Source organism: Croceicoccus naphthovorans (assembly GCF_001028705.1).
Taxonomy (GTDB): domain Bacteria; phylum Pseudomonadota; class Alphaproteobacteria; order Sphingomonadales; family Sphingomonadaceae; genus Croceicoccus; species Croceicoccus naphthovorans.
This window is the reverse complement of the sequence record NZ_CP011770.1, coordinates 2,832,054-2,889,420: the sequence shown is the minus strand read 5'-3', so window position 1 is coordinate 2,889,420 and position 57,367 is coordinate 2,832,054. Positions and strand designations below refer to the sequence as shown.

55 protein-coding genes and 2 tRNA genes (2 of these 57 only partly in view) are annotated in these 57,367 nt (G+C 64.1%); 36 read left to right on the top strand and 21 right to left on the bottom strand.

The features are described 5' to 3' along the window. The 6 genes from AB433_RS14445 to AB433_RS14420 form a co-directional block, all read left to right on the top strand. Positions 1-394, top strand: the final stretch of a protein-coding gene (locus AB433_RS14445) for a peptide MFS transporter (protein WP_047821974.1). It extends 935 nt beyond the left edge of the window; only the last 394 of its 1,329 coding nucleotides appear in the window; the start codon falls outside the window, past its left edge; its stop codon occupies positions 392-394. 113 nt (positions 395-507) lie between these two features. After that, positions 508-2,781 carry a TonB-dependent receptor gene (locus AB433_RS14440; RefSeq protein ID WP_047821972.1) on the top strand — a complete coding sequence of 758 codons (2,274 nt, stop codon included), beginning with the start codon at positions 508-510 and terminating at the stop codon, positions 2,779-2,781. 40 nt (positions 2,782-2,821) lie between these two features. Next, the gene (locus AB433_RS14435; RefSeq protein WP_082134948.1) at positions 2,822-3,904 is read left to right on the top strand and encodes an N-acetyltransferase DgcN family protein; all 1,083 of its coding nucleotides are present in this window, start codon (positions 2,822-2,824) and stop codon (positions 3,902-3,904) included. After that, entirely contained in the window at positions 3,901-5,007 is a 1,107-nt protein-coding gene (locus tag AB433_RS14430) for a YkvI family membrane protein (protein ID WP_047821971.1), read from the top strand. Before AB433_RS14435 ends, AB433_RS14430 begins: the two co-directional genes overlap by 4 nt. 2 nt (positions 5,008-5,009) lie before the next feature. After that, positions 5,010-6,599, top strand: a complete 1,590-nt coding sequence (locus AB433_RS14425; RefSeq protein WP_047824193.1) for a serine hydrolase — start codon at positions 5,010-5,012, stop codon at positions 6,597-6,599. A gap of 26 nt (positions 6,600-6,625) precedes the next feature. After that, complete coding sequence (locus AB433_RS14420) at positions 6,626-8,341, top strand: N-acyl-D-amino-acid deacylase family protein (RefSeq protein WP_047821969.1); 1,716 nt, start codon at positions 6,626-6,628, stop codon at positions 8,339-8,341. 248 nt (positions 8,342-8,589) lie between these two features. Here AB433_RS14420 and AB433_RS14415 read toward each other — a convergent pair whose 3' ends face one another. The 3 genes from AB433_RS14415 to AB433_RS21570 are packed head-to-tail and all read right to left on the bottom strand — an operon-like array spanning position 8,590 to position 9,853. Then, positions 8,590-9,570, bottom strand: a complete 981-nt coding sequence (locus AB433_RS14415; protein ID WP_047821966.1) for an asparaginase — start codon at positions 9,568-9,570, stop codon at positions 8,590-8,592. Between the two features lie 2 nt (positions 9,571-9,572). Continuing rightward, complete coding sequence (locus AB433_RS21575) at positions 9,573-9,704, bottom strand: hypothetical protein (protein WP_260181879.1); 132 nt, start codon at positions 9,702-9,704, stop codon at positions 9,573-9,575. A 20-nt stretch (positions 9,705-9,724) separates the two neighbouring features. Then, positions 9,725-9,853: a hypothetical protein gene (locus tag AB433_RS21570; RefSeq protein ID WP_260181878.1), complete on the bottom strand. Its 129-nt coding sequence runs from the start codon at positions 9,851-9,853 to the stop codon at positions 9,725-9,727. Between AB433_RS21570 and AB433_RS14410 the strand changes: the two genes are divergently transcribed. Continuing rightward, positions 9,848-10,039 (top strand): hypothetical protein, encoded by a 192-nt coding sequence (locus AB433_RS14410; protein ID WP_047821964.1) that lies wholly within the window; start codon positions 9,848-9,850, stop codon positions 10,037-10,039. The two genes, AB433_RS21570 and AB433_RS14410, sit on opposite strands and share 6 nt — an antisense overlap. Positions 10,040-10,068: 29 nt before the next feature. On the opposite strand, the gene AB433_RS14405 is transcribed toward AB433_RS14410, so the two are convergent. Further along, a tRNA-Val gene (locus AB433_RS14405) sits at positions 10,069-10,143 on the bottom strand. Positions 10,144-10,253: 110 nt separating this feature from the next. On the opposite strand from AB433_RS14405, the gene AB433_RS14400 reads away from it, so the two are divergent. Next, a complete protein-coding gene (locus AB433_RS14400) occupies positions 10,254-10,571 on the top strand; it encodes a DUF3297 family protein (RefSeq protein WP_047821962.1) in 318 nt (105 codons plus the stop codon). Between the two features lie 9 nt (positions 10,572-10,580). Here the strand turns inward: AB433_RS14400 and AB433_RS14395 are convergent, their stop codons facing one another. Beyond that, a complete protein-coding gene (locus AB433_RS14395) occupies positions 10,581-11,537 on the bottom strand; it encodes a LysR family transcriptional regulator (protein ID WP_245626675.1) in 957 nt (318 codons plus the stop codon). A gap of 81 nt (positions 11,538-11,618) precedes the next feature. Between AB433_RS14395 and AB433_RS14390 the strand changes: the two genes are divergently transcribed. From AB433_RS14390 to AB433_RS14345, 10 genes are all read left to right on the top strand, one after another. Further along, positions 11,619-13,127, top strand: coding sequence for a CoA-acylating methylmalonate-semialdehyde dehydrogenase (locus AB433_RS14390; protein ID WP_047821959.1), 1,509 nt, complete (start codon positions 11,619-11,621; stop codon positions 13,125-13,127). 86 nt (positions 13,128-13,213) lie between these two features. Next, positions 13,214-13,690 carry a hypothetical protein gene (locus tag AB433_RS19590; RefSeq protein WP_053059186.1) on the top strand — a complete coding sequence of 159 codons (477 nt, stop codon included), beginning with the start codon at positions 13,214-13,216 and terminating at the stop codon, positions 13,688-13,690. Further along, a complete protein-coding gene (locus AB433_RS14380; protein WP_245626674.1) occupies positions 13,687-13,998 on the top strand; it encodes an I78 family peptidase inhibitor in 312 nt (103 codons plus the stop codon). The genes AB433_RS19590 and AB433_RS14380 overlap by 4 nt, the downstream gene beginning before the upstream one ends. Before the next feature lie 25 nt (positions 13,999-14,023). Further along, entirely contained in the window at positions 14,024-15,166 is a 1,143-nt protein-coding gene (locus tag AB433_RS14375; protein ID WP_047821957.1) for an acyl-CoA dehydrogenase family protein, read from the top strand. An 11-nt stretch (positions 15,167-15,177) separates the two neighbouring features. Then, positions 15,178-16,224, top strand: coding sequence for an enoyl-CoA hydratase/isomerase family protein (locus AB433_RS14370; protein ID WP_047821955.1), 1,047 nt, complete (start codon positions 15,178-15,180; stop codon positions 16,222-16,224). After that, on the top strand, positions 16,221-17,003 hold the full coding sequence (locus tag AB433_RS14365; RefSeq protein ID WP_047821953.1) for an enoyl-CoA hydratase-related protein: 783 nt from the start codon (positions 16,221-16,223) through the stop codon (positions 17,001-17,003). Before AB433_RS14370 ends, AB433_RS14365 begins: the two co-directional genes overlap by 4 nt. Continuing rightward, the gene (locus AB433_RS14360; protein WP_047821951.1) at positions 17,000-17,257 is read left to right on the top strand and encodes a hypothetical protein; all 258 of its coding nucleotides are present in this window, start codon (positions 17,000-17,002) and stop codon (positions 17,255-17,257) included. Before AB433_RS14365 ends, AB433_RS14360 begins: the two co-directional genes overlap by 4 nt. Beyond that, positions 17,254-18,123, top strand: a complete 870-nt coding sequence (mmsB, locus tag AB433_RS14355; protein ID WP_047821949.1) for a 3-hydroxyisobutyrate dehydrogenase — start codon at positions 17,254-17,256, stop codon at positions 18,121-18,123. Before AB433_RS14360 ends, mmsB begins: the two co-directional genes overlap by 4 nt. A 104-nt stretch (positions 18,124-18,227) precedes the next feature. Further along, on the top strand, positions 18,228-19,604 hold the full coding sequence (der, locus tag AB433_RS14350) for a ribosome biogenesis GTPase Der (RefSeq protein ID WP_047821947.1): 1,377 nt from the start codon (positions 18,228-18,230) through the stop codon (positions 19,602-19,604). Beyond that, positions 19,601-20,800 carry a BaiN/RdsA family NAD(P)/FAD-dependent oxidoreductase gene (locus AB433_RS14345; protein WP_082134947.1) on the top strand — a complete coding sequence of 400 codons (1,200 nt, stop codon included), beginning with the start codon at positions 19,601-19,603 and terminating at the stop codon, positions 20,798-20,800. The genes der and AB433_RS14345 overlap by 4 nt, the downstream gene beginning before the upstream one ends. On the opposite strand, the gene AB433_RS14340 is transcribed toward AB433_RS14345, so the two are convergent. From AB433_RS14340 to AB433_RS14320, 5 genes are all read right to left on the bottom strand, one after another. Continuing rightward, positions 20,789-24,142, bottom strand: coding sequence for a hybrid sensor histidine kinase/response regulator (locus AB433_RS14340; RefSeq protein WP_047824188.1), 3,354 nt, complete (start codon positions 24,140-24,142; stop codon positions 20,789-20,791). The genes AB433_RS14345 and AB433_RS14340 overlap by 12 nt on opposite strands. Before the next feature lie 173 nt (positions 24,143-24,315). Then, complete coding sequence (locus AB433_RS14335; protein ID WP_047821945.1) at positions 24,316-26,091, bottom strand: sodium:solute symporter family protein; 1,776 nt, start codon at positions 26,089-26,091, stop codon at positions 24,316-24,318. Between the two features lie 11 nt (positions 26,092-26,102). Further along, a complete protein-coding gene (locus AB433_RS14330) occupies positions 26,103-26,375 on the bottom strand; it encodes a DUF4212 domain-containing protein (RefSeq protein WP_047821942.1) in 273 nt (90 codons plus the stop codon). Positions 26,376-26,532: 157 nt separating this feature from the next. Beyond that, positions 26,533-27,216 carry an exonuclease domain-containing protein gene (locus tag AB433_RS14325; protein ID WP_082134946.1) on the bottom strand — a complete coding sequence of 228 codons (684 nt, stop codon included), beginning with the start codon at positions 27,214-27,216 and terminating at the stop codon, positions 26,533-26,535. Then, complete coding sequence (locus AB433_RS14320; protein WP_047821938.1) at positions 27,213-29,096, bottom strand: putative nucleotidyltransferase substrate binding domain-containing protein; 1,884 nt, start codon at positions 29,094-29,096, stop codon at positions 27,213-27,215. The genes AB433_RS14325 and AB433_RS14320 overlap by 4 nt, the downstream gene beginning before the upstream one ends. A 176-nt stretch (positions 29,097-29,272) precedes the next feature. On the opposite strand from AB433_RS14320, the gene AB433_RS14315 reads away from it, so the two are divergent. From AB433_RS14315 to AB433_RS14305, 3 genes are all read left to right on the top strand, one after another. Next, positions 29,273-29,656: a hypothetical protein gene (locus AB433_RS14315; RefSeq protein ID WP_156170838.1), complete on the top strand. Its 384-nt coding sequence runs from the start codon at positions 29,273-29,275 to the stop codon at positions 29,654-29,656. Between the two features lie 90 nt (positions 29,657-29,746). Then, positions 29,747-31,408 (top strand): NAD+ synthase, encoded by a 1,662-nt coding sequence (locus AB433_RS14310; protein ID WP_047821934.1) that lies wholly within the window; start codon positions 29,747-29,749, stop codon positions 31,406-31,408. Continuing rightward, positions 31,405-31,920, top strand: a complete 516-nt coding sequence (locus AB433_RS14305) for a hypothetical protein (protein ID WP_156170837.1) — start codon at positions 31,405-31,407, stop codon at positions 31,918-31,920. The genes AB433_RS14310 and AB433_RS14305 overlap by 4 nt, the downstream gene beginning before the upstream one ends. A 6-nt stretch (positions 31,921-31,926) precedes the next feature. Here the strand turns inward: AB433_RS14305 and AB433_RS14300 are convergent, their stop codons facing one another. Continuing rightward, positions 31,927-32,274 carry a hypothetical protein gene (locus tag AB433_RS14300; protein ID WP_156170836.1) on the bottom strand — a complete coding sequence of 116 codons (348 nt, stop codon included), beginning with the start codon at positions 32,272-32,274 and terminating at the stop codon, positions 31,927-31,929. A gap of 177 nt (positions 32,275-32,451) precedes the next feature. Between AB433_RS14300 and gltX the strand changes: the two genes are divergently transcribed. Beyond that, positions 32,452-33,783, top strand: a complete 1,332-nt coding sequence (gene gltX / locus AB433_RS14295; protein ID WP_047821928.1) for a glutamate--tRNA ligase — start codon at positions 32,452-32,454, stop codon at positions 33,781-33,783. Between the two features lie 29 nt (positions 33,784-33,812). Here gltX and AB433_RS20625 read toward each other — a convergent pair whose 3' ends face one another. From AB433_RS20625 to AB433_RS14280, 4 genes are all read right to left on the bottom strand, one after another. Further along, positions 33,813-34,010 carry a hypothetical protein gene (locus AB433_RS20625; RefSeq protein ID WP_156170835.1) on the bottom strand — a complete coding sequence of 66 codons (198 nt, stop codon included), beginning with the start codon at positions 34,008-34,010 and terminating at the stop codon, positions 33,813-33,815. Between the two features lies 1 nt (position 34,011). After that, complete coding sequence (locus AB433_RS14290; protein ID WP_047824187.1) at positions 34,012-34,206, bottom strand: hypothetical protein; 195 nt, start codon at positions 34,204-34,206, stop codon at positions 34,012-34,014. 75 nt (positions 34,207-34,281) lie between these two features. Further along, positions 34,282-34,494, bottom strand: a complete 213-nt coding sequence (locus AB433_RS14285) for a hypothetical protein (RefSeq protein WP_047821926.1) — start codon at positions 34,492-34,494, stop codon at positions 34,282-34,284. A gap of 309 nt (positions 34,495-34,803) precedes the next feature. Then, positions 34,804-37,536 (bottom strand): [protein-PII] uridylyltransferase, encoded by a 2,733-nt coding sequence (locus tag AB433_RS14280; protein ID WP_047821925.1) that lies wholly within the window; start codon positions 37,534-37,536, stop codon positions 34,804-34,806. A 196-nt stretch (positions 37,537-37,732) separates the two neighbouring features. Here AB433_RS14280 and lgt point away from each other — a divergent pair, with 196 nt between their 5' ends. From lgt to AB433_RS14245, 7 genes are all read left to right on the top strand, one after another. After that, a complete protein-coding gene (gene lgt, locus AB433_RS14275) occupies positions 37,733-38,617 on the top strand; it encodes a prolipoprotein diacylglyceryl transferase (RefSeq protein ID WP_047821923.1) in 885 nt (294 codons plus the stop codon). A 7-nt stretch (positions 38,618-38,624) separates the two neighbouring features. After that, positions 38,625-39,689, top strand: a complete 1,065-nt coding sequence (locus AB433_RS14270; protein ID WP_047821921.1) for a class I SAM-dependent methyltransferase — start codon at positions 38,625-38,627, stop codon at positions 39,687-39,689. Positions 39,690-39,869: 180 nt separating this feature from the next. After that, positions 39,870-40,439, top strand: coding sequence for a ubiquinol-cytochrome c reductase iron-sulfur subunit (gene petA / locus AB433_RS14265; RefSeq protein WP_047821919.1), 570 nt, complete (start codon positions 39,870-39,872; stop codon positions 40,437-40,439). 12 nt (positions 40,440-40,451) lie between these two features. Further along, a complete protein-coding gene (locus AB433_RS14260) occupies positions 40,452-41,729 on the top strand; it encodes a cytochrome b (protein WP_047821916.1) in 1,278 nt (425 codons plus the stop codon). A gap of 25 nt (positions 41,730-41,754) precedes the next feature. Continuing rightward, positions 41,755-42,588, top strand: a complete 834-nt coding sequence (locus AB433_RS14255; protein WP_047821914.1) for a cytochrome c1 — start codon at positions 41,755-41,757, stop codon at positions 42,586-42,588. A 131-nt stretch (positions 42,589-42,719) separates the two neighbouring features. Further along, positions 42,720-43,997, top strand: coding sequence for a DUF3422 domain-containing protein (locus AB433_RS14250; protein ID WP_245626672.1), 1,278 nt, complete (start codon positions 42,720-42,722; stop codon positions 43,995-43,997). Between the two features lie 49 nt (positions 43,998-44,046). Further along, positions 44,047-44,120 (top strand) — tRNA-Gly (locus AB433_RS14245). Positions 44,121-44,123: 3 nt separating this feature from the next. Here the strand turns inward: AB433_RS14245 and panC are convergent. Beyond that, on the bottom strand, positions 44,124-44,984 hold the full coding sequence (gene panC, locus AB433_RS14240; protein WP_047821912.1) for a pantoate--beta-alanine ligase: 861 nt from the start codon (positions 44,982-44,984) through the stop codon (positions 44,124-44,126). A gap of 96 nt (positions 44,985-45,080) precedes the next feature. Here panC and AB433_RS14235 point away from each other — a divergent pair, with 96 nt between their 5' ends. The 4 genes from AB433_RS14235 (at position 45,081) to AB433_RS14220 (ending at position 50,450) form a co-directional block, all read left to right on the top strand. Next, a complete protein-coding gene (locus AB433_RS14235; RefSeq protein WP_047821910.1) occupies positions 45,081-45,896 on the top strand; it encodes a division plane positioning ATPase MipZ in 816 nt (271 codons plus the stop codon). Beyond that, positions 45,893-46,183 carry a J domain-containing protein gene (locus AB433_RS14230; RefSeq protein ID WP_047821908.1) on the top strand — a complete coding sequence of 97 codons (291 nt, stop codon included), beginning with the start codon at positions 45,893-45,895 and terminating at the stop codon, positions 46,181-46,183. The genes AB433_RS14235 and AB433_RS14230 overlap by 4 nt, the downstream gene beginning before the upstream one ends. Before the next feature lie 56 nt (positions 46,184-46,239). After that, positions 46,240-47,652: a phosphoglucomutase/phosphomannomutase PgmG gene (gene pgmG, locus AB433_RS14225; protein WP_047821906.1), complete on the top strand. Its 1,413-nt coding sequence runs from the start codon at positions 46,240-46,242 to the stop codon at positions 47,650-47,652. A gap of 371 nt (positions 47,653-48,023) precedes the next feature. Continuing rightward, a complete protein-coding gene (locus AB433_RS14220) occupies positions 48,024-50,450 on the top strand; it encodes a ligase-associated DNA damage response DEXH box helicase (RefSeq protein ID WP_047821904.1) in 2,427 nt (808 codons plus the stop codon). On the opposite strand, the gene AB433_RS14215 is transcribed toward AB433_RS14220, so the two are convergent. The 5 genes from AB433_RS14215 to AB433_RS14195 form a co-directional block, all read right to left on the bottom strand. Next, the gene (locus AB433_RS14215; protein ID WP_047821902.1) at positions 50,447-50,911 is read right to left on the bottom strand and encodes an ExbD/TolR family protein; all 465 of its coding nucleotides are present in this window, start codon (positions 50,909-50,911) and stop codon (positions 50,447-50,449) included. The two genes, AB433_RS14220 and AB433_RS14215, sit on opposite strands and share 4 nt — an antisense overlap. A 137-nt stretch (positions 50,912-51,048) precedes the next feature. Next, a complete protein-coding gene (locus AB433_RS14210) occupies positions 51,049-51,516 on the bottom strand; it encodes an ExbD/TolR family protein (protein WP_047821900.1) in 468 nt (155 codons plus the stop codon). A gap of 28 nt (positions 51,517-51,544) precedes the next feature. After that, positions 51,545-52,072: an ExbD/TolR family protein gene (locus AB433_RS14205; RefSeq protein ID WP_179944985.1), complete on the bottom strand. Its 528-nt coding sequence runs from the start codon at positions 52,070-52,072 to the stop codon at positions 51,545-51,547. Positions 52,073-52,162: 90 nt separating this feature from the next. Next, positions 52,163-52,936: a MotA/TolQ/ExbB proton channel family protein gene (locus AB433_RS14200; protein WP_047821899.1), complete on the bottom strand. Its 774-nt coding sequence runs from the start codon at positions 52,934-52,936 to the stop codon at positions 52,163-52,165. 85 nt (positions 52,937-53,021) lie between these two features. Further along, on the bottom strand, positions 53,022-53,678 hold the full coding sequence (locus AB433_RS14195) for an energy transducer TonB (protein WP_047821897.1): 657 nt from the start codon (positions 53,676-53,678) through the stop codon (positions 53,022-53,024). Positions 53,679-54,106: 428 nt separating this feature from the next. On the opposite strand from AB433_RS14195, the gene AB433_RS14190 reads away from it, so the two are divergent. From AB433_RS14190 to glpX, 3 genes are all read left to right on the top strand, one after another. Beyond that, positions 54,107-54,955 carry a hypothetical protein gene (locus tag AB433_RS14190; protein ID WP_245626671.1) on the top strand — a complete coding sequence of 283 codons (849 nt, stop codon included), beginning with the start codon at positions 54,107-54,109 and terminating at the stop codon, positions 54,953-54,955. A 98-nt stretch (positions 54,956-55,053) separates the two neighbouring features. Next, positions 55,054-56,391 (top strand): homoserine dehydrogenase, encoded by a 1,338-nt coding sequence (locus AB433_RS14185; RefSeq protein ID WP_047821896.1) that lies wholly within the window; start codon positions 55,054-55,056, stop codon positions 56,389-56,391. Positions 56,392-56,488: 97 nt separating this feature from the next. Further along, positions 56,489-57,367, top strand: partial view of a class II fructose-bisphosphatase gene (gene glpX / locus AB433_RS14180; protein ID WP_047821894.1) — the 5' portion only. It continues 93 nt past the right edge of the window; 879 of the gene's 972 nt are visible here — the first part of the coding sequence; the start codon lies at positions 56,489-56,491; the stop codon falls past the right edge of the window.

Sequence of the window (57,367 nt, the reverse complement as noted above, 5' to 3'; positions counted from 1 at the left end):
TGTCATGCTGGCCATCGCCACGGTGATACAGGGCGACGGGCGGGCCAGCTGGCTGTGGCTGGTCGGCTTCTTCGCGATCTTCACTTTCGGAGAGCTTTATATCCTGCCCAACGGCCTTGGCGTTTTCGCGCGGCTCGCCCCGCAACGTCTGGGTGCGAGCACGGTGGCCAGCTGGTTTCTCGCCATTTTCACCGGCAGTCTTGCGGGCGGATTGGTGGGCAGCTTTTGGAGCGTGCTGCCAACGGGGCTCTACTTTCTCGTCCTCGCCGTGATCTGCGCGGTGGCCGCTCTGTTCCTGCGCATGCTCGACGCCCCGGCGCGGCAGGTCTTTGCCAGCCGGTTTGGTCATGAGGGACATACCGTGCCCGTGCAGGACACGAACAAAGAACAATGATTGACAATTCTCTGATCAGGATACTACCATCCTAAAAAGAGAAAAAGGGTCTCGGGAATCACTTGCCGCCCCCGCACAAACGAATGGGCGGTCCTGTAAAAGGAATGAGGGACATGCATTTCGATCGACTGCCGCTTCGAACCGTTCTCACCGCTGGCGCTGGCGCGCTGGCCCTTACCTTGCCGGGCATCGCCCATGCGCAAGACGATGAACAAGACCCCAACCAGATCATCGTGACCGCGACCAAGCGCAGCGTGGTCATTACCGAAATCCCGCAGTCGATCAGCGTGGTCGGCGAAGAGACGCTGGAACGGCAGCAGGCGAAAAGCTTCGCCGATTATGCCGAACTGGTGCCCAGCCTGACCATCACGCAGAGCAATCCCGGTGAAACCCGCATCATCCTGCGCGGCATCAACACCGGATCGGTCGGTTCCACCGTCGCGATCTATGTCGACGACACGCCGTTCGGCTCCAGCTCCAGCCTCGGCAACGCCGCTGTGCTGGCGGGCGATTTCGACACGTTCGATCTTGAGCGCGTAGAAGTGCTGCGCGGGCCGCAGGGCACGCTCTATGGCTCGAACGCGCTGGGCGGTGTCATCCGTTTCGTCACCACCGCGCCGAAACTGGGCACCTTCGAAGGCAAGGCGCAGGCGGGGATCGAGACCGTCGACGGCGGCGGCACCGGCTGGCTGGCCAACGCCGTACTCAACGTGCCGGTTGGCGAAAACGCCGCGATCCGCGCCAGCGGGTTCTATCGCAAGCAGGCAGGTTACATCGACGCCATCGGGCGTCCGTTTGAAAAGAACATCAACGACGCGGATATCTACGGCGGGCGCATCTCTGCCCTCTTCGAGCCGACCGAGGACTTCTCGGTCCGCCTGACCGCGATCGCCCAGAACATCCGCGCCGGTTCGCCCGGATCGTACGATGTCGACAGCCCGTCGCAGAATCCGATCACCGTCGATCCCACGACGGGCGACGATCTGGACGGCCTGTCTCGGGTGGAATTCTATCCCGAAAGCAACGATGTCGATTATCGGCTCTACAACGGCAAGCTCGACTATGACCTCGGCTTCGCGACGCTATCGTCGATTACCAGCTATGGCGAATTGTCGCAGACGCAGCTGACCGACAACACTGTTGCGCTTGGCCGCCTGGTTACCGCGATTTACCAATCTCCGGTCGATCTCGGTTTTTTCGTTCAGGCTCCACTTGATCAGACAAAATTCACTCAGGAATTGCGGGTGTCTTCGCCAGATTCCGAAACTTTCGAATGGCAATTCGGCGCCTATTACACAGATGAGAAAGTCGACCTGACACAGTACATCAGGACTTTCGAAGTCGACACGGCCGAACTCTTGAGCACTGATCTATCGTTTTTTGGTAATTTCGGAACACTGACTCTCGATTCCACATATGAGGAAATCGCCGGGTTCGCCGATGCCACCTTCCATATCACCCCCAGCTGGGAAGTCAGTGGTGGTATCCGTTACAGCCACAATAGCCAGAAAGTCGAGCAGACCCAGATCGGTGACCTTGTCGGGTTTCCAGAACTGGATGTCATCAACGGCAAGTCGAGCGAAAGTGTTTTCACCTGGTCGGCATCGACGCGCTACGAAATCAGCGACCTGACATCCATATACGCTCGTGTCGCCAAGGGGTACCGCCCTGGTGGGCCCAATGTTGTTCCATCGGGCGCAGAGGACGAAGCCCCGTTGCAGTATGGCGCCGATACATTGCTCAGCTATGAAATCGGCCTGCGTGCGGAGACCGCTGATCGTCGCTTTGCGATCGATGGCGCGGTATATTATCTCGACTGGAGCGACGTGCTGGTCTTAGGTGCATTCGAAACCGAGATCGGAACAGTTGGCGCGAACGACAATGGCGATGGCGCTCGTGTCTATGGTGCGGAAGCGACGGCGACGATCCGCCCTACCGCGGGCCTGACATTCATGCTGAACGCGGCCTATAACGATGCCGAGCTGACCGACGATACGCCGCCGGTCACGGGCGGGCTCGACGGCGATCCACTTCCGTTCACGCCGAAGTACGCGGTCACGGCCAGTGCGGATTACGAATGGTACATCGGTGCGGCGACGGCCTTCATCGGCGGTGATATTCGAATGATTAGCGACCAAGCCGCGAATTTCTCTCCGGCTTATCGTGCGACTTACGGCCAGATCCTTGAGGCCGACGGCTATGCCAAGGTCGACCTGCGCGCGGGTGTCGAATTTGACGCGTTCAGCATCACTGCCTTTGCCCGTAACGTGACCAATTCGCGCGGGTTGACCAATATCGGCAGCTTTGGCGAACGTGTCGGCACGCAACTGTCCGCTTCGCCGATCCAGCCCCGCACGCTGGGCGTGACGGCGGCGGTCAGCTTCTGACGGCGCGTAGGTAGAGGCCGGGATTGCACCTGTGACGACGATGACGAACGCGGCCAGATCGGTCGATCCCGGACAGGATACGGGGCTGGTGGACGATGGCGGCGAAGGGCTTGCCGTCCTCGCCACCCCCTATCTGGTGTTCCTCGGCGATTGCGTGGAACCGGGCTATGCCAAGACGGCATTCGGCCTGCGCGACTGGGCGGGCGACAAGTGCGTCGGCGAATATCGCCTGCCCGCCGCAACGGTCAGCACCGGGTTGCCCGCGATGTCCCCGGCAGAGGCCAAGGCCAGGGGCGCGCGGTCGATGGTGATCGGCATCGCCAATTCGGGCGGCAAGATCCCGCCCGCATGGGTCACCGCTCTGGAAGAAGCGCTGGCCGTTGGACTGGACCTTGTCAGCGGTATGCATGCGAAGCTTGCGGACATCCCCGCGCTGCAACAGGCGGCAGAGCGATATGGCAGGCGGCTGGTCGACATCCGCAAGCCGCCCGAAAGCTTAGAGGTCGGCACGGGCCGCAAACGCAGCGGAAAACGGTTGCTGACGGTTGGCACCGATTGCGCGCTGGGCAAGAAATACACCGCTCTGGCGATCAGCCGCGCGCTGGCGGATCGCGGCGTGGACTGCGCTTTCCGCGCTTCGGGCCAGACCGGGATCATGATCGCGGGAAGCGGCGTCGCCTTCGATTCGGTGGTCGTCGATTTCGCGGCGGGCGCGGCAGAGGCGTTGTCCCCCGATGCCGCGCCCGATCACTGGGATGTGATCGAGGGGCAGGGTTCGCTGTTCCACCCCGCCTATGCCGGGGTTTCGATGGCGCTGCTGCACGGCAGCCAGCCCGACGTGTTTGTCGTGTGCCACGATCCGGCGCGCGATTGTGTTCTCGGCAATGCGGGCTTCCCCCTGCCCGACATTGCCGAGGTCATCGACATGACCATCCGTCTTGGTTCGCGCACCAACCCGGCGATCCGCTGCGGCGGCGTTGCGCTCAACACCAGTTCGCTGGACGAGGACGCAGCCCGCGCGCTGATGCAGCGTGAGAGCGAGCGACTGGGCCTGCCTGTCTGCGACCCGCTGCGCGGCGGGGCGGAGTTCGAGCATCTGCTGGACAGTTGCCTGGCCCTGTGAGCGAGGCTGCGACCCCCGGCTTTTTCCAGCGCATCGTCCTGCCGGGCCTCGCCTTCAAGGCGGTCGTCATCGGCGGCGGCTATGCCACGGGGCGCGAAGTGGTCGAGTTCTTCTTTGCCAGCGGCCCGATCGGCGGATTGCTGGGATTGGCGCTGGCGATGGTGATCTGGAGCCTTGTCTGCTGCGTCACGTTCGTTTTCGCGCGGCAGGTGTCCGCAGACGATTACCGCGATGTCTTTGCCGCCTTGCTGGGCAAGGGATGGATCGCGTTCGAGGTGGTCTATATCCTTTTCATGATCCTCGTCCTGGCCGTGATGGGCGCAGCGGCGGGAGAGATCGGCGCGGCGCTGTTCGGCTGGCCCGCCTGGGTCGGCACCGCGATCCTTGCGGCGCTGATCATCGCGATAACCGGTTTCGGCACGGCGGCGGCAGAGAAGCTGTTCCGCTATTCCTCCGCGCTGATCTACGGGACCTATGCGGTGTTCTTCGTGCTGGCCATCGCGGCGTTCGGCGGCGGGATCGGCAATGCGTTGGATTCCGCCCCCGTCGGCGACGGCTGGGTGACGGGTGGTATTACCTACGCCAGCTACAACGTCATCGGTGCGGTGCTGGTCCTGCCGTTCCTGCGCCACCAGCGTAGCCGCCGCGATGCGGTTCAGGCCGGGCTGCTGGCGGGGCCGCTGGCGATGCTGCCCGCGCTGTTGTTCTATCTTTGCATGATCGCGTTTTATCCGGAGATCGGATCGGTCGCCTTGCCGTCCGATTTCCTGCTGGGCCGGCTGGGCCTTCCGTGGTTCGCATTGCTGTTTCAGGCGATGATTTTCACCGCCCTGCTCGAAACCGGGATCGGCATGGTGAACGCGCTGGACGAACGCGCCGCCGCCGTCGCGCGCCATCGCGGCACGCCGATGACGCCGCTGGCCCGCATCGCGCTCAGCGCCGCCGTGGTGATTGGATCGGCCACGCTGGCGGGCCGGTTCGGGCTGATCGATCTGATCGCGTCAGGCTACGGCGCGTTCGGCTGGATCATGTTGATCATCCTTGTCGTGCCGATGCTGACGCTCGGCACCTATCGTATTCTCAAGCGCCCCGTGGAGGCATGAACATGACCCGTTTCCGGCTGGCCAAGGCCGTCCCCCATTTCGCCGCCGTACTCTGCCTGATCGCAGCACCCGCCGCCGCCGCCCCGCCAGAGGGGTTCGATGCGCGCGTCGACTCGCTGCTCGACCGGTTCGGCGCGCCCGGTGCCTCGGTCGCCATCGTGGAAGACGGCAAGGTCACGTATGCCAAGGGCTTCGGCGTTACCGATCTCAACGATCCGCAGCCGGTCAACGCCGATACCAACTTTGCCATCGGTTCGGTGACCAAGGCGTTCACTGCCACTGCGCTGTCGATCCTGGTCGATGACGGCAAGCTGGCGTGGGACGACAAAGTCATCGACCACATGCCCGAATTCCGCATGAGCGACCCGTGGGTCACGCGCGAATTCACCGTGCGCGACCTGCTGGTCCACCGCAGCGGGCTGGGGCTGGGCGCGGGCGACCTGCTGTTCGTGCCGCGCAGCAATCTGACCCGCGCCGACGTGGTCGACCGGCTTGGCCGCATTCCGCTTAAGACCAGCTTTCGCAGCGACTATGCGTACGACAACATCCTCTACATGGTGGCGGGTCAGCTGATCACGCGGATCAGCGGGCAGAGCTGGGAAGACTTCGTCCAGAGCCGTATCCTGGCCCCCGCGGGCATGACCCGGTCGACGGTGTGGAACGAAAAGCGCGGCCCCGGCAAGCTGATCGCCGATCCGCACGCGCGCATCAACGGCCCGGTCCGCGGGCTGGGCGACATGGAGCGGTTGGACGACAAGTGGATCGTGTCCCAAGTCGCCGCCCCCGCCGGCGGCATCGCAGCCAGCGCCAACGACATGGCGAAATGGATCCAGGTGCAACTGGCCCGCGGCGACCTGCCCGGCGAAGCGCGGCTCTATAGCGAAGATCAGGCGGCGGAGCTGTGGAACCCCGTCGTCCTGATGCCTGCCCCGTCCTATGCCGGGATGCTGCAGGCGGCGAGCGCGATGTTCAATACATATGCCTTGGGCTGGAACGTGCGCGACTATCGCGGCGAACGCGTCGTCATGCACGGCGGCGGCGTCTATGGCTCGATCACGCGGCTGGTGATCCTGCCCGAACGCAACGTCGGGTTTTTCCTTGCCACCAACAGCGAGGAGGCCGCGTTACTGACCGGGCTGCAGTTCGAATTGCTCGACCATTACATGGACGCGCAAGGGCCCGACTGGCCGGAGGAATTCGGCAAGTACATCGACGACCATTTCGGCAGCGCGGCAGAGGCTTTGGCCGCGCCCGAGGAAAAGCCCGCCGATGTCGGCCCATCGCTGCCCATCGCGCGCTATGTCGGCACCTATGAAGACCCGTGGTTCGGCAAGATTACGATCACCGACGACAAGGGTACGCTGAAGGTGGCTTTTCCGCACTGGCCGGGCGTGACGGCGCATCTCGATCATTGGCAGTACGATACTTTCGTCACCCGCTATGACGAAGAGGGGTTCGAACCGGCCTATGTGACCTTCTCGCTCGGCGCGAAGGGGCAGGTCGACCGGATCACGATGAAGGCCAAGTCCCCGGCCGCCGACTTCAGCTGGGACTATCGCGACTTGCTGTTCCGCCCCGTCGCCGCAGACTGAGGCAGCCCACCAAAAGGACGATTGCCATGACCCGCACCCGCTCGAACGTCGCCATCGCAGCCTTTGCGATATTGCTGAGCGGGTGTTCGACGATCCCGCAGCAACCGGTTCACGATCTGGTGATCCGGGGCGGGTCGATCTACGACGGATCGGGCGGCGCGGCCTATCTGGGCGATGTCGCGGTGGACGGCGACCGCATCACGCAAGTCGGCACCGTGACGGGGACGGGAACGCGTGAGGTCGACGCGACGGGCATGGCGGTCTCTCCCGGATTTATCAACATGCTCAGCTGGGCAACCGAGTCGCTGATCGAGGACGGTCGCGGCATGTCCGATATCAAGCAGGGCGTGACGCTGGAGGTCTTCGGCGAAGGCTGGTCGATGGGTCCGTTCAACGATGACCTGAAACGCACCAACATCGCCGAACAGGGCGACATCAAGTACCCGATCACGTGGACGACGCTGGGCGATTATCTCGAATATCTTGAGGGCAAGGGCGTGTCGCCCAACGTCGCCAGCTTTGTCGGCGCAACGACGGTGCGGATGCACGAACTGGGCGAGGAAGACATCGACCCGACGCCCGAACAATTGGCGCGGATGCAGGGCCTTGTGCGTGCCGCGATGGAGGAGGGCGCCTTGGGCGTCGGCTCCAGCCTGATCTATGCCCCTGCCAACTATGCCGAAACGCCCGAGCTGGTCGCGCTGCTGAAGGCGGCCGGGACATGCGGCGGCATGTACATCAGCCACATGCGGTCCGAAGGCGACAACATCACGCAGGCCATCGACGAACTGATCACCATCGCGCGCGATGCCGATGTCCCGGCGGAAATCTATCACCTGAAGCTGGCGGGCAAGGAAAACTGGGACCGCCTGCCCGAAGTGATCGCGCAGATCGAAGCGGCCCGCGCGGAGGGCCTGCGTATCACGACCGACATGTATCTCTATACCGCAGGCGGCACGGGGCTGGACGCGACGATGCCGCCGTGGGTTAAATCGGGCGGGTACGAGGCGATGGTAGAGAGGCTGAAAGACCCGGCTGTGCGCGCCAGGGTGCTGAACGAAATGCGCGCGCCGGGCGGGGATTGGGAGAACCTGATCCTGTTGGCGGGCGGGGCAGAGAACGTGCAGTTCATCGGCTTTTCCGAACCCGCGCTGAAACCGCTGACCGGCAAGACGCTGGCCGAAGTCGCCGCAGAGCGCGGCACCACGCCAGAAGATACCGCCATCGATCTGGTGATGCAGGACGGCGGCATCGGCGCGGCGTTCTTCCTGATGTCGGAAGACAACGTCCGCAAACAGACCGCGCTGCCCTATATGAGTTTCGGATCGGACGCAGAGGCCCCCGCGACCGAGGGGGTCTTCCTGCTGAGCGACCATCACCCGCGCGCCTATGGCAACTTTGCCCGCCTGCTGGGCAAGTACGTGCGCGAGGAGCAGGCCCTGCCGCTCAGCGATGCGATCCGCAAGCTGACCTCTCTTCCCGCAGGCAACCTCGGCATTCGCGATCGCGGGATGTTGGCCAGCGGCAAGTTCGCCGACATCGTCGTGTTCGACCCCGCCACCATCGGCGACCATGCAACTTATGCGCAACCCAACCAGTACGCGACCGGAGTGCGCGACGTTTTCGTCAACGGCGTGCAGGTCCTGTCGGGCGGAGAGCACACCGGCGCGACCCCCGGGCAGGTCGTGCGCGGCCCCGGCTGGACCGGTTGGCCCGATGGCGGGGCCTGCACGGCGGGATAGGCCGGGGACGGGTCAGGCAGGGCGCGCTGGAAAAGCCTCTGCCAGCCACGCATCGCTAGCGGCATTGACCCGTTTCGGCGTGACCAGCCGATCGTGCGCGCCGCCGATCAACAGAACCGAGGCCGCGCTTGGCGACGTCGTAGGATATCACGCTGCTGCGTCCCTTTCGGACACGATCTGCATCTTGGGTGCCTTGGCCATCGATCAGGCCGATCTGCGGCCAAGGGCCCTGATGGCGGGGGTGGGGATCAGCATTTGGCGAACAAGTCCTGTATCTGCTCTGCAGAGTGGGTTTGGCGCATGGCCAGTTGAAGCAGAATGCGCGACTTGGCCGGGCCCAGATCGCCCGCCACGACAAAGCCGTTGGCATCGTCGTCGATCTCCACGTTGCGCGCGACATATCCCCCCGCGATCCGGCTGGACCGCACGACGACGATGCCGTCTCGCGCTGCCTGCGCCAGTCGTTCGATTAACGGCATAGGCATGTTGCCCGAACCGACCCCGGCGACGACGATACCCTGCGTGCCCCGTGCGATGGCGTCATCCAGTGCGTGGATCGACATCGCGGCATGCACGAACAGGATTTCGACATCGGGCAGAGCGCCCCCTTGCGGGCTAAAGCAGGGCTGTGACCGATCCGGCGCGGGGCCAAGCCATTCGGCGCGATTGCCGGTCATGAACGCCTCTACCCCGCGCTTTCCTGCGCTGAAGCCCTGCACGCCCAGCGTCGCGGTTTTCATTGCGTTGCGGGCGGACAGGATTTCGTTGTCCGAACAGACCAGCACCCCGCGCCCGCGTGCGGCGGGATCGGCAGCGGCAATGATCGCGGCGATCAGGTTGGCCGGCCCATCCGCGCTGACCGCATTAGCCGGGCGCATCGCGCCGACCAGCACGACGGGGCTATCCTGATCGAGCTGCAGGTCGAGGAACCACGCGGTTTCCTCTATCGTGTCGGTGCCGTGCAGGACGACAATCCCGACATCCGGGTTATCGCGATTATAGGCCGCGATGCGATCCAGCAGGTCCACCCAGTGGCGTTCGGTAATGTTCTGGCTGCCGATGCTGAACAGCTGTTCCACGCTAATATCCGCGATGTCGCGGGCGGTGGGCACGGCGGCCAGCAGGGTTTCGACAGACAGTTCGCCGGGCGAATAGCCGACCGGGCTGGTAGCGGACTTCGTGCCCGCAATCGTGCCGCCGGTGGCCAGAACGTGGACGCGCCGTGGCATCGTCACCGTGACTCGCTGGCGGACCGCGCCTTTGCAAAGGTCTGGGCGAAACTCTCGGCATAGCTAGACCGGACGAGCAGCATCGTCAGGTCTGCGCCGTTGACGGCAATAGCGGGGCAATCGAACAGCGACATGACAGCACAGTCACGATCTTTCAGGAAAAGTTCAACCGGTGCGATGCGGCAAAGTCTGAAAACCCGATGCCATCGCCGAATGTGAACTTGGCCCAATAGCCGGAGACATCGGTGATTTCGACTGCCGATCCCCGTGCCAGCGCGTGCAATTCGTCGATCTGCTGCGCACTGGCATCAAGGCAGAGCCAACGGTCGGGGCCATCGTGCAGGATGACCTGATCGTCGCTCCGCTTGATCTGACCGGGCCGCGTCGGCAGGATTCCGGCTGCGGCGGGGAGGGGGCCTGCAAGCTGATGCTGCTTCTCGACGGCAAAACCTATCGCCTGGCTGAGTGAGCGGGCAAGGATTGATCCATCGCCGGTGATGGTGGGCGCGGCAGGGATTGAACCTGCGACCCCACCCGTGTGAAGGGTGTGCTCTACCACTGAGCTACGCGCCCGCGGACGGTGAGAAAGGGGCCGCTGAATCGGCCTGCCGTCGGCAGAGGCGCGCCTTTGCCAGAGCGCGCGCCGATTGACAAGCGCCGAAGCGCCATTACACGCCCCGGCCATGACCGAAGACAACAGCACCCCCGAACAGGCCGCCGCAACCGCACCCGCCGCGACGGACGTGCCGCCCGATCACCTGGCGATCAATCCGCGCAGCCCCTATTTCGATGCGGACGTGCTGCGTCGCGGCGTCGGCATCCGTTTCAAGGGCGCGGTTCGCACGAATATCGAGGAATACTCGATCTCCGAAGGCTGGGTCCGCGTGCAGGCGGGCAAGACGATGGACCGCAAGGGCAATCCGCTGACGCTCAAGCTGAACGGCCCGGTCGAGGCATGGTTCGAGGATCTGGGCGAAAATCCGCCGGTTGCCAAGGCCTGATTCCTCGGCCTACTCCGGCATAAGCGACCCGCGCTGCCGCCGGACGAGCCGTAGCAGCCAGTTCCGGAACACCTGCACCCGCTCAAGCTGGTGCGTGTCGCGGTGCGTCACCAGCCAATAGGTGCGGGTGATCCGCTCGTCCGGAAAGATCGCGACGAGATCGGGATCGTTGTCCGCCGAAAAACAGTGCAGCACGCCTAGTCCCGCGCCTGCGGCGACGAGGTTGTGCTGCGCGTTGATGCTGGAGGAGCGCAGCGTCGGCTCCAAGCCCGGGTGCAGCCGGTCCAGATGGCGCAATTCGGGCATGTGCAGCAAATCGGGGACATAGCCGACAAGCCGATGGCCGCGGGCCAGTGCGGCGGGCGTATCGGGGCGGCCGTGGCGCACCAGATAGGCTTTCGAGGCATAGAGCCGCAGCGCGTAATCGGTCAGCTTTCCGGCAATCAGCGGCCCGGCGCGCGGGCGGGACAACACGATGGCCATGTCCGCCTCTCGCTTCGTGGGGTTGAGCAGGCCGGGCGTTACCGCAAGGTCGATGGTCAGGCGCGGGTGCAGGTCGGCCAGTTCGCCCAGATGCGCGGGCAGAAATGCCGTGGCGAACCCCTCGGGCATGGCGACGCGCAGGGTGCCGCGAACGCTGTCCATCGCGGCGTCGCCCGATTTGCCAATCGTATCCCCGATTCCGGAGGCGGCGCGCTCCATCGCTTCGGCCCGGGCCAGCAGCGCTTCGCCCGCTTCGGTCGGGATCTGTCCTTCGCGCGTCTGCTCGAACAGGCGTTCGCCCAGCGTCTGTTCCAGTCTGCGCAGGCGGCGGCCCATCGTCGTCGGATCCACCCCCGATGCCTCTGCCGCAGATGCCAGCTTTCCCGCCCGCGCGATGGCGAGGAAATCCTGAAGGTCGTTCCAGTTCAGTTGCGCCATGATCCAGCCTGCATAATCGCAGGTCGATGTTGCATATCTGGACATTGCTTGCAATTTCGCGGTCTCGTAAACCGTGCGCAAACCTCGCGCATAACCCTGCGCGCCAGTTATCTGAGAGGATTTGCCATGCGCTTGATCGACCACTTCATCACCGGCGGCAGCGGGGCAGCACCGGGGAGCTATTCGGGCCGCACCAGCGACGTCTACAACCCGTCGACCGGGCAGGTTCAGGCCAAGCTGGCGCTGGGCGATGCCGCTCTGCTGGAAAAAGTTGTCGCCACGGCGAAGGAAGTGCAGCCCGCATGGGCCGCGACCAACCCGCAAAAGCGCGCCCGCGTCATGTTCAAGTTCAAGGAACTGATCGAGGCGAACATGGACGACCTCGCGCTCATGCTCTCGAACGAGCATGGCAAGGTGATCGACGACGCCAAGGGCGACGTGCAGCGCGGCCTGGAAGTCATCGAATATTGCTGCGGCATTCCGCAGGTGCTGAAGGGCGAATACACGCAAGGCGCGGGCCCCGGCATCGACGTCTATTCGATGCGCCAGCCGCTGGGCATCGGCGCTGGCATCACCCCGTTCAACTTCCCCGCGATGATCCCGATGTGGATGTTCGGCATGGCCATCGCGGTCGGCAATGCCTTTATTTTGAAACCCTCGGAACGCGACCCCTCCGTCCCCAACCGCCTTGCCGAACTGTTCCTTGAGGCCGGAGCGCCCGAGGGGCTGCTGCAGGTGATCCACGGCGACAAGGAGATGGTCGACGCGATCCTGGACCACCCGGATATCGCGGCGGTCAGCTTCGTCGGCTCGTCCGACATTGCGCACTATGTCTACAAGCGGGGTGTCGCCGCCGGTAAGCGCGTTCAGGCGATGGGCGGCGCGAAGAACCACGGCATCATCATGCCCGACGCCGATCTGGATCAGGCGGTGAACGACCTGATGGGCGCGGCCTATGGCTCGGCGGGCGAACGCTGCATGGCGCTGCCGGTCGTGGTGCCGGTGGGTGAGGATACGGCCGAGCGGCTGAAAGCCAAGCTGTTGCCTGCGATCGACGCGCTGCGCCCCGGCATCGCCACCGACCCCGATGCACACTACGGCCCGGTGGTGACCAAGCAGCACAAGGAAAAGGTCGAGGCGTGGATCCAGAAGGGCGTCGACGAGGGCGCCGAACTGGTCGTCGACGGTCGCAACTTCAAACTGCAGGGATACGAGGAAGGCTTCTTCATCGGACCCAGCCTGTTCGACCATGTCACCACCGACATGGAAAGTTACAAGGAAGAGATCTTCGGCCCCGTGCTGCAGATGGTACGCGCCAAGGATTTCGAGGAGGCGCTGACGCTGCCCAGCCAGCACCAGTACGGCAACGGCGTCGCGATCTTCACCCGAAACGGCCATGCCGCGCGCGAATTCGCGTCGCGCGTAAATGTCGGGATGGTCGGCATCAACGTGCCGATCCCGGTGCCGGTCAGCTATCACAGCTTCGGCGGGTGGAAGCGGTCTGCCTTTGGCGACACGAACCAGTACGGCACCGAGGGGCTGAAGTTCTGGACCAAGGTCAAGACCGTGACACAGCGCTGGCCCGATGGCGGCGGTGATGGCTCTAACGCATTCGTCATACCGACGATGGGGTGATCGGGGGGTAAGGCGGTGCATAGGGACACACAGACCCGTTCGGACGTTGGGTCCGGTATGACCGGACCCGAGCGAAAGGACTTGCCATGCGTCTGACCGTGCCTGCCCGCGCCGCCCTTGCGGCGGCCTCCCTCCTCGCGCTTGCCGCTTGCGGCGATACCAGCGAGCCCGATCCGTTGCCCACCGAAACCCCGATGCCGGTCGAACCCGATGGCGGCATCGGCGATGGGGCCGGGCCACCGGGCGGCGATGCGACCGACGAGATGGAGCAGACCATCCCCGCCGGACTGCAAGGCCGCTGGGGCATGACAACCAACGATTGCGACGCAAGCCGCAGCGATGGCAAAGGTCTGCTGACCGTGGGATCGCAATCGCTGACGTTCTACGAATCGGTCGGCACTTTGGCGTCGGTTGCCGAGCGCGATGCCAGCCATATCGTCGCCAGCTTCGACTGGGAATGGACCCGCACCGAAACGCTTCGGCTGGTCGGTGCGACCTTGACCCGCTCCACCAATGGCGGCGATGGCTCTGGCGGGCCGTTCGAATATGAGAGGTGTACATGATGACCCATTCGTTGAAAGTTGCCGCGCTGATCGCCGCTCCCGTCCTGCTCGCAGGCTGTGCGACGACCGCATCCGAACCCGTCCGCGTTCCTGTTGGTGGAGAAGGCACCTGCGATGCGACCGGCGTGCAGGACATGCTGGGATCGACCGCCTCTACCGCCACCGGTGCAGAACTGATGGCGCGCAGCGGCGCGACGATCCTGCGCTGGGTGCCGCCGCGCACCGCCGTGACCATGGATTACCGCGCCAACCGGCTGACGGTATCCTATGACGACAACATGATAATCGAGCGGATCAGCTGCGGCTGATCTGACCCAACTTTCAGGAGAGACCATGACCGGCCAGTTCGCCCTGACCGAAGACCAGCTTGCCATTCAGGAGATGGCGCGGCGCTTCACCGCCGATGCCATCACCCCGAATGCGGGCGAATGGGATGAGCACAAGACCTTTCCGCGCGACACGATCAAACAGGCGGCGGAGCTGGGCTTTGCGGCGATCTACGTGTCCGAGGAATCGGGCGGGATCGGTCTGGGGCGGCTGGAATCGGCGCTGATCATGGAAGCGATGGCCTATGGCTGTCCTTCTACCAGTGCCTTTGTCTCGATCCACAACATGGCCAGCTGGATGATCGACTGCTTCGGGTCGCAGGACCTGAAGGACCGCTATCTGCCCGACCTGATCGCGATGAACCGGATGGCATCGTACTGCCTGACCGAACCGGCATCGGGCAGCGACGCGGCGGCGTTGAAGACCAGGGCGGTCGACAAGGGCGATCACTGGGAGATTACTGGATCGAAGCAGTTCATTTCCGGTGGCGGTGAGAACGAGATCTACGTCACGATGGTCCGCACCGGGAAGGATGGGCCCAAGGGCATTTCCTGCGTCGTGATCGAAAAGGACATGCCCGGCGTGTCGTTCGGCGCGCAGGAAAAGAAGCTGGGCTGGAATTCCCAGCCGACCGCAGCGCTGATCCTCGATAACGTGAAAGTGCCCAAGGCGAACCTTGTCGGTGCCGAAGGGCAGGGCTTTTCCATCGCGATGGCTGGGCTGGACGGAGGACGCCTCAACATCGGCGCCTGTTCGCTGGGCGGGGCGCAGCGCGCGTTGGACGAGGCGGTTGCCTATACGAAAGACCGCAAGCAGTTCGGCAAGGCCATCGCCGATTTCCAGAACACGCAGTTCACGCTGGCCGAAATGGCGGCAGAGCTGGAGGCGGCGCGGGCGCTGCTCTACCTCGCCGCTGCGAAAGTGACCGAGGGCGCGCCGGACAAGACGCGGTTTGCCGCAATGGCCAAGATGATCGCGACCGAGACCGGATCGAAAGTCGTGGACCGGGCGCTGCAACTGTTCGGCGGTTACGGATACTTGAAGGAATACCCGGTGGAGAAGCTGTACCGCGATTTGCGGGTCCATTCGATCCTTGAAGGCACGAACCAGATCATGCGCATGATCGTCGGGCGGGACTTGGTGAAATGAGTGTGGGTCATATGACCGATCTGGTCCACATCCATAACCACGGCGCGGTCGGGCACATATCGCTCAACCGGCCCAAGGCGATCCACTCGCTGACGCTGGACATGTGCGAGGCGATGACCGCTGCGCTGCTGGCCTGGCGCGACGACGATGCGGTTCAGGCGGTGATCCTCGACCATGCCGAAGGGCGCGGGTTCTGTGCGGGCGGCGATGTTACCCTGCTGCGCAAGTCCGGGCTGGACGATGGCGGAGAGAGCGGGCGGCATTTCTTCGATGTCGAGTACAAGCTCAACCACCTGATGTTCACTTATCCCAAGCCCGTCGTCGCCTTCATGGACGGCATCACGATGGGTGGCGGGGTCGGCATATCGCAGCCCGCGAAACACCGCGTCGCGACCGAAAATACGAAGTTCGCCATGCCCGAAACCGGCATCGGCCTGATCTGCGACGTTGGCGGCGGTTGGTACCTGTCACGGCTGGACGGACGGCTGGGTCGGTTCCTCGGCCTGACCGGCGCGCGGCTGGACGGGGCGGAATGCCTCGCGGCGGGGCTGGCCACGCATTACCTGTCGGCGGAATCGCTGGCAGAGGCGAAGGCGCGGATCGTTGCCGATCCAGCCGGGATCGAAGCGGCACTGGCCGACCTTTCCACCCCTGCGCCAGACGCGCGCATCCTCCGAAATCGGGGGAGGATCGACACGCTGTTCGCCTCGGACCGGTTCGAGGACATCCTGGCCGCGTTGGAAGCCGATGGCGGCGACTGGGCGGGCAAGGAGCTGAAAACCCTCCGCAGCAAAAGCCCGTCGGCCTGCAAATACGTGCTGAAGCAACTTGAACTGGGCGCTGCCTGCAAAAACTTCGCCGACAATATGGCGATGGAACTGCGCGGCGCGTCACGTGCGATTACCCGGCATGATTTTGCCGAGGGCGTTCGCGCGCTCTTGGTGGACAAGGACAACAACCCGCAGTGGCAACCGGCCACGCCAGAAGAGGTGAGCGACGAAATGGTCGACAGCCTGTTTGCCCCGCTGCCCCCGGAACATGAGTGGAAACCGCTATGACCTACGAAACGATCCTTACCGAAACGCGCGGCGCGGTCACGCTGATCACGCTGAACCGGCCCAAGTCGCTGAACGCGTTGAACTCGACCGTGCTGGCCGAATTGACCGATGCTTTCGCCAAGTTTGAGGCTGATGGCTCGCAGCTTTGCGCGGTGCTGACCGGCAGCGGCGACAAGGCATTCGCTGCTGGGGCCGACATCAAGGAAATGTCCGACAAGCCCGCCGCCGATTTCTATATCGAGGATTTCTTTGCGGGTTGGACCGCAGACATCGTGAAAAAGGTCCGCAAGCCTTGGATCGCCGCGGTCAACGGCTTCGCGCTGGGCGGCGGATGCGAATTGGCCATGATGGCCGACTTCATAATCGCCGCCGACACCGCGAAATTCGGCCAGCCGGAAATCAAGCTGGGCGTCGGCCCCGGCATGGGCGGATCGCAGCGCCTGACCCGCGCGGTCGGCAAGTCCAAGGCGATGGAGATGTGCCTGACGGGCCGGATGATGGACGCCGAGGAAGCCGAACGCAGCGGCCTTGTCGCGCGCATCGTGCCGCTGGGCGAACTGGTCGACGACGCGATGAAAACCGCCGCGACGATCGCCGGAATGCCGCCGCTGGCCGCGATGATGAACAAGGAAATGGTCAACACAGCGTTCGAAACGACGCTGGATCAGGGTCTGATCGCCGAACGCCGTATGTTTCAGGTGCTGACCGCGACCGGGGACAAGGACGAGGGCATGGCCGCCTTCGTCGAGAAGCGCGCGGGGAACTGGAAGGGGCGGTGATCTTCGCTCTGGTTCTCTTGGTAGTTGGACTGCTGTTTTCTTGGCTGGCCATCCTTGGTTGGCGGCATCGCAAGGACGAGATGGTTAGTATCGCCGAAGCGGCGATACTCAAGACTACTGGCGCTGAACCTCTGCCGCTGACAAAATTCGACCGCGTCCTCCAGCGACTACAACTCGTCATGATTTCACTCTTCGGGCCTCTTCTGATTGTCATCGGAGGCTACGGGCTATTTTCTGGACTGGATTTGCTATGAAAATCGCATTCATCGGCCTTGGCAACATGGGCGGCGGGATGGCCGCGAACCTGGCCAAGGCGGGGCACGAGGTGGCTGCTTTCGACTTGTCCGAAGAGGCGCTGGCCCGCGCGGCGGAGAACGGCTGTACGATGTTTACGGCCGTGCCCGAGGCGGTGGCCGATGCCGAGGCGGTCGTCACGATGCTGCCCAATGGCGCGATCGTGAAGGCGGTGCTGACGAACGACGTGATCGGCAAGGCGCCCAAGGGCGCGCTGCTGCTAGACTGTTCCACGATCGACGTCGCCACCGCGCGCGAAATGATCGAAACCGCAACGAAGGCAGGCTATGACATGGTCGATGCCCCGGTGTCGGGCGGCATCGCGGCGGCCAATGGCGGAAACCTGACTTTCATGGTTGGCGGCACCGCTTCGGCGTTCGAGCGGGCCAAGCCGGTGCTGGAACCAATGGCCAAGGCCGTGATCCGCGCGGGCGACGCCGGGGCCGGTCAGGTCGCGAAGATGTGCAACAACATGCTGCTCGCCGCGCATATGATCGGCACGTGCGAGGCTATGAAGCTGGCCGAGCGCAACGGGCTGGACCCGCAGACGTTTTATGACATCAGCTCGAAATCGACCGGTTATTGCTGGTCGCTCAACGACTACACCCCGGTTCCGGGCGTAGGATCAGCCAGCCCGGCAGACAACGATTACGCGGGCGGCTTCGCGGTCGCGCTGATGCTGAAGGACTTGCGCCTTGCCATGGCGGCGGCGGACGACAGCGGCGCAAAGGTTGATCTGGGCCGCAAGGCGACCGAGATTTACGAAGCAGCCGACAAGGCGGGCTTGGGCGGAAAAGACTTCGGCAGCATCTTCACGACGCTTTGATTGGCGTCGGTTCGCTCCCTTTGGTCGCTGCGCCCGGGCCTCACAACTACGGACGCTCGTGTAATTTCCTTGCGTAACCCGCGCCAAATCGCCACTTGGCGCGGATGCTGCCGCAAGTCGTCATCATCGGACGCCCCAATGTGGGCAAGTCGACGCTGTTCAATCGGCTCGTCGGCAAGAAACTCGCGCTGGTCGACGATCAGCCGGGGGTGACGCGCGACCGCCGGTTCGGCGATGTCGAACTGCTGGGCCTGAAATTCCAGATCGTCGACACGGCGGGCTGGGAAGACGAGGACGCAGAGACCCTGCCGGGCCGGATGCGTCAGCAGACGGAGGCCGCGCTGGTCGGGGCCGCTGCCGCTCTGTTCGTGATCGACAGCCGCGCCGGGTTGACCCCGCTGGACGAGGAAATCGCCCGCTGGCTGCAACGCACGTCGGTGCCCGTCACCGTCGTCGCCAACAAGGCCGAGGGTAAGGCGGGCGATTCGGGTATTTTCGAATCCTATGCGCTGGGTCTTGGCGATCCTGTGGCGATGAGCGCCGAGCATGGCGAGGGCGTTGCCGACCTGTTCGAGGCGCTGTTGCCGATTCTCGACCCGCTTCAGCCTGACGAACACGCGGTCGAACTGGGCGAGGACGAGGAAAAGCCGCTCGGCCCGCTGCAACTGGCCATCGTGGGCCGCCCGAATGCGGGCAAGTCCACGCTGATCAACCAGCTTTTGCGCGAAGATCGCCTGCTGACCGGGCCGGAGGCGGGGATCACGCGCGATTCGATCGCCATCGACTGGGTCTGGCACGATCCGAAGCTGGGCGAGGATCGTCGGGTCAAGCTGATCGACACGGCGGGCATGCGCAAACGCGCAAAAGTGACCGACAAGCTGGAAAAGCTGGCCGTTGCCGACGCGCGCCACGCGGTGGACTTTGCCGAGGTGGTCGTGCTGCTGCTCGATGCCACGAAAGGTCTGGAGCATCAGGATCTCAAGATCGCGGCCCACGTCGTCGAGGAAGGCCGCGCGCTGATCGTTGCGATCAACAAGTGGGACGTGGCGGAGGACCCTTCGGGCCTGTTCAACGGCATTCGCCACGCGCTGGACGAAGGCTTGGCGCAGGTGAAAGGCGTGCCGCTGGTTGCGGTGTCGGCGCGGACGGGCAAGGGGCTGGATAATCTGCTGGGCGCCGCGTTCGAAACGCGCGACATCTGGAACCGGCGCGTGCCGACGGCGGCACTGAACCGCTGGTTCGACGATGCCATGGCCGCCAACCCGCCGCCCGCGCCGGGGGGCAAGCGGATCAAGCTGCGCTATATCACGCAGACCGGGGCAAGGCCGCCGCGTTTCGTGATTTTTGGCACGCGGCTGGATGACCTGCCCGCGTCCTACGAACGCTATCTGGTGAATTCCATGCGCCGTGATCTCGGGTTCGGCTCGGTGCCGGTTCGCATCATGCTGCGCAGTCCGAAGAACCCCTACGCGAAATCGTGAGCGGGGACGTATTCGACGTCATCGTGCTGGGCGCAGGCGCGGCCGGTTTGATGTGCGCCGCGCGTGCGGGGCAGCGGGGTTTGCGGGTGCTTTTGCTGGAGGGTGCTGACCGGCCCGGCAAGAAGATCCTGATTTCAGGCGGCGGGCGGTGCAATTTCACCAACCTGCAAGTTGCGCCGGATCGTTACCTGTCGGCCAATCCGCATTTCGCGAAATCGGCGCTGGCGCGATATACGGCGCGGGACTTCCTCGCACTGGTCGAAACCTACGGCATTGCCTGGCATGAGAAAACGTTGGGCCAGTTGTTCTGCGATGGCTCGGCCGTGCAGATCGTCGATATGCTGCTGGCCGAATGCGCCAAGGGCCAAGTCGAGCTTCGCTGCGGCGCGGCCATCGGGGGCGTGCGCCATGCCGATGGTCTGTTCACGGTTGAAACCGGGAAAGGCGCGGTCAACGCGACGAAGCTGGTCGTTGCCACCGGCGGGCCATCGATACCCAAAATGGGCGCGACCGGGTTCGCCTATGACCTTGCAAGGCAGTTCGGGCTGAAAGTCGTTCAGCCGCGTCCGGCGCTGGTACCGCTGACGCTGGGCGATGACGATGCACTGTTTCGCGACTTGTCGGGCGTGGCGAACGAGGTTGTTGCGGAGGCAGGCCAATCCGCGGCAAAAGGGCCGAAGTTCCGCGAGGCGGCGCTGTTCACCCATCGCGGGCTGTCTGGGCCGGCAATCTTGCAGGTCTCTTCATACTGGCAATCGGGGGAGGCGGTGACGGTCGATTTCCTGCCCGATGCCACGGCGGAACGCCTGATCGAGGCCAAGGCCGAGAACCCCAAGGCAACCGTGCGCTCCACGCTTTCCGCCACGATGCCGGACCGGCTGGCTGCGGCGCTCGCCGACCGTATCGGCATCGAAACCGCCTTTGCCGACACCAAGGACAAGGCCCTGCGCGCGGGCGGAGAACGGTTGAAGCGCTGGACGTTTCACCCGACCGGCACCGAAGGATTCGCCAAGGCCGAGGTCACCGTCGGCGGCGTCGCCACGGCGGGGCTGTCGTCGAAAACGATGGAGGCAAAAACCGTGCCCGGATTGTACTTCATAGGCGAGGCGGTGGATGTTACCGGCTGGCTGGGCGGCTATAACTTTCAGTGGGCATGGGCCAGCGCGGTGGCTTGCGCGCAGGCCCTATCCGAGTAGCGCGCTGACCAGCGCCCGCAGCGTCGGGGGCGAGGGCGGTTTGATCATGCGCCGCGCCCCGATGCGGTCTGCGGCGGCCTTGGTTTCCGCCGTTTCCTCCGCAGTCAGCAGGATCGCTGGCGGTCTTGCGCCCCACCGCTGGCACAGCGTTTCGTAGGCGGCATCGCCGCGCAGTCCATCGTCCAACTGGTAATCCAGCACGACCAGATCGGGCGCATCGGCAAGGTCCAGCGCCGCCGGATCGGTCGCCGAATGCACCGTATGTCCCCACCGTTCGAACAGCGCGGTAACCGCTGCCAGCCCCGCCGGATCGTTGTCGACACAGGCGATGGTATAGGCCGTAGGCATCGCGGATTGCGGACGCGCCGGTGTAGGGGTTGGGGCGACTTTGCCCGGTTCGGCCATCGGCAGGCAGAAGCTGAAACAGGTGCCGCGCCCCAGCACGGATCGTGTTGCAATCTCCGTCCCCAGCATCGCCGCAATGCGCCGCACGATGGCCAGGCCGAGGCCGAGGCTGTGCCCCGACGACGCATTGTCGCGTTGACCGACGCGGGTGAATTCCTCGAAGATGCGCGGCAGGTCTTCCTCGGAAATGCCGCGCCCTTGATCCGCGACGATCACTTCCACTTGCTGCCCCCGCTTGCGCGCGGCGACAAGGATGCGCCCCTCGTCGGTATAGCGCACGGCATTGGTGACGAGGTTCTGCAGCACCGAGACGAACAGCCCCCGGTCGGTCTTTAGCCACAGCCCCGTGCGGCGGACGGTCAGGCCCAGCCCCTTCGCCTCGGCCTGCACCGCGAACTCGTTCTCGATCTCTTCGAACACCCGGTCCAGCGCGAAGCGTTCGGGCTCCACCCGCGCCTTGCCGCCGTCGAGCCGCGATATGTCGAGCAAGGCGCGAAGCAACCGGTCGGCGGTTTCGATGGAGCGGTCGATCTGGTCCAGCAGCGCCGATTCCTGCGCGCGGTCCGGGCCGATTTCCTCTGCCAAGGCGCTGGCGAACAGGCGCGCCGCGTTCATCGGCTGGACCAGATCGTGGCTGGCTGCGGCGAGGAAGCGGGTTTTGGACCTGGTCGCTGTTTCCAGCGCGCGGTTCGCTTCGACCAGCTGTTCGGTGCGTTCGCGCACCTTCGCCTCCAGCGCGGCCTCTGCCTTACGGTCGGCGGTAATGTCGGTGTAGCTGGTGACATAACCGCCGCCGGGTGCCGCGTTGCCGAGGATGCGCAGCACGCGCCCGTCGGGCTGTTCGCGTTCGGTCAGATGCCGGCGGCCCGCGCGCAAGTGGAACAGGCGTTTCGACACTTCACGCTCGATCGCATCCTCGCCGATCCCGACGGAACGCATGTTGAAACGGATCAGCTCTGCAATCGGTCGTCCGACTTCGACCAGTTCGGGCGGCAGGTCGAACATTTCTCGATACCGGTTGTTCCACGCGACCAATCGCTGGTCCGCGTCCACCACCGAGATGCCTTGGTCGATATTCTCGATAGCGATCTGAAGGAGGTCGGACCCGAATTGCAGCCGCTGGCTGGTTTCGTCGAACATGGCGACGACGCGTTCGACGCTGACCGGCTCACCCTCCAGCGTGGATTGCACCAGCGCGCGGGCAGAGGACGATCCGATGATCGAGCTGACCAGCCGCTCGGTGGTGTCGATCAGTTCGGCATCGGGCTGGTCGGCATCCTGATAGCGCCGTGCGGTCACCAGCCGCAGCCGGTTCAGCGCGTCGCGCGCCTTTTCGGGGCCGAGAAACTGTTCGAGCAGCAGGCGGAAATCGGCGACGCGGGTGTCGGTCACGATGCGGGCGCGGCTGGCGTCGGTCTCGCTGCGGTCGACGAAGGCCACGGCCTGCACCCGGTCCAGCAGGGTCGGTTCCGCGGCAAGGCTGAACAGCACGAACAGCGCCACGTTGGCCGATAGTGAGAGCAAGACGCCCGATACGAACGGGTCGGTGCCGATAACCGGCGGCACGATGTCGCTGCCGAAGATCGGCATGGCGAGCAGCAGCAGCCACGTCGTAAACCCGGCACCCAGTCCGGCGATCATCCCGACGCGGTTGGCCTTGCGCCAGAAGAACCCGAACAACAGCCCCGGCGCGAACTGCGCGGCCCCGGCAAAGGCAATTTCGCCTAGCCCCGCCAGCGACATGCCGGTGGAGGATCGCAGGTACGCGTAAGCCAGCGCCATCAGCCCGGCGATCACCAGCCGACGGATGTTGATCAGCGTTGCGCCGAACGGTTGCGCCTCGCCCCGGCGGCGCATTTGGCCGCGGAAGAACAGCGGCACGATCAGGTCGTTGGTAATCATGCCCGACAGCGCGATGGAGGTGACGATGATCATGCCGGTCGAGGCCGAGAACCCGCCAAGGAAGGCCAGCATCGCCAGCCAGTCCGCCCCGAACGCAGCGGGCAGTTGCAGCATGTGGATCGCGGCGGGCACCTGCGGGATCAGCGCCTGCCCCGCGATCATCACCGGCACGATGCATAGCGTGACGATCAAGAGATAGAGGGGGAAAAGCCAGCGGCCCGTGCCTTTCAGCTTGTTCTCCCGCGCTTCCACCACCAGCACGTGGAACTGGCGTGGCAGGCACAGGATCGCCATCGCGGCCAGAAAGGTCATCACCGCGAACCGTGCATCGAACTGCCCGACAGAAAAGCTGGCATCGAGCCGGCGCAAAGTCTCTCCGCGCGGCAGGTCGACCATAAGCAGCGTCACCGCAAACGCTGCGACAGCGACCAGCGCGATCAGCTTTACTACCGCCTCGAACGCGATGGCGATGACAAGGCCGCGGTTGTGCTGCGTCAGGTCGATGCGCCCGGTGCCGAACAGCATGGCAAAGGCCGCCATCGCGGCCGCGACGGTCATTGTCACTTCCTCTGCCGGAATGGCGTTCGACAGGTCGGGCACCAGCGCCATCATCGTCTGGCTGACCGACAGCAGTTGCAGCGCCATGTAGGGCAGCGCCCCGAATAGAGCGATCAAAGTGACAGAGGCGGCGATCCACGCGCTCTTGCCGTAGCGGGCCGACAGGAAGTCCGCGATGGATGTCGAATGCTGCGCCTTTCCCTGTTGCAGCACGCGGGCGATAAATTTGCCGAAAACGACGAACAGGATAATGGGGCCAAGGTAGATCGGCACGAATTGCCAACCGCCTGATGCGGCGGTCTCTACCGCGCCATAGAACGTCCAGCTGGTGCAATAGACCGCAAGGCTGAGGCCGAAGATCGTGCGTTTATGCCGCTCCGCAAGATCGGCAAAGCTCTCTCGATTGCCGAGGTGGGCGACGAGGAACAGCAGCGCGGCATAGAGCAGCGCGACGAGTGGCACGACGATCATCGACATGGCGCTCAAGCGTGTCCCCCCTCTACCAGTCTGACGTTAGGCGAATTGCGGGCGAAAGCAAAAGCCCCTTGCTGCGCCCGTCCACCCGCAACGAAGATGGGGGGCGACGGTCATCCGACGCCCCCCATCCGAGGGACCCCCAGGAGGGGGGAGTTGGTCCGGGTGCGCGCCCCTTAGTGGGCGTGCGCCCCGGTTGCGCCGCGCGGCACGCGGATCGATTCGACCAGCCGTCCGATTTCCGCCGGTGCCGGTGCGGTCATCTTCATGACCACGATGGCGACGACGAAGTTCAGGACCATGCCGATCACCCCGATACCTTCGGGCGAAATGCCCAGCAGCCAATTTTCGGCAACGTTCGCATCCGGGTTCCACAGCTTGAAGTAAGCGATGTAGAGGAACGTGAACGCCAGACCGGTGACCATGCCCGCAATCGCGCCTTCCTTGTTCATCTTCTTGGAGAAGATGCCCATGAAGATCGCCGGGAACAGCGATGCTGCCGCCAGACCGAACGCAAAGGCCACGACTTGCGCCACCCATCCCGGGGGATAGATGCCAAGGATGCCGGCCACCACGATCGCAGCCGTTGCCGCGACGCGCGCCGCCAGAAGCTCACCCTTTTCCGAAATGTCCGGTTTGAAGGTGGACTTCAGCAGATCGTGCGCAACCGCCGTGGAGATGACGAGCAACAGACCCGCAGCGGTGGAGAGCGCCGCGGCAAGACCGCCCGCCGCGACAAGGGCGATGACCCAGCCCGGCAGGTTGGCGATTTCCGGATTGGCAAGGACCATGATGTCGCGGTCGACATAGACCTCGTTCGCGCTGTCGGCGTTCGGTTCGTTGGTAAGCAGACGCTCACCGCTGGGGCCGGTGCCTTCGGTAAATTCGGGCGCGCCGGCAAAGGCATCCCCCGAAGCGACCTGCATCACGCCGTCGCCGTTCTTGTCCTGAAAGGCGATGAGGTTGTTCCGCTCCCAGTTCTTGAACCAGCCCGGAGCTTCGGAATAAGCCGTCTGGTTGACCGTGTCGTTGAAGTTCAGGCGGGCGAACGCCGCGACCGCGGGGGCCGTGGTGTAGAGCAGCGCGATGAAGATCAGCGCCCAGCCAGCCGAACGGCGCGCGTCCGAAGCCTTGGGAACGGTGAAAAAGCGAACGATGACGTGCGGCAGGCCTGCCGTGCCGATCATCAGGGCTGCGGTGATGCAGAACACGTCGATCATCGACTTCGAACCGTCGGTGTATGGGCCGAAACCCATCATCTGAAGCGATTCGTCCAGCTTCTGGAGCACGTACATCCCCGACCCGTCGTTGACGGTGGAGCCAAGGCCGATTTGCGGGATCGGGTTGCCTGTTACCAGCATCGAGATGAAGAAGGCCGGAACCATGTAGGCGAAGATCAGCACGCAGTATTGTGCCACCTGCGTATAGGTGATGCCCTTCATCCCGCCCAGAACGGCGTAAAAGAACACGATGCACATCCCGATGATGACGCCCATGTTGACGTCGACATCAAGGAACCGGCTGAAGACGATACCCACGCCGCGCATCTGCCCGGCGATATAGGTGAAGCTGATGAAGATCAGGCAGATCACCGCCACCGTGCGCGCGACCTTTGAATAGTACCGCGTGCCGATGAAGTCGGGCACCGTGAACTGGCCGAACTTGCGCAGGTATGGCGCAAGCAGAAGGGCGAGCATCACGTACCCGCCGGTCCAGCCCATCAGGTAGACCGAACCGTCATAGCCCATGAAGGCGATGAGGCCGGCCATGGAAATGAACGAGGCGGCGCTCATCCAGTCCGCCGCCGTTGCCATGCCGTTGACGACCGGATGGACACCGCCACCGGCCACGTAGAATTCCTTCGTCGAACCGGCCCGCGTCCAGATGGCGATGCCGATGTACAGCGCGAAGCTGACGCCGACGAAGAGATAGATAAGAGCTTGCGTAGACATCTGCCCCTCCCTCAGTCGTCGAGATCGTACTTGCGTTCGATCTTCTTCATCTTCCACGCGTAATAGAAAATCAGCACGATGAAGACGTAGATCGAACCCTGTTGCGCGAACCAGAAGCCCAGCGGAAATCCGCCCAGCATGAACTGGTCAAGAAACGGGCGCAGCAGGATGCCGAAGCCGAACGATACGATGAACCAGATGGCCATCAGGGTGACGAGCAGGCGGATGTTTTCTTTCCAGTACGCCCCCGCCGCGGCGGACGTATCGGGATCTTGTTCGGACATGGCTGTCCTCCCCTCCTGTGGTTTTCGCGTCTCGCAAGCGAATTGCGAGCCTTCGAACGTTAACCTGCGACGACAGGGCGCACACGCGCGACATTAGTCGTAGGGTGCATAGGAGCAGGATTTTGCGAGTTTATCGCCCGTTTCCAGTGACTTGGCGCTAGCGCCGCATGACTCCGCCCAGCGACGGCGTGCCGCCGCGCGCGGCGAGTTGCGCGATCAGCAACTCGCCGCAGGCCATCGCATCGACCAGCCCGTCGTGGCCCCGGTACGACGGCAAACCGTATTGCGCGCGCAGCTTGGCCAGCCGCAATCCGTCGGCGGCCCGGGTGCGCGGAAACCAACGGGTTTCGAGCGCCATCGTGCAGACGAATGGCGCGACGAAGGGCGCACCCCAGACGCGGCGGCAGGCGGCGTTCAGGAAGCCTTCCTCGATCTCTGCAAAGTGCGCGACCAAAGCCTTGCCCGACAGGTGCGGCAGCAGGCGGGCCAGCGCTTCTTCCTCGTCCGGCGCGTCTGCCAGCGCATCGTCGGTAATGGTGTGGATGACGACGCTCTTTTCCGACAGCGCCTCTGTCGGGCGAATGCGGATGCGGCGACCCGTACCGGCGAAAATCCGGTCGTGCGCCATCTCGATCAGGCCCGCCTCCAAAATGGCGCTAGTACCAAAATCCAGCCCGTCGGTTTCGAGGTCGAGCGCCACCATCGGCACCGCATCTACCGGCGTGTCCAGCGCCGGGTGCCCCGCCTCGTAGAAATCGCGAAGCGGCCCCGGCGGTGCGGCGCGGCGGGCGGCTTCGAAACGGCGGGCAAAGCGCCAAGCTGCGAACGGCTGAACCATCATGCCACGCCGCCCGCGAACTGGCCGCGCAGCTTATCCAGCTGATCGCGGATCAGGCGAAAGGCGTCGCGCAAATGCTCGCGGTCGAACCGCGACAGCGTGGCGGGGTCCAGCTTGTTCGACGGCGGGTCGCCCCGGTCGATCTGCTCTGCCTGATGGCGAAAGCGCACGTCGCGCACGAATTCGAAACAGGCGATCAGGTCGCTGGCCGATTCGTCGCTGATGCTGCCCGCCGCTGCCGCCGCGCGCAGGCGTTCCGCAGTGTTGGTCGCCTGCAATTCGCGGACCAGCGCATGGGTACGGGCGATGTCGACGATCGCGGCGATGGCCTGTTTCTTAAGGTCGAGAACGCGGCCTTCCACCGCATCGTCCTGCAACAGGAAGTTGCGGAAAAAGCCCAATGGCACCTGCGTGGCGGCGGCGGTGCGGGCGATGAAGGACAGGAAGATGCGGTTGCTGGCAGCGGCGGCAAAGACGCCCCGGCGCAAGCCCTCTACCAAGGCGGCATCGCCCGCCAGCGCGCGCATGTCGAAAAAGATCGTGCTTTCCAGAACGGCTTGCGGATCGGGGCTGTCGATCCAGCCCTTGAAGATCGCCAGCCACTGCTCTGCCGTGCGGCGATAGGCCGGGTTGGTCGCCATGATGTTGCCGGGGCAGTATCGGTATCCGGCGGCATTCAGCCCATCGCAGAGAAACCGCGCCAGTTCGGCGAAATAGCCATCGTGCCTTTCGGGATCGTAGTCGGGCGCGAAGACGAACCCGTTGTCCTGATCCGATCCCAGCGCCTGCTCTGCCCGCGCCAGCGATCCGAAACAGACCAGCGCATAGGCCACCGGCGGCGGGCCGAGCTTTGCCTCGCCCAGTTGCAGCAAGCGGCGATGCGCGCCCTCACCGATAGTCGAGACATAGCGCGAGACGTGATCGGCATCGACGCCTGCGCCGATCAGCCCGCCCAGCGCCTGCGGCAATTGGCCGGTCGCTTGCGCCACCGCGACGGGATCGTCGGCCGCGATGACCGCCTTGGCAATATGCAGCGCGTTCGACCCCAGCTGCGACAGGATGTCGTTCGAGGATACGACCGCGACGACCGTGCCGCTTGCGTCGGTTACCGGCAGGTGGTGGATGTGCCGCTCTGCCATCGTGATCAGCGCGGTCAGGATCGGCGTTTCGGCCACGACCGTCACAGGGTTCGCCGTCATCACCTGCGTCAGCGGGGTGGACAGGTCCAGTCTCGCGCCCAGCACGCGGCGGCGCAAGTCCTTGTCGGTGATGATCCCGACCAGCCGCGATCCTTCGCAGACCGGCAGGGTGGATACATCGCGATCCGCCATCAGCCGCGCCGCATCGCCCACCGCCATATCGGGCGTGCCGTGGACCAGTTCCTGCCGCCGCACCAGCGACAGAATCGCGGCATGCGCGCCCAGCAGTTCGTCGCCATTGTCGCCCCGCGGTCGCAGCGAGGCGACGGCGCGGCGCAATCGCGCGGCCTCGTCGGTTTCGAAGAAGGCGCGGAAATCGGGATGCGCGTCGATCAGCGCCATGAAGGCGGGTTTGGCGATGCGATAGACCAGCGCGTCTTCCAGCGCCGTCACCTCGTTCTGTGTGTGGCCGCCCCGGAGCAGCGATGGGTAGCCGAAGCATCCCCCTTCGCCCAGCCGCGCATTCAGGTCGCTGCCGCCCAGCCGCAGCTCCACCGCGCCGGATCGCACGACCGAGAACCACGCGTTCGCCTCTCCGGCAGATGCGATCCGCGATCCCCGGCGGTAATACCGGATCTCCAGCGCGCGGATCAGCGCCCGCAACTCGTCCACAGACAGCCCTGAGAACGGGGGATGGCGTCGCAGGAAATCCGCGACCTCGTTGGATTCCGGTGTGTCGTCCATTGCTGTGGCAAAGGTATGCCTGCGCGGCCCCGCCTGCCAGTACGACTTATGTCGAGGGTAGGCCATTGCCTGTGACAAATCATGTGAACTTCTTCTGCAATTGCGAAAACCGTGGGCAGGTGCGGACTAAAGATATATCAGGCGCGCCGAGGGACATCGTTGGGGGCAATACGGCAGTGGCATACAAGCGACTTTCGCCGCTGGACGGGCGTTCGCAGGAACGCTGGCGGGGCATGGCGTTCGGGCAGATTCAGTCCGGGCCCTATGTCGGGCGGGTCGTGTCCGTGGTCGAATTTTCCGAAACCGGCTGCCGCATCCGTGATCACGGGATGAAGTGCGAAGTCGGCGCGGTGTTCCATATGACGCTGGAGGATGTCGGCCCGATGATAATCGGCGTCCGCTGGTGCAACGGGGCCTTCATCGGCATCGAATTCCGCCATCCGCTGAGCAGGATCGTGCTGGATCACCTGCACCAGACCATCGCGCAGCCGTTGCAGCAGCGGATGACCCAGATGATGGCCAACCGCCCGTCGCAGAACGCAAGCGACAAGCCGGCCTGATCCCAGCACGCTCTTGCGTTCGCAGGGCGGGGGCAATAGCTGGACAGTTTAGATCCCGCGCCGCACCCTTCGCGACCTTCCGGAGCCTGAATGACCGAAACGCTCGCCATCACGCTTGTCCAGTGCAACCAGGTGGTTGGCGACATCGCCGCCAATGCAGAGGCCATGCTGGCCGCGCGCGACCGGGCGGCGAAGATGGAAAGCGATCTTGTCGTCTTTCCAGAGATGAACCTGATCGGCTATCCGCCCGAAGATCTGGTCCTGCGCCCCGCGCTGATCGAACGCGCGACGAGAGAGCTGGAAAAGCTGGCTGCCGCCACCGCCAAGTCCGGTCCCGCGATGCTGGTGGGCAGCGTTTTCGTCCGCGACGGCGCGCTGCACAACGGGGTCGCGCTGCTCGATGGCGGCAAGATCATCGCCACGCGGTTCAAGTACGAACTGCCGAACTACGGCACGTTTGACGAGGCGCGCCTGTTCACGCCGGGCGATCTGCCCGATCCGGTCCTGTTTCGTGGGGTCATGCTGGGCCTGCCGATTTGCGAGGATATCTGGCATCCATCGGTCTGCCGTCATCTGGCCGAACAGGGCGCGCAGATCTTCGTCTGCGTCAACGGCAGTCCGTATGAAATCGACAAGGACGTGCTGCGCATCGACGGCGTGGCGAAACGCCGCGCGATCGATACCGGCGTGCCGATGGCCTACGTCAACCGCGTGGGCGGTCAGGACGAACTGGCCTTCGACGGGGCCAGCTTCGTCATCAATGGCGACGGCACGCTGGCCGCGCAATTGCCCGATTGGGAAGAGGCGGAAGTCACGACCCGATGGGTCAAGGGCCGCGATGGGTGGTCCTGCGTGCCGGGCGCGCTGCATCGCCTGTCCGACCACCCGGAGGATATCTATTGCGCGATGGTCGTCGGCCTGCGCGATTATGTCGACAAAAACGGCTTCCCCGGCGTTGTGCTGGGCCTGTCGGGCGGGATCGACAGCGCGATCTGCGCCGCCATCGCCGCCGATGCGCTGGGACCGGACCGGGTTTGGTGCGTAATGCTGCCCAGCCGGTTCACCAGTCAGGAAAGCCTCGACGACGCGGCGGAATGCGCGCGGCTGATCGGATGCCGACTGTCGACCATTCCGATCCAGCCTGCGGTCGCCGGTTTCGACGCAATGCTGGCCGACGACTTTGCCGACATGAGCGTCGACATCACCGAAGAGAACCTGCAATCGCGCATTCGCGGCGTGACCCTGATGGCTCTGTCCAACAAGTTCGGGCCGATGCTGGTCACCACCGGCAACAAGAGCGAGATGAGCGTCGGCTATGCCACGATCTATGGCGACATGTCGGGCGGCTACAACCCGCTGAAGGATGCGTACAAGACGACCGTGTTCCGCGCCTCGGAATGGCGCAATACGCACAAGCCCCGCATCGGGCTGGGCCCCGATGGGCCGGTCATTCCGCAGAACATCATCGACAAACCGCCCAGCGCCGAACTGCGCCCTGATCAGAAGGACAGCGATTCGCTGCCCGATTACGACACGCTGGACGGTATCCTGATGGGCCTGGTCGAGCATGAGAAGAGCGTGGACCAGTTGGTTGCAGAGGGATTCGAGCGAGAGGTGGTGGTGCGCATCGAACGCCTGCTCCACGTCGCCGAGTACAAGCGGCGGCAGGCCCCTCCCGGCGTGAAGCTGACCACGCGCAACTTCGGACGCGACCGGCGCTATCCGATTACGCATCGGTTCCGCTCGGCGTGAGGGTGTGGGCTGCCTCGCTGGCACTGGCGCCCTTGCTGGGCGCGTGCGGCGATGCGGACGAACCGGCGGTTGCAGAGACGACCGAAGCGCCCGATCCGATGGCGAGCGCGAGCGAGCGTGCTGCCGAGGAATTCGGCCAGCGCATGCCCCAACCGGTAGATCCCTGGCCCGATAGCATTCGCGGCGATTACCGTCTGGCCGGGATCGATGGCGAGCCGTTCGATCAGCCCTTCGGCGTAGCGATCCATATCGGGCAGGACCGGATCGAGTTCGAAAACTGCCAGCAGGTCACGTGGCGATATAGATATGACCCGCCTGCTCTGATCACCGAACGCACCCCTGCGATCACCATCGATATCAATCCCAAGCCTCTGCCCTGCGCGGCAACCTTCCCGCCGCCGCTGGCCGATATGGTCCGCGCTATCGACAGCGCGACGCAGGCGGAGAAAACGCCCGAAAACGGACTGCGCCTGTCAGGCGGCGGGCACTCGGTCCTGTTGTTCTCGCAGTAACGCCGGTCAGGCGGTTGCCTGACTGCCCTTCGCAAAGGGCGCGGAAAAGTCCGACAGTTCGGGATGGCCTTCCCACCATAGCGGGATCGCGCGGCGGCTGTTCGGTTCCGACCGGATGCGGGCCAAGGCGCTGCGCGCGGACCAGATATGTTCGGGCGGGCAGGATGTGATGCGGCTTCTGGCAAACGGTGCTTCGCAGGCGTTGCAAGAGTAGTCTTCGCGAACGTAGTGAAAGGCGATCATCGCATCGTCGCCCCCTGACACCCAGCCATGCGACGGGTCCGCCGCCAACTGTTTCGCCCGGCCCCAGGCCTTGCAATGGGGGCACCAGCGGACTTGCACCGTTCCAACCATCCGATCCCTTCCGTCCATTATTATCAGGCAGTGTCCGGCTGCCCCTTTTTCGCCACTATGCTGCGCAGCATGCGACTCAGCAAGCCCCATTAATCCACTGTTAAGCATTTAAGCGCCCCGCGGGCTGCTGCACGATCCTCGCTGGTCACGCCGCGCGGGCAGGCTATAGGGGCGGGCATGACCGTTACCCGCTTCGCTCCATCGCCGACCGGCCGCCTGCATGTCGGCAATATCCGCACGGCGCTTCACAACTGCCTGCTGGCCCGCAAGGCCGGGGGGCGGTTTATGTTACGCATCGACGATACCGACGCGGCCCGTTCAGAAGAGCAATATGTCGAGGCGATTCGCGCCGACCTTGATTGGCTGGGCCTGACGCCCGATGGCGAGGAGCGTCAGTCGGAACGCCTCGCGCTTTACGACGAGGCGTTTGAGAAACTGCGCGCCGCCGGACGCGTCTATCGCTGCTACGAAACCGCGCAAGAGCTGGATCTGCGGCGCAAGGTCCTGCTGGGCCGGGGCCTGCCGCCGATTTACGACCGCGCGGCGCTGGGCCTGACCGAAGCGGACCATGCGGCCAAGGCCGAAGCGGGCGTGGCCCCGCACTGGCGCTTCCTGATCGACCGGGAAGAGGCGATTGCGTGGGACGACGGCATTCGCGGGCCCCAGAAGTTCGAGGGCGACCGTCTGTCCGATCCGGTGATCCGCCGCGCCGACGGGTCGTGGCTCTATATGCTGCCAAGCGCAGTCGACGACATTGCGATGGGCGTGACCGACGTGCTGCGGGGGGAGGACCACGTTTCGAACACCGCGGTCCAGTTGCAGATGTTCACGGCACTTGGCGCAACCCCGCCGCGCTTCGCGCACGAGGCGCTGCTGACCGGGAACGAGGGCAAGCTGTCGAAGCGGCTTGGGTCGCTGGGCGTCGACGCCTTTCGCGAACAGGGGCTGGAGGCGATGGCGATTACCTCGCTGCTGGCACGCATCGGCACCTCGCAGCCGGTGGTGGCGGAAACGTCGCTCGAGGCTTTGGCCGATGGATTCGATCTTTCAACTTTCGGACGCGCGCCGGCGCGGTTCGACGAGGGCGAATTGCTGCGCCTGAATGCGCAGATCGTGCACCAGATGGACTATGCCGAAGTGCGCGGCCTCTTGCCCGAAGGCATGGACGAGGCGGCATGGCTGGCCGTCCGCCCGAACCTTGAAAAGGCGAGCGAGGCGCAGGAATGGTGGCAGGTCATCGCGGGCGATGTGCCCCGGCCGGACCTGTCGGACGAAGAGCGTGCCTTTGCCGGGCAGGCGGCGGATGTCGCCGAAACGCTGGACTGGGGCGAGGATGCGTGGAAGGCGCTGACCGCCGCGCTGAAGGATGCGACCGGGCGCAAGGGAAAGGCGCTGTTCCTGCCGCTGCGGCTGGCGCTGACGGGCATGGACCACGGGCCGGATATGGCGACGCTGCTACCGCTGATCGGCAAGGCCCGCGCGGTCGAACGCCTGCGGGCGGCGGGGTAGGACGATAATAGCAACAGGCCGTGACGGTCTTACTTCCCGGACTGGCGATCATGCTCCGCCAAGGCGTCCTCAAGCCTCGAATAGGTATATGGTCCGACGTGGTAGTGCACCGAAGTGACTGCGGTAACCCCATCGGGTAGCGGCGTTGGCGGGGGCGCTTGCAGCGAACCGCCTTCGCTTTCCCATTCGCGGGTCGCGGACTGGTTGGGGGTTGGCACGGTGTTCATATCATCCATCCTTGTCATCGGCGGGGCGCTCGTCATGAGGCCAGCCCAGATCGGACAGGCCATTCGCCTTGCGCCACTCTGCCATTCGTTTCGCCCGCCCGCCCATCAGATCGATGGCTTCCTTGCGATCATCTGCCGAGCCTGAGCGGTCGACTTTCATCGCGGCGAGTTGGTGATCGAAGAGAAACTTGTTCATCGGCATGGCAATGAATCCTTGCGAGAGGGATTTGGCATGAGCCGGGGGTACTAGCCCCGGCCCCTGCTGTCGGCGTCAGCCCTGCTGGTGCTGCAGGTTCACGGCACTCTTCCTGCCGCCATCAACTTCGCTGGTTTCGTAACTGAACCGCTGATCGACCTTCGGCACCTGGCCTTCCTGTTGCAGGTCCGCCTTCTTGAAACGGAGCGCGTCGCCGCCCGCTTCAGGGGTAATCGAGCCTGTGCCCATGCTGCTGTCATAGCTCTTGATTTTGCCAAACTGTGTCATCTGTCATTCCTTCGAACATGCGTGCAGCGCGCCAGAATTGACCCGGCTGCGACTAAGAGGCGGAACTGAAGGAAAAAGGCTCCCGATTGGGGGAGCGGTGACCGTCGATTGCGACTGGTAGCTATATCCTAGATGGTTACGGCACGACCCGATTACAACTCAGGTGTCGAACAGTCGCGCGAACAGGGACTGTCGCCGTAAGCGGGTCGGGCAAGGGCGGCCCCGATTGGCATGGCCCATCCGCCGGCTTGTGCCCATGGCGGCGGCTTGGATTGTCTTCACATAACGGGATTTAGGGAGTTTTGTCCGCTACCCCGCCGCTTCTTCCGTCGCCTGAACCGCTTCCAGCAGCTTTTTCTCCAGCGTCTTCAATCGGCTCTCGCTGACGATCTTGTCGCCCAGCAAATCCGTCACATAGAACGTATCCGCCGCGCGTTCGCCATAGTTGGTGATGTGGGCGGAGTTGATGATCGTCTTCGCCTCGAACAGCGCGCGCGACAGGCGGTTCAGCAGGGCCGGACGATCGCGGGCGTTGACCTCGATCACCGTGAACTTGCTCGATGCCCCGTTATCGAATTCGACGCGCGGGCGGACTTCGAAGGCATGGCTGCGCTGATGCGTCAGGGGGCGGGCGGCCAGTTGCGGGACCAGCTTCACCTTGTTGGCCAGCGCTTCCTCGATACCCCGGACCAGCCGGGTCAGCTGCGCATCTTCGTGAAAGGGCCGACCGTGCGGGTCCTGGACCAGGAAGTTGTCGACCGCGATGCCGCGCCGCGTGGTGTGGATGCGGGCGTCGATGATGTTTGCACCGGCAAGGTGGATCGCGCCGCAGATGCGGCTGAACAGGCCGGGGTGGTCGGCCCCGATGGCGGTGACCAGCGTCGCGCCGCGATCTTCATGGTACTGCGTTTCGATGGACAGCGGCGCATCGCCCTTGGCCTTCAACTGGCGCAGGTTCGATGCGATGACGTCTTCCTGCTCGGCGATCCAGTACGACGGGTGGAACGTCTGGCCTACATCCTCGACCAGGCCGGCCTCGTCGCCCATCAGGCCGATGACCGCATCCTTCTTTGCCGCGATCCGCACGTCCCGCCCGTGCCCCTTGTGGCCCAGACGGATGCGTTCCTCGCTGGCGAAGTAGAGGTCTGCCAGAAGCTGCCCCTTCCAGCTGTTCCACACCCCCGGCCCGACCGCGCCGATGTCGACCACGGTCAGCACCAGCAATTGCCGCAACCGTTCGAGCGATTGCACTACCTCGACGAAATCGCCGATGGTCTTGGGGTCCGACAAGTCGCGCTTGAAGGCCGTGGCGCTCATCAACAGGTGGTTGCGCACCAGCCACGATACCAGCTCGGTCTCTTCCTCGTTCATACCGAGGCGAGGGCAGACCCTTTTCGCAAGGTCCGCGCCCAGTACCGAATGATCCCCGCCGCGCCCTTTGGCGATGTCGTGCATCAGCGTTGCGACATAGAGCGCGCGGCGGTGCTTCAGCTTGGCGATCAGCTTGGTGGAAATCGGGTGCGACTCAGCCACTTCGCCCGCCTCGATCTTGGCCAGTTTACCGATGGCGCGGATCGTGTGTTCGTCGACGGTGTAGTGGTGGTACATGTCGAACTGCATCTGCGCGACGACGCGGCCGAACTCGGGCATGATGCGACCGAATACGCCCGCCTCGTTCATCCAGCGCAGCGCCAGTTCGGGATCGTCGTGGCTGGCCAACAGGTCCAAGAACAGCGCGTTCGCCCTGGGATCGTTGCGCACAGACCGGTCGATCAGCGCGGCATCGCGGTCGGCCTTGCGCATCGCCTCGGGATGCACCTCCAGCCCCTCGCGATTGGCGAGGGTGAAGATTTCCACCAGCCGCACCGGGTCTTTCTGAAAGAAGGTGTCGTCGGGCACGTTGATCCGCCCCGCCGCGATCTCGAACCCCTTCAGCGTGCGTTTGCGCCCGCGAAGGCGAGACAGCAGGTTGGTCGACTTGCTGGCGAACTGCTCATCCAACTGGGCCAGGAACACGCCGGTCAGCGACCCGACGCGCTTGGCCTGCAGGAAGTAGAACCGCATGAACCGTTCGACAGAGCTTTTGCCGGGGCGGTCGACGAAATTCATCCGGTCGGCCACTTCGCGTTGCAGGTCGAAAGTCAGGCGATCTTCTTCGCGCCCGGTGATCATGTGCATGTGGCAACGCACCGCCCAGAAGAAGTTCTCGGCCCGGCGGAAGGACCGGTATTCGACCTGTGTCAGCAGCCCCGCTTCGACAAGCTCCGCCCCGCTGCGCACGCGGTGGATGTACTTGCCGATCCAGTACAGCGTCTGAAGGTCGCGCAGGCCGCCCTTGCCCTCTTTGACGTTGGGTTCGACGACATAGCGCGAATCGCCCATTCGCTTGTGCCGCGCGTCGCGTTCCTCCAGCTTTTCGGCGATGAACTGGCGCTCGGTCCCCTTGACCACATCGTTCCAGAACCGGTCGCGCGCCTGATCGTACAGGTCCTGATCGCCCCATAGATAGCGCGCTTCCAGCAGGGACGTTCGGATCGTCAGGTCCTGCTTTGCCATGCGGACCATGTCATCAAGGCTGCGGCTGGAATGGCCGACCTTCAGGCCCAGATCCCACAACAGATACAGCATCGCCTCGATCACCTGTTCGCACCACGCGGTGTTCCTGATCGGGGTAATGAAGGCGATGTCGACATCGGACTGCGGCGCCATTTCGGCTCGGCCATAGCCGCCGACGGCAAGGATCGCGATGCGTTCGCCGGAAGATCGGTTGGCCAGCGGATAGACATGCCCGATCACGTAATCGTGGATCACGCGGATCAGCTGGTCGATCAGGAAAGCCTGCGCATTGGCGGCCTTGTGACCGGCGGAAGGCTCCGCCTCCAGCCGGGACGCGATCTCGGCTCGGCCCTTGGCGAGGGACTCTTTCAGCTCCGCGACGATCGCCTTGCGGTCGGGCTTGTCGCCTGCGGTCGCGATCTTCTCGATCTTCGCGGCAAGGCGGCGGCGGTCGATCACGGCACGCTGGTTGGGAACTTTGCGCAATTGGGGTCCTTCCTGTGCCGGGCGACTCCTTTGGTCCGGCGGCTACGGCTCTATCGTCATGACGGGCCACTGCAAGATGCGTATCGCACCGGAGCATTGCCAGCCCCCATCCTGCGCAAGCCCCCTATTATCCGCTCCCCGGCTGTGCCAAAAGCGCGCCCGTTGCGCCGGGCGAACCCTTCCCGGCACCGTTTTCATGGGAACCGGACCTTTCGTGCTCAGCCTGCTTGCCGCCACGGCCAGTGAACCGATTTACTGGGAAAACCTGGGCCTGCGCCCGGGGATCGACCTCGGCTTCTTCACTCTGCGCTTTTACTCGCTGGCCTATCTGGCCGGCATCGTTATGGCCTATTGGCACTTGTCGCGGATGCTCAAGCAACCCGGCGCGCCGATGGCGCAGCGTCATGCAGAGGACCTGTTCTTCTGGTGTACGCTGGGCGTGATCCTTGGCGGGCGCATCGGCTATGCCACGTTTTACGAGCCCGAGTTGTGGAGCGATCCGACCGCGCTGATCTCGCTGTGGAACGGGGGGATGAGCTTTCACGGCGGCGTGATGGGCGTGCTGCTGGCCATCACTTGGGTCAGCTGGCGCGGCAAGCTGAACTTTATCCGCGTGTGCGACTATATCGCGGTCAACGTGCCGTTCGGCATGCTATTCGGGCGTTTGGCGAACTTCGTGAATGGAGAGCTTTGGGGCCGCCCTACCGACGTGCCGTGGGCGATGGTGTTCCCGCGCGCGGGGCCGCTGGCCCGGCATCCCAGCCAGCTTTACGAGGCGGCGCTGGAAGGCGCGTTGATGATCGTGATCATGCTGGTGTTGTTCTGGATGACGCGGGCGCGGTACCGCCCGGGTCTGTTGGTCGGTGTGTTCACGGCGGGAATCGCGGCGGGGCGCTTCACGGTGGAATTTTTCCGCGAACCCGATGCTCAGCTGGCCGAATTCGCGCGGGAAACCGGGCTTTCGATGGGCCAGTGGCTGACGATTCCGCTGATCGTGATCGGGCTTGGCGTGGCGATCTGGGCGCTGACCCGTCCGGCTATCGGACAGAAAGCATCGCGGCCCGCCGCCGACCCCGCGTGAAGCCACGGTGTCGGCGCCAGAGGATCTGACCGACCACTTCCGCAGGCTGATTCGCCTGACGGGCCCGATCCCGCTGGCGCAATATATGGCAGAGGCGAACGCGCGGTACTACGCGACCCGCGATCCGCTGGGCGCGGCGGGCGATTTCATCACCGCACCAGAGATCAGTCAGATGTTCGGCGAAGTGGTCGGTGGCTGGCTGGCCGATATCCGTGCGCGCTCCGGTGCCGCCGACGCGATCTATGTCGAACTGGGGCCGGGGCGCGGAACACTGGCGCGCGATGCCTTGAAAGTGCTCGGCATGGCGGGAACGGTACCGGACGTGCATTTCGTCGAAGGCTCGCCCGCCTTGCGCGAAAAGCAGGGCGACCTGCTGGCCGGGGCGCGGTTCCACAACGATGTCTCGACCCTGCCCGAAGACCGCCCGCTGCTGATCGTCGCCAACGAATTTTTCGACGCGCTGCCGGTGCGGCAACTGGTCCGCACCCCCGATGGCTGGCGCGAACGAATGGTGGGGCTTGATGGCGAAAGCCTTGTCCCCATTGCGGGCGACAAACCGATGGACGCGGCAATTCCGGCGCGTTTCGCGGACCTGCCGCCCGATAGCATTGTCGAAACCTGCCCGGCGGCGAGCGCGGTGATGCACGACCTTGCCGCCCGCATTGTCGCGCAGGGCGGGGCGATGATCGTGTTCGACTATGGTTATCTTGCGCCGCAACCCGGTTCGACGTTTCAGGCCCTGTCCAAACATCGTCATCACGATCCGTTTACCGCCCCCGGCACCGCCGACCTGACATGCCATGTCGATTTCGCTGCGCTGGCCGATGCGGCGCGGCGCGGCGGCGCGCGGTTGGACGGCATGGCAGAGCAGGGCGCGGTGCTGATGGCGCTGGGCATGGGGCATCGCGCGGCCGCGCTGGCCCGTGCGAATCCGGGGCAGGCGGGGGCGGTCATCGCGGGTCTGGAACGGCTTACCGCGCCCGATGCGATGGGGCGTCTGTTCAAGGCGATGGCGCTTGCCGCACCGACATGGCCCGAAAGTGCAGGCTTCGCAGATGCGGAAATGGGGTAAAATCCCTGTTGGAAATTTCGCGCGCCGTGTCTATGAGGCGCGCCAAGACGGGTCCTGCAGGGGGCGATCTTCCCCTGTGCGCAGCGATTCCGGACCGTATCGGCGTGATACCCGGTGCGGACGACAACGAACCTTCCTGCCCGGCATCCCGCCGGGCGGCCAGATCAGGGATGGCCAGGCATGGCAGAAGCGACGATCGACAACCCCGCAGTTGCGGATAGCGATGAAGGTGGCGTGCGTCGCCGCGACTTCATCGAGATCGCGGCGGTCAGCTTTGGCGGCGTCGGCGCCCTTTCGGTTCTCTATCCCTTGATCAGCCAGATGGCCCCGTCCAAGGACGTGCTGGCCGCCAGCTCGACCGAAGTGGACGTTTCCGCGATTGAGCCGGGACAGGCGATCAAGGCCGTTTTCCGCAAGCAGCCGCTGTTCGTGCGCCGTTTGACGGAGCGCGAGATTGAAGAGGCGAACGCGGTCGACGCGTCCACCCTTCGCGATCCCGCCACCTTGGCCGAAATGACCAAGGAAGGGCACACCGACATGCTCGTCACCATGGGCGTTTGCACCCACCTGGGCTGCGTGCCGCTGGGCGCGGGCGAGGGGGAGATCAAGGGTGAGTTCGGCGGTTACTTCTGCCCCTGCCACGGTTCGCACTACGACACCGCGGCGCGCATCCGCAAAGGCCCGGCTCCGCTGAACCTTGAGGTTCCGGAGTACGCGTTTACTTCCGACACCACGATTACAGTCGGCTGAGGATAAGAGACGATGAGCTTCCCCTGGGCGAACCACTACCAGCCGAAAAACCCGTTCATGCAGTGGATGGACGAGAAGCTGCCGCTTCCGCGTCTGGTCTACAACGCCATCGGCTCGGGCTATCCGGTGCCGCGCAACCTGAACTATTGGTGGAACTTCGGCGTTCTCGCCGGTTTCTGCTTGGTCATCCAGATCGTCACCGGCGTCGTGCTGGCGATGCACTATGCGCCGAACGCGCTGGTCGCCTTCGATTCGACAGAGCACATCATGCGCGACGTCAACTGGGGCTGGATGATGCGCTATGCGCACGCCAACGGCGCATCGGCGTTCTTCGTGGTCGTGTATACCCACATATTCCGCGGCTTCCTGTTCAGCTCGTACAAGGCGCCGCGCGAAATGGTGTGGCTGCTGGGCGTTGTCATCTTCCTGCTGATGATGGCCACCGCGTTCATGGGCTATGTCCTGCCTTGGGGCCAGATGAGCTTCTGGGGTGCCAAGGTCATCACCGGCCTGTTCGGCGCAATCCCGCTGGTGGGTGAGCCGCTGCAGGTTTGGCTGCTGGGCGGTTTCGCGCCCGACAACGCTGCGCTGAACCGCTTCTTCTCGCTGCACTTCCTGCTGCCCTTCGTGATCGCGGGTGTCGTCATCCTGCACATCTGGGCGCTGCACATCCCCGGATCGTCGAACCCGACGGGCGTGGAAGTGAAGACCGAAAGCGACACCGTGCCGTTCCACCCGTACTACACGGCGAAGGACGGTTTCGGACTGGCCGTGTTCCTGGTGATCTACACGACTTTCGTGTTCTTCCTGCCGAACTTTCTCGGCCACCCGGATAACTATATCCCGGCGAACCCGCTCTCGACCCCGGCGCACATCGTTCCCGAATGGTACTTCTGGCCGTTCTACGCGATCCTGCGCGCCTTCACTTTCGACTTCTTCTTCATTCCGGCAAAGCTGCTGGGCGTGCTGGCGATGTTCGCGGCGATCCTGGTCTGGTTCTTCCTGCCCTGGCTGGATACCAGCCCGGTCCGTTCGTCGCGCTATCGCCCGCTGATGCGCAAGTTCTGGTGGTTCGGCTTCGTGCCCGCAATGGCCGCGCTGTTCTACCTGGGCGGTGCACCGGCCGAAGAACCCTACGTCATGTTCAGCCAGCTGGCCGCCGCGTATTACTTCGCGCATTTCCTGATCATCCTGCCCATCGTGTCGATGATCGAGAAGACCAAGCCGCTGCCGAACTCCATCACCGAAGCCGTGCTCGCCAAGAATGGCGAAGCCGCAGCCGCCGAATAACCGGTAGGAATAGGGAAACAGACACATGGTCCGCCTCATCGGTATCCTCGTCGGCCTTTTCTTCAGCGGCTGGCTTCTCGTCACTCTCGCGGTGGGTTTCGTAACCTGGGCGTCCGAACCCAAGATCGAGACCGCGGAACACGCGTTCCACGAACACCCGAAGGATCTCGACCTCGCCAGCAATGGCCCGTTCGGTCACTTCGACCTTCAGCAGGTGCAGCGTGGCTACAAGGTCTACAAGGAAGTCTGCTCGGCCTGTCATTCGCTGAACCACGTCGCTTTCCGCGATCTGGAACAGTTGGGCTATTCCGAAGCGCAGGTTAAGGCCGAAGCAGCGATGTGGCAGGTTCCGGGCGTCGATCCGGTAACCGGCGAAGCGACGACGCGTCCGGCCCTGCCGACCGACTACTTCCCGCGCCCCTATCCGAACGATGTCGCGGCGCGCGCTGCCAACAACAACGCGATCCCGCCAGACCTCTCGCTGATGGCCAAGGCCCGCCACGACGGTGCCGCCTATGTCTACTCGCTGCTGACGGGCTATCAGGATCAGCCGGCCGAGTTGCTCGCGGAATTCCCCGACAGCAAGACGCCGAACGGGCTGCACTACAACCCGTACTTCGCCAACCTGAACCTTGCGATGGCTCCGCCGCTGTCGGACGGCCAAGTGGACTTCGACGACGGATCGCCCAACGATCTCGACTCGATGTCGCAGGACGTGGCCGCGTTCCTCGTCTGGACGGCGGAACCCACGCTGGCCAAGCGTCACCAGACCGGCTGGCCTGTGGTGCTCTTCCTGATCATCCTGTCGGTGCTGGCTTACCTCGCCTATCGCAACGTGTGGCGTAACCAGAAACATTGAGCCGTTCCGCAAGGGACAGCATGAAGGGGCCGCCGGAGCGTTCCGGCGGCCCTTTTCTTTTGCGCCCGCGCTAGCCGTCTCGTTCCAATTGCCGGGATGCCAAGCGCGGCCGTTGCGGGCAGACCGGTGCGATGATGCAAGGCGAACACGAACTGCGCAGAACCGTCGTCGCGGAAATGCACCTGCGGCGATGGCCGCCGCTGCGCGCGGGCATGACCGTGATCCAGATCCTGCGGAAGGTCGATGCGGTAGAGCGGGATGCCGAACAGGCGACGCTTGCCGACTTGCCCGATGGGGCGAACGTGACGCAGTCACCGAACCCGCGCCATCTCTATTGGCAGATTGATGCTAACATCGTTTTCAACTGGGAACGGCATAGCGAAGCAAGCGCCACCACGCTGTTCATCGCCGAGGACGCGGATTTGGCGATCGCTCCCGGCGGCCACGAACACCTTGCGCCTGCGATGGAATGGCTCGGACGGATGCCGGGCAAGATCGTCCGAGCCACGCGGATTGCCATCGTTGCCGACGAAAGCGATGCAGCGGCGCTGCTCCCGCAAGCCGGGTTCGAGCCAATGGACCTTGTCAGTTGTCACATCGCGGGCGGCGCGCGGATATGGTCTGACTACCATCTGCGCCCGGACGGTTTCGGCTTGGTGGTGGTGGCCGCGAACGGGCTCTCAGGCGGCGATCTCTCGCGGACGGTGCAGCGGCTTCAGGAACTTGGCAATTACCGCAACCTTGCCCTGCTCGGCTTTCCGGTCGCGCAAGCGGGCTGGAAAAAGCTTGATGCGATAGAAGGACGCTTGGCGACCCTCGGCACGCAGGTTGGTCAGCCCGACGTCACCGACGACGCCTTGCTGGCCGATGTCACCGGCCTGTCGATGGAACTGATGACCGAAATCGCCGCAAGCGACTTTCGTATGAGCGCCACCGCCGCCTATGCCCGAATTGTCGAGCAACGACTGGACGATTTGCAAATTCGCCCTTGCGCCGGGTTCCAGTCGCTGACCGACTTTACCCAGCGCCGCTTCCTGCCCGCCGTCCGGACCTGCGCCGCCCACCGCCAACGCGCCGAAACGCTGAGCGACCGGACCGGCCAGTTCGTCGCCTTGTTCCGCACCCGCATAGAGACACGGATCGAGAATCAGAACGGGCGCTTGCTCCATTCCATGGACCGCTCGATCGCCACACAACTGCGGATGCAGGAACTGGTCGAAGGCCTGTCGGTCGTCGCGCTAACCTATTATGGCGTCGGCCTGATCGGCACTATGCTGAAAGGTGCGGGAAAGCTGGTGCCCGACAGCCACGCCAGCGTCATTTCGGCGGCGCTCGTCCCAATCCTTGCGCTGGCGACATGGCTGTCGATCCGCCACCTGAAAAAGCGCGTTCACCGTGCAAACGATTGACGAGGGCCACGCAAGCTGGCAATCGGCGCGCAACGGCCATGCCGGGTGAGCGGGTATAGCTTAGTGGTAAAGCCCTAGCCTTCCAAGCTAGTTATGCGGGTTCGATTCCCGCTACCCGCTCCAAACTCATTCCACCGCCATATTGTCGATCAATCGCGTGCCACCGATGCGCGCCGCGACGAACAGGCGGGCGTTTCCGTTGGGTTGGTCGAGCAGGGCGATACTCTCTGCATCGCGCAATTCGGCATAGTCGACGCTGTCGAAGCCGCCAGACAACAGCGCCGTGCGTAAGTCGGCTAGCACATCCTCGGCCAGATCGCTGATCATCAGGCGCTCGATCGCGGTGCGCATCGCGCGCGGCAGGGCGGCGGCGGCGGCGCGTTGTTCCGCTGAGAGATAGGCGTTGCGGCTGCTCATCGCCAAGCCGTCCGCCTCGCGCACGATAGGCACGCCGACGATGGCGGTGGGCAGCGGGGCGTAAAGGTCGAGGTCGCGGGCCATGCGGCGGATGACGGCCAGTTGTTGCCAGTCCTTCTCGCCAAACAGCGCGATATCGGGCGCGACCTGATTGAACAGTTTGCACACCACCGTCGCCACGCCGTCGAAATGGCCGGGTCGGTCGGCCCCGCACAGGCCCGCACTGACCCCCTCGACCGAGATGTTGCTGGCAAAGCCATCGGGGTACATCTCGCCCACGTCCGGTGCCCAGAGCAGGTCCACGCCCTCTGCCACCAGCAATTCGCTGTCCCGCTCCAACTGGCGGGGATAGGCGTCGAGATCCTCGTTCGGGCCGAACTGCCTGGGGTTCACGAAGATCGACACGGCGACGATCTCCGCCATCTCTCGCGCACGGCGAACCAGCGTCATGTGCCCGTCATGCAGTGCGCCCATCGTGGGTACCAGCGCCAGCCGAGCGCCAGCCCCGGCGGCGCTCCGCAAGGCGGCGGTTGCTTGCCGTAGTGGATTGAGCGCGCGGATTGTTTGCATGGGTCTGGCCCCTTCCGGTAGGTTGCTGCAACTGCTCTAGCGCGCAATGCGCATCGGTAAAGACAAGAGGCCCCCGAAAACCATGCGAGGAACCCTGTGACCCAACCGCACAAGATCGTCTTTGCCAACGAAAAGGGCGGGACCGGCAAGTCGACAACGGCGGTCCACGTCGCGGTCGCGCTGGCCTATCAGGGCGCGAATGTCGGCGCGATCGACCTCGATCCGCGTCAGCGCACCTTCTACCGCTATTTCGAGAACCGGCTGGACACCGAAAAACGGCGCAATGTCGAATTGCCCGGCGCATCGGTCGGCGTGTTCGGCGGGCCTAGTGTAGAGGCGCTGGACGAAATGATCGCCGAGATCAGTCCGGGGCTCGACTTCCTCGTCTTCGATACACCGGGCCGCGATGACAAGTATGCGCGCCACGTCGCGACGCAGGCCGATACGCTGGTCACGCCGTTGAACGACAGTTTCGTCGACTTCGACCTGATCGGGCAGGTCGATGCAGAAACGTTCAAGGTGAAAAAGCTGTCATTCTATGCCGAGCTGATCTGGGACGCGCGCAAGAAACGCGGCATGGCCACGGTGAACGAGGGCAAGCGCGAGATGGACTGGGTCGTCCTGCGCAACCGCGTTCAGCATATCGAGGCGCGCAATATGCGCCGTATCGACGAAGCTTTGGCCGAACTGTCGCGCCGCGTCGGTTTCCGCGTTACGCCGGGCCTGTCCGAACGCGTGATCTATCGCGAACTGTTCCCCTCGGGCCTGACGCTGCTCGACAAGGGGCACCTGGGCGATCTGGCGACCAGCCACCTTGTCGCGCGGCAGGAACTGCGTGCTCTGGTCAAGGGTTTGAACCTGCGGATGCCCGAAAAGGCGGACGGCAAGGCGGCAGAGGCGCGCGCCGCATGATGAAGATCGTCATCCTTGCCGTGGTGGCGGGGATCGCGTGCCGCATGCTGTTCGGGTGCTGGCCGTGGCAGCTGTGGTCTGAGTCGCAAAAGTCACAGGATGCGGCGCAGGCGCGCGCTCTTTTGGGCGTGTCGCGCATGGCGACGCGAGAGGAAATCGTGGCCGCCCATCGCAAGGCGATCACCACCGCACACCCGGACAAGGGCGGTTCCACCGAAGAGGTACACCGTATTGACGCGGCCCGCGACTTGCTGCTGGAACAAACAGGCCCCAAAAGCGACTTATGACCTGAACGGCGCGCCATCCCGATGCGTGCCGGTTTGACCAGCACGAAAGGCCAGCGATGACGCACAAGTTCCACCCCACCGTTCTGCGCGAATACGACATCCGGGGGGTCATCGGCGAAACTCTGGGTCCAGACGATGCGCGCGCCATCGGCCGCAGTTTCGGCACGCTGCTGCGCCGTGCGGGCGGCAAGAAAGTGGCGATCGGTTATGACGGCCGCGTTTCCTCGCCCATCCTTGAACACGCGCTGTGCGAAGGGCTGACCGCGACGGGTTGCGACGTGGTCAAGGTCGGCCTCGGCCCCACGCCGATGCTGTATTATGCAGAGGCGTCAGCCGAAGATGTGGATGGCGGCATTCAGATAACTGGCAGCCACAATCCCCCCAATTACAATGGCTTCAAAATGGTATTTCAGGGTCGGCCGTTCTTCGGGGCCGACATCCTCGAAATCGGCAAGATCGCCGAAGTCGGCGATTGGCTCGACGGAAGTGGTTCGGTCGAGAGCCGCGAGATCATGGGCGAGTATATCGAGCGCCTGCTGGCCCCCATCGTCGCCCTCGACGACGTGGGCAAGGATCGGCTCTCCACTCTTCGGATCGGGTGGGACGCGGGGAACGGCGCGGCGGGGCCGGCCATCGAAGCGCTCGTCGCCAAGCTGCCAGGTGAACACTTTACCCTCTTTACCGAAGTCGACGGACATTTTCCCAATCACCATCCCGATCCAACCGAGGAGAAGAATCTGGCCGACCTGCGCCAGCTTGTCGCGGACAAGAACCTCGACTTCGGACTGGCTTTCGACGGGGATGGCGACCGGATCGGCGCGATCGATGGCGAAGGGCGGGTCATTTGGGGCGATCAGCTCCTGATGATCTATGCAGAGGACCTGCTGAAACTGGTCCCCGGTGCCACCATCATAGCGGACGTGAAGGCCAGCCGGGCGCTGTACGACCAGATTGCCGAGCACGGCGGCAAGCCGCTGATGTGGAAGACGGGCCACTCGCTGATTAAGTCCAAAATGAAGGAGACTGGCGCGCCGCTGGCCGGCGAGATGAGCGGCCACGTGTTCTTCGCGCACGAATACTACGGTTTCGACGACGCGCTCTATGCAGGGGTGCGCCTGCTGATCGCCAGCGCGCGGTTGGGCCGGTCGGTAACGGAACTGCGCGGGGCGATGCCCGACATGATCAACACGCCGGAAATGCGCTTTCAGGTGGACGAAAGCCGCAAGTTCGCGGTGATCGACGAGGTGAAGGACCGCCTGAAGGACAGCCCGGACGAGGTGAACAGCACCGATGGCGTGCGTGTCACCAATGACGACGGCTGGTGGCTGCTGCGTGCTTCCAACACGCAGGATGTGCTGGTCGCGCGGGCCGAGAGCGATAGCGAGGCCGGTCTTGCCCGCCTGATGGAGCAGATCGACGGGCAACTGGCGCTGTCGGGGCTGGAACGGGGGCCGCAAGCCGCGCACTGAGTGCGGTTGCGAAGGCCCGTGATCGGCCCGATTCGGTTTCAACTGCGCCTGATTCGGAGCGCGGATTGTACGGAAAGTAAGGCCTGACTGAAAAATTGAACTCTTTATGCCAACATCTTAGAGGAAAAAGTGAATCTCGGTTCACTTCCAAGTGCCTGTTTTTCTGCGCTTATTGACATCGATGCAAAAATAACAACGAGACTGGCGTATTTCGCAGTTGCAATAGCGCCTGCTGCGGTGCACAAAGATCAGGCCTTTCAGGCATCCTCTCCCAAACTTAAATGGCCCGGCGGCCTGTCTGCCGGGCCTTTTTTCTTGCCCGCTACGCTCTTGGCGCATCCATGCGCGCGCTGATGCGTTAGGGATGGGACATGGCGATCCCGCAGAGCATTCAGGATTGGTTCGACGGCAGGGGCTGGCGCATTCGCCGCCATCAGGCCGCGATGCTGGATGCCGACGATGCTTGGCAAAGCGCGTTGCTGACCGCCGACACTGGCGCGGGCAAGACGCTGGCGGGATTCTTGCCGACGCTCGCGGCGTTTACGCCCGAACGGTTGGGCGATGCGCCGCCGCCGGATGGACTACACACGCTTTACGTGTCGCCGCTAAAGGCGCTGGCCACCGACGTGCATCGCAACCTGACGCTGCCGATCGAGGAAATGGGCCTGCCGATCCGGGTTGAGAGCCGGACGGGCGATACGCCCTCGCAGAAAAAGGCCCGCCAGCGCGCGAAGCCGCCGCATGTTCTGCTTACCACCCCCGAATCGTTGTCGTTGCTGCTGTCGTACCCCGAAAGTTTCGCGATGTTCGCGGGCCTGCAACGCATCGTCATCGACGAGATTCACGCCTTCGCCACCGGCAAGCGCGGTGACTTGCTGGCGCTGGCGCTGGCACGATTGCAGGCTATCGCGCCCGATATGCGCCGGATCGGCCTGTCCGCCACGGTGGCCGGCCCCGAACGCTATCGCCAATGGCTGGCCCCGTGGGGCGACATCGACAGCGTGACGCAAGTAATCGGCGAGGCGGGGGCGGAGCCGGAGATTGAGATTCTGCTGCCTATCGAAGAACGCGTGCCGTGGGGCGGCCACGCTGCCGCGTGGGCCGTCCCGCAGCTGTACGAGACGATCCGCAGGAACACGACGACGCTCATCTTCACCAACACGCGCTTTCTGGCCGAGTATATCTTTCAGCTGCTGTGGGATGTGAACGAGGACACGCTGCCCATCGGTATCCACCACGGCTCGCTGTCGGTAGAGGCGCGGCGCAAGGTCGAGGGCGCAATGGCGCGCGGCGAATTGCGCGCGCTGGTGGCGACGGCCAGCCTCGACCTTGGTGTCGACTGGGGCGATATCGATTGCGTGGTCCAGATGGGCGCGCCCAAGGGTTCGTCGCGCCTATTGCAGCGGATCGGGCGGGCCAATCACCGGCTCGACCAGCCCAGCCGAGCAATCCTCGTTCCCGGCAACCGCTTCGAATTCCTAGAGGCGCAAGCGGCGAAGGACGCGGTAGAGGAAGGCGTGCGTGACGGCGAAGACTTCCGCCCCGGCAGCCTCGACGTTCTGGCCCAGCACATCATGGCCTGCGCCTGTGCCGCACCGTTCCGGGCCGAGGGTCTGCTACGCGAAATTCGATCTTGCGAAACCTACGCGTGGGTGGATCAGGCCGCGTTCGAGCGGGTGGTGCAGTTCGTGGCCGACGGCGGCTACGCACTGCGCGCCTATGACCGGTTCAAGCGGATTACGCTTGAACCCGACGGGTTCTGGCGACTGACCCACCCGGAACAGGCCGTGCGGCACCGGTTGAATGCGGGCATTATCATCGATGGCGAGATGCTGACTGTGCGGTTTCGCAACGGGCGATCCCTAGGCAAGGTGGAGGAACGCTTTGCCGCCGCGCTGCGCCCCGGAGACACGTTCCAGTTCGCGGGCATCGCGCTGGAGGTCGAGAGCCTGAAAGAGAGCGAGGTCATCGTCCGAGGGTCGAAGAAATCGGCGATGATCCCCAGTTACGGCGGGGCGCGTATGCCTCTGACCACGCATCTGGCGGATCGGGTGCGGGCGATGCTGGTCGACCGGGCGGGCTGGTCGCGTTTTCCCGACGATGTGCGCGAATGGCTGGAGGTGCAGGACTGGCGCAGCCACCTGCCGGGGCCGGGCGAATTGCTGGTCGAAAGCTTTCCCCACGCCAAGCGCGAGTACAGCGTGTTCTACACTTTCGAAGGGTGGAACGCGAACCAATCGCTTGGGATGCTGGTCACGCGCCGGATGGAGGACCGCGGACTGTCGCCGATGGGATTCGTCGCCAACGACTATTCGCTCGCGGTCTGGGGCCTGAAGCCCATCGAGGACCCGGTGGCGATCCTTTCGCCCGATATCCTTGCGCACGAGTTCGTCGACTGGGTGCAGGAATCGCACCTTTTACGCCGGGCCTTTCGCGAGGCGGCGGTGATTGGCGGGCTGGTCGAACGCCAGCAACCGGGCAAACGCAAGAGCGGGAAGCAGGTCACCTTCAGCACCGACCTGATCTACGACGTACTGAAAAAGTACGAGCCCGATCATGTCTTGATCGAAGCGGCATGGGCCGAGGCGCGGACGCGGATGACCGACGTAGGGCGGCTGGCGGGCGTGCTTGATCGCGCGGCGGAGCAACTGGTGCACGTGCGACTGGAACGGGTCAGCCCGCTGGCCGTGCCGGTCATGGTCGTGATCGGGCGTGAGACGCTGCCGGCCGGATCGGCGGACGACGAACTGTTGCTGGAGGCCGAGACGCTGGGCGGCGTTGCGATGCGACCGGATTAGCTGGACGGCAGCGTGGGGTTCACGCCCGACGGACCAGAGCCGAAGTCGCGGAACCGGTCGTTGCCGACGAACCCGAAACGGCTCACGCCGGACTGCTTGATCGTGGCAACGATATTGGCCGAGATCGCATAGCCGGCGCGTTCCTCAGGCTCGAACTGCAATTCCGGTTCTATCGGCAATGTGCGGGTCTTGGCCAGAAGCACGGGCAGATCGGCCTGCGTTACCGCCGTGCCGTTCCACAGGATTGCATCATCGTTGGTAAGAACGATCTTGTTCACCACTGGGCTGAGCGGACCAGGGAGATCGTCGGTGTGGGTTGGCAATTCCACCGGCGTTGTATGCGTGGCGATCGGGATGGTGATCACGAACATGATGAGAAGAACCAGCATGACGTCGATCAGCGGCGTCGTGTTCATCTCCATCATCGGATCATCGTGGGAAGCGGTTGCGGTCATGGCCATCGGTGCATCCTCTTGTCGCTATCGGCAGAGGGTCGCCCCCATTTCGGGCCAAATGATGGCGCACAACGAAAAAGGGCGGACCCGAAGGCCCGCCCTCTTGCGATTTCCTGCCGGTCTGACCCGGCGGGAAACTGCGCTTACTCGGTGTGCGTCGTCGGGTTCACACCCGCCGGACCGGCACCGAATTCGCGGAACTGTTCGTTACCGACGAAGCCGAACTTCGTCGCACCCGAACCGTTGATGATCTTCAGCACCTGTGCCGACAGCTCATAGCTGGCGAACTCTTCGGGCTGGAACTGCAGTTCCGGTTCGACCGGCAGGGCGAGCGACTGCTGGATCACGTTCAGCAGCTGACCCTGCGACAGCGGTGTGCCGTTCCACAGGATCTCGTCCGTCTGCGTCAACACGACCTTGTTCTTGATCGGGTTGACCACGACCTGGTCCGTCGGGGGGGTCGACTGAGGCAGATCGATGTTCACGGCGTGGGTCGCCACGGGGATGGTGATGATGAACATGATGAGGAGAACGAGCATGACGTCGATCAACGGCGTCGTGTTCATTTCCATCATCGGCGAGCCATCATCCTTGCCGCCTGACATTGCCATGGGGGTTTCTCCTTAAATTAGCCGGACGTCAGGCGTTCGGATCGACCGGGGTCGAAATGAAGCCGACGGTCGGGAAGCCGGCCATCTGGATCTGGTAGATCGTACCCGCCACGCACTTCCACGGGGCGTTCACGTCGCCGCGGATGTGCACCTGCGGGATCTTGTCCGGATCGTCGACCAGTGCATCCATGCCTTCACGTTGGACAATCGCGTCCAGACGGTCGAAGGCACGCTTGTTCAGCAGCTCGGAATCGACCGGGGTCGCGCCGAGGTAGACCCGGCACTCGCCATTGCGCGATGCGCCCGAATATCCCGGTTCGCCGGGGCTGACGCCGTTCGCATCGGTCGACGTGATCGAAACCAGCAGGTTCTCGACCTTGTCCTTCGATTCTTCCGACACGATGACCGGCATCTTCAACTGCTCGATCGACTGGATTGCGACTGGAATCGCGATCAGAAAGATGATCAGCAGAACCAGCATCACGTCGACGAGCGGGGTCGTATTGATGTCCGACATCGGCGTTTCGCCGCCACCGGATCCCGCAGATATCGCCATTATCTCATCCTATCTCGTAATTTGCCCAAGCGGCCCTGACGGGCCGAAGTCGGCGGCCCCCACGCAGCTGCGCGCAGGGGCCGAACCGGCTTACTTCTTGACCTGGGCACCCGCGGCGGTGGTCGCCGGAGCGGGCTTCTTGGCAGCCGCCGGAGCGACGACCGCGGGCTTCACGCCACCCTTCGAGTTGATGTTCGCCAGAACATCGGTCGAGAAGCCATGCAGCTGCTCTGCAATGCGCTTGTTGCGCGCCTGCAGGTAGTTGTAGGCAAGCACGGCCGGAACCGCGACCAGCAGGCCGAGCGCGGTCATGATCAGAGCTTCACCGACGGGGCCGGCAACCTTGTCGATCGAGGCCGAACCGGCGATGCCGATGGCGATCAGGGCGCGGTAGATACCGACAACGGTACCGAACAGGCCGATGAACGGCGCGGTCGCACCCACGGTGGCGAGGAACGGCAGACCGCCGGCGAGGCGGGCGTTAATTGTCGCTTCCGAACGTTCGAGCGAACCATGCAACCAGTCATGTGCCTCGAGGCTGTCGGTCATCTTCGAGTGCTGTTCTTCAGCGGCGATGCCGTCGTCGACGATCTGGCGATAGGCCGAGTTCTTCTCGAGCTTGCCAGCGCCTTCGCGCAGCGAGTTGGCGCGCCAGAACGAGGTGCGCACTTCACGACCCTGACGCAGGATCTTGTTCTGTTCGAACCACTTTACGAAGAGGATGTAGAACGAACCGAACGACATGATGCCGAGGATCACGACAGTGGCATAGGCGATGAAACCGCCTTGCTCCAGCGCTTCGGCGAAGCCGAACTTGTTCTGCGGGGCGGCGTCGGCCGCCGCGGCCAGGATTTCGATGAGCATTACGGGATATCCTTTAATCTAAACGGGCTTGTTGGTTCTAAACGAAAAGGGGCGGGCACCGTCCGGTGGTCCCGCCCCGAAAAGATCAGTTCAGCTGGTAAACGATGGTCGTCGAGTAGCTCGACGAAATCGGGTTACCGGCGTCGTTCAAAGCAGGATTGAAGCGCGCGTAACGGCGCATACCGTCACAGGCACCTTCGTCCAGCGAAGACGATCCGCTCGAGCTCGTCACCGAGCAGGCCGAGACGCGACCGTCGGGACCGACGGTGACGTTGACGCCGACACGGCCCTCTTCCTCGTTGCGCAGGGCGCGGCTCGGATAGTTTTCCTGAATCCGGCCTGCCCAGCGGCGCTGGTTGTCCGGGCTGACGCCACGGGCCTTCGACACCACGGGCGGTGGCGGCGGAGCCGGCGGCGGAACCCGCGTAACGACCGGGGCCGGCGGCGGGATGTTGGGGATCGTCTGGATCGGCGGCGCGGGGCGCGTGATCTGGACCATCGGAGGGGGTGCCACGGGTGGCGGCGGCTGCACCGGAACATCATCCGGCGGCGGCGGCGGCGGGGGTGGCGGTGGCGGCGGGGGTTCCGAGATGTTCACCGCGGTCACCGTCTCTTTCACCTTCTGGACAGCCTCATAGGCCAGCCCGGTGACGAGAGCATAGAGAGCCGCGACGTGAATCAGCGCGACGATGATAAGCGCGGTAACCTTGCTCCCGCTCATCTGTTGGTCAGCGTAGGCCATGCAGATGCATTACTCCAAGTTACTCCACTGGAACTGCCCGGGGGTGGACAAGCTCCCACAAACGCACGGACCGGCACAGCAGTACCGACCCGTATCGCCTCAAATTGTTCCACCCTGCCAGAGTCTGTGTTCGGGTGCGTACTACCGGATTTCGACGATCGATCGGAACCATTCGTCTTGCCCGTTGAACACGCAATCGAGTTTGAGCCGGATCACGTCCAGCCCCTTTTTTTGCGATTGTTAGCGTCGAAGATCGTATGGCGCAAACCCTTTGTCGATTAAGGACCGATTCACGACGTTTTGCGTTACCTGTCGGACCGGTGGCGTCACGGGCGAAATGCGGGATTTCTCCTGCGTTCGCATGTGGCGGGACGCAAACCGTTCATCCTGTGCACACGCAAGTTGTGAGAATACCCATACCGATGAAAATGACCCGATCCGCCCTCTCCGCCGCCGCCGCGCTGGCGATTCTGCCCGCGATTGCTGCGCCCAATGCTGCACTGGCCCAGTCCGATTCGTCGCAGATTTCTGCCATTCCCTATGCCGATCTGGCCGATCTGGCGACGGCCGCGCCAATGGTCGTGGTGGTGAAAGTGAAAAAGGCGGTAGAGCTGGACAAGGACCGCACCGGCCCGGTGAGAGAGGGGTGGACCCGCGCCTATGTCGAGGCGGAGACCGAGCGGTTGCTGGCAGGCAATTCGCCCATCGGGGGCAAGATCAAATATCTGGCGGACGTAAAGCTGGATTCGCGCGGGCGCATGCCGAATTTCAAAAAAAGCACGATGGTTCTTTTCGCGCGGCCGGTCGCCGGGCGGCCCGGCGAGATCCAATTGGTCGCCCCCGATGGGCAAGTTCCGATCGGGCTGGTGGGCGAAGAACGCCTGCGCGGATTGCTGCAACAGACGCTGTCCGCCGATGCCGCGCCCGAAGTGACCGGCGTGCGCGATGCGCTGCACACGCCCGGCAACCTTGCCGGAGAGGGCGAGACGCAGATTTTCCTGGAGACTGCCGACGGCGAACCGGCCTCGATCGCGGTGCTGACCCGCCCGGGCCAGCCGCCGCGATGGGGCCTTTCGCTGGGCGAGCTGGTCAACCCCGATGCCGGGCCGCCCGCGCCGAACACGCTGGCATGGTATCGTCTCGCTTGCGCCTTGCCGCAGCAATTGCCCGCCTCTGCCCAGATCGCGACCGATCCGGCGATGCGCGCGGCCGCAGCCCGCGATTATGCGCTGGTCGTGCGTCAGCTTGGTGCTTGTGGACGCCAGCGCGTCTTCTGACCTTTCGCGCGCCTCTGGCTTTCCGGGCGCGCCTCGCCTAACGCACCGCTGAATCGGCGGGGGCTGCCCCGCGTGGCAGCATTTGCGAGAGACGAAGCGTGACCGAAGCGACCAAGACCGAACCCCTGCGCCTGGCCCTTGCGGGCCTTGGAACCGTTGGCGCGGGCGTGATCCGCTTGATCGAGACCAACGCCGACCTGATCGAACGCCGCTGCGGTCGCCGGTTGCAGATCGTAGCCGTCAGCGCGCGCGATCGCGGCAAGGATCGCGGCGTCGACCTGTCGCGCTATGCGTGGGAAGACGACATGACCGCGCTGCCCGGGCGTAGCGACGTCGATGTCGTGGTCGAACTGGTCGGCGGGTCGGACGGTCCGGCGCTGACCTTGGCGCGCAAGGCGATTGCGGGCGGCAAGGCCTTCGTCACCGCGAACAAGGCAATGGTCGCGCATCACGGCCTCGGCCTGGCGCGCGATGCCGAGGCGGCGGGCGTGCCGATGCGGTTCGAGGCTGCTGTCGCGGGCGGGATCCCGGTCATCAAGGGTCTGCGCGAAGGGGCCGCCGCGAACTATATCGAGCGCGTTTACGGCATCCTCAACGGCACCTGCAATTATATCCTCTCGACGATGGAAGACACCGGCCGCGATTTCGGCGACGTGCTGGCAGAGGCGCAGGCCAAGGGCTATGCCGAGGCCGATCCCACCTTTGACATCGATGGCATCGACGCCGCGCACAAGCTGTCGATCCTTGCCTCCATCGCGTTCGGCACCGAACTCGATTTCGCCGCGGTCAGCACTGACGGCATTCGCCGCCTTGCCGCCGCCGACATCGCACAGGCCGATTCGCTGGGCTATGTCATCCGCCTGATCGGCATGGCCCGGGTAGAAGATACCGTGGACGGCAAGCACCGCCTGTTTCAGCGTGTGCATCCCTATCTCGTACCAAAGGATCACCCGCTGGCCCATGTCGACGGCGCGACCAACGCTGTCGTGGCCGAAGGCAACTTCTCGGGCCGCTTGCTGTTTCAAGGCGCGGGTGCAGGCGACGGCCCGACGGCCAGCGCAGTGGTTGCCGACATCATCGATATCGCGCGGTTTTGGGAGAGCGAGAACGAGATCGATCCGCCGTTCTCAATCCCCGTATCCGAACTCGACCCGACCGTTCCGGCAGAGGCGGGCAGCCGTTCGGGCAAAGCCTACCTGCGCTTTATGGTAGCCGACCGCACCGGCGTTCTGGCCGAACTGACCGCGGCAATGCGCGATGCGGGCGTTTCGATTGAAAGCATCATCCAGATGGGTGAGGACAAGGGAGGGTCGGTCATGGTCGCCATGGTCACGCACGAAGGACAGGAAAGCGGCGTGCAACGCGCGCTGGAACTGCTGGCCGGGTCCGACAGCCTGACCGAAGAGCCGCTGGTGATGCACATCCTGAAACAATAAGCCTGTAGCGCATAAGGGGCAGGCCGCCTGCCTCCGATAGACAACGCGGGACGCCAAGGTTACGGCCATCGCCGCATTCAATTGGGGAATTAGACACATGCCAGCAGCCAGCGACGTCCTTGATCGCGTTCTCGTCCTCGAAATGGTCCGCGTGACCGAAGCGGCGGCGATTGCCGCATCGAACCTGATCGGGCGCGGCGACGAAAAGGCGGCGGATGCCGCAGCGGTCGAAGCGATGCGCAAGGCGTTTGACGAGTTGTACATGGACGGCACCGTCGTAATCGGCGAAGGCGAACGCGACGAAGCGCCGATGCTTTATATCGGCGAGAAGGTCGGCGGCGCGATCGGAAAGGGTCCGAAGATCGACATCGCGCTCGATCCGCTGGAAGGCACGACGATCACCGCAAAAGCCGGGCCGAATGCGCTGGCCGTGCTGGCCGCGGCCGAAGAGGGCTGCCTGCTGAACGCGCCCGACGTTTACATGCAGAAGATCGCAGTCGGCCCCGGATACCCCAAGGGCATTCTCGATCTGAGCAAATCGCCCACCGAAAACGTGAAGGCGGTGGCAGAGGCCAAGGGCGTGCAGCCCAGCGAGATCATCGTCTGCGTGCTCGACCGGCCCCGGCACGAGGAGCTGATCGCCGAATTGCGCGGCATCGGCTGCGGCGTGGTGCTGATCGGCGACGGCGACGTGGCCGGCGTGATCGCGACGACCGATCCCGAAACCACCATCGACATGTACATGGGTTCGGGCGGCGCGCCCGAAGGCGTGCTGGCCTGCGCCGCGCTGCGCTGTGTCGGCGGGCAGTTCCAGGGCAAGCTGCTGTTCCGCAACGATGATGAACGCGCGCGCGCGCGCAAGTGGGGTATCACCGACCTCGACAAGATCTACGACCTGACCGAATTGGCGAAGGGCGACTGCATCTTCGCCGCGACGGGCGTGACCGACGGATCGCTGCTGGACGGCGTGAAGAAG

Bases quoted from the DNA above. Each gene is read 5' to 3' on its own strand.
- AB433_RS14440 (WP_047821972.1), top strand. From the start codon at position 508: ATGCATTTCGATCGACTGCCGCTTCGAACCGTTCTCACCGCTGGCGCT.
- AB433_RS14435 (WP_082134948.1), top strand. From the start codon at position 2,822: ATGACGAACGCGGCCAGATCGGTCGATCCCGGACAGGATACGGGGCTG.
- AB433_RS14425 (WP_047824193.1), top strand. From the start codon at position 5,010: ATGACCCGTTTCCGGCTGGCCAAGGCCGTCCCCCATTTCGCCGCCGTA.
- AB433_RS14420 (WP_047821969.1), top strand. From the start codon at position 6,626: ATGACCCGCACCCGCTCGAACGTCGCCATCGCAGCCTTTGCGATATTG.
- AB433_RS14415 (WP_047821966.1), bottom strand. From the start codon at position 9,570: ATGCCACGGCGCGTCCACGTTCTGGCCACCGGCGGCACGATTGCGGGC.
- AB433_RS21575 (WP_260181879.1), bottom strand. From the start codon at position 9,704: ATGTCGCTGTTCGATTGCCCCGCTATTGCCGTCAACGGCGCAGACCTG.
- AB433_RS14400 (WP_047821962.1), top strand. From the start codon at position 10,254: ATGACCGAAGACAACAGCACCCCCGAACAGGCCGCCGCAACCGCACCC.
- AB433_RS14395 (WP_245626675.1), bottom strand. From the start codon at position 11,537: ATGTCCAGATATGCAACATCGACCTGCGATTATGCAGGCTGGATCATG.
- AB433_RS14390 (WP_047821959.1), top strand. From the start codon at position 11,619: ATGCGCTTGATCGACCACTTCATCACCGGCGGCAGCGGGGCAGCACCG.
- AB433_RS19590 (WP_053059186.1), top strand. From the start codon at position 13,214: ATGCGTCTGACCGTGCCTGCCCGCGCCGCCCTTGCGGCGGCCTCCCTC.
- AB433_RS14380 (WP_245626674.1), top strand. From the start codon at position 13,687: ATGATGACCCATTCGTTGAAAGTTGCCGCGCTGATCGCCGCTCCCGTC.
- AB433_RS14375 (WP_047821957.1), top strand. From the start codon at position 14,024: ATGACCGGCCAGTTCGCCCTGACCGAAGACCAGCTTGCCATTCAGGAG.
- AB433_RS14370 (WP_047821955.1), top strand. From the start codon at position 15,178: ATGACCGATCTGGTCCACATCCATAACCACGGCGCGGTCGGGCACATA.
- AB433_RS14365 (WP_047821953.1), top strand. From the start codon at position 16,221: ATGACCTACGAAACGATCCTTACCGAAACGCGCGGCGCGGTCACGCTG.
- mmsB (WP_047821949.1), top strand. From the start codon at position 17,254: ATGAAAATCGCATTCATCGGCCTTGGCAACATGGGCGGCGGGATGGCC.
- der (WP_047821947.1), top strand. From the start codon at position 18,228: ATGCTGCCGCAAGTCGTCATCATCGGACGCCCCAATGTGGGCAAGTCG.
- AB433_RS14340 (WP_047824188.1), bottom strand. From the start codon at position 24,142: ATGTCGATGATCGTCGTGCCACTCGTCGCGCTGCTCTATGCCGCGCTG.
- AB433_RS14335 (WP_047821945.1), bottom strand. From the start codon at position 26,091: ATGTCTACGCAAGCTCTTATCTATCTCTTCGTCGGCGTCAGCTTCGCG.
- AB433_RS14330 (WP_047821942.1), bottom strand. From the start codon at position 26,375: ATGTCCGAACAAGATCCCGATACGTCCGCCGCGGCGGGGGCGTACTGG.
- AB433_RS14325 (WP_082134946.1), bottom strand. From the start codon at position 27,216: ATGATGGTTCAGCCGTTCGCAGCTTGGCGCTTTGCCCGCCGTTTCGAA.
- AB433_RS14320 (WP_047821938.1), bottom strand. From the start codon at position 29,096: ATGGACGACACACCGGAATCCAACGAGGTCGCGGATTTCCTGCGACGC.
- AB433_RS14310 (WP_047821934.1), top strand. From the start codon at position 29,747: ATGACCGAAACGCTCGCCATCACGCTTGTCCAGTGCAACCAGGTGGTT.
- AB433_RS14300 (WP_156170836.1), bottom strand. From the start codon at position 32,274: ATGGTTGGAACGGTGCAAGTCCGCTGGTGCCCCCATTGCAAGGCCTGG.
- gltX (WP_047821928.1), top strand. From the start codon at position 32,452: ATGACCGTTACCCGCTTCGCTCCATCGCCGACCGGCCGCCTGCATGTC.
- AB433_RS20625 (WP_156170835.1), bottom strand. From the start codon at position 34,010: ATGAACACCGTGCCAACCCCCAACCAGTCCGCGACCCGCGAATGGGAA.
- AB433_RS14290 (WP_047824187.1), bottom strand. From the start codon at position 34,206: ATGAACAAGTTTCTCTTCGATCACCAACTCGCCGCGATGAAAGTCGAC.
- AB433_RS14285 (WP_047821926.1), bottom strand. From the start codon at position 34,494: ATGACACAGTTTGGCAAAATCAAGAGCTATGACAGCAGCATGGGCACA.
- lgt (WP_047821923.1), top strand. From the start codon at position 37,733: ATGGGAACCGGACCTTTCGTGCTCAGCCTGCTTGCCGCCACGGCCAGT.
- petA (WP_047821919.1), top strand. From the start codon at position 39,870: ATGGCAGAAGCGACGATCGACAACCCCGCAGTTGCGGATAGCGATGAA.
- AB433_RS14260 (WP_047821916.1), top strand. From the start codon at position 40,452: ATGAGCTTCCCCTGGGCGAACCACTACCAGCCGAAAAACCCGTTCATG.
- AB433_RS14255 (WP_047821914.1), top strand. From the start codon at position 41,755: ATGGTCCGCCTCATCGGTATCCTCGTCGGCCTTTTCTTCAGCGGCTGG.
- AB433_RS14250 (WP_245626672.1), top strand. From the start codon at position 42,720: ATGATGCAAGGCGAACACGAACTGCGCAGAACCGTCGTCGCGGAAATG.
- panC (WP_047821912.1), bottom strand. From the start codon at position 44,984: ATGCAAACAATCCGCGCGCTCAATCCACTACGGCAAGCAACCGCCGCC.
- AB433_RS14230 (WP_047821908.1), top strand. From the start codon at position 45,893: ATGATGAAGATCGTCATCCTTGCCGTGGTGGCGGGGATCGCGTGCCGC.
- pgmG (WP_047821906.1), top strand. From the start codon at position 46,240: ATGACGCACAAGTTCCACCCCACCGTTCTGCGCGAATACGACATCCGG.
- AB433_RS14220 (WP_047821904.1), top strand. From the start codon at position 48,024: ATGGCGATCCCGCAGAGCATTCAGGATTGGTTCGACGGCAGGGGCTGG.
- AB433_RS14215 (WP_047821902.1), bottom strand. From the start codon at position 50,911: ATGGCCATGACCGCAACCGCTTCCCACGATGATCCGATGATGGAGATG.
- AB433_RS14210 (WP_047821900.1), bottom strand. From the start codon at position 51,516: ATGGCAATGTCAGGCGGCAAGGATGATGGCTCGCCGATGATGGAAATG.
- AB433_RS14205 (WP_179944985.1), bottom strand. From the start codon at position 52,072: ATGGCGATATCTGCGGGATCCGGTGGCGGCGAAACGCCGATGTCGGAC.
- AB433_RS14200 (WP_047821899.1), bottom strand. From the start codon at position 52,936: ATGCTCATCGAAATCCTGGCCGCGGCGGCCGACGCCGCCCCGCAGAAC.
- AB433_RS14195 (WP_047821897.1), bottom strand. From the start codon at position 53,678: ATGGCCTACGCTGACCAACAGATGAGCGGGAGCAAGGTTACCGCGCTT.
- AB433_RS14190 (WP_245626671.1), top strand. From the start codon at position 54,107: ATGACCCGATCCGCCCTCTCCGCCGCCGCCGCGCTGGCGATTCTGCCC.